The following is a 57,671-nucleotide window of genomic DNA, read 5'->3' as shown; positions in this document are numbered from 1 at the left end:
CGGGCGCCGGCATGATGGACTGCAAGAAGGCGCTGGACGAGGCCGACGGTAACGTCGACAAGGCCGTCGAGGCGCTGCGCATCAAGGGCCAGAAGGGCGTCGCCAAGCGCGAGGGCCGCTCCGCCGAGAACGGCGCCGTGGTCTCCATCATCGCCGACGACAACACCTCCGGTGTCCTGGTCGAGCTGAAGTGCGAGACGGACTTCGTCGCCAAGAGCGAGAAGTTCCAGGTCGTCGCCAACCAGATCGCCGAGCACGCCGCCGCGACCTCCCCGGCCGACATCCAGGCGCTCCTCGCCTCGGAGATCGAGTCCGGCAAGACGGTCCAGGCGTTCGTCGACGAGGCCAACGCGAACCTGGGCGAGAAGATCGTCCTCGACCGCTTCGCCCAGTTCTCCGGCGCCTACGTGGCCGCGTACATGCACCGCACCATGCCCGACCTGCCCCCGCAGATCGGTGTCCTGGTCGAGCTGGACAAGGCCGACGCCGGTCTCGCCAAGGGCATCGCGCAGCACATCGCCGCCTTCGCGCCGAAGTACCTCTCCCGTGAGGACGTTCCGGCCGAGGTCGTCGAGTCCGAGCGCCGTGTCGCCGAGGAGACCACCCGCGCCGAGGGCAAGCCCGAGGCCGCGCTCCCGAAGATCGTCGAGGGTCGCGTCAACGGCTTCTTCAAGGAGGCCACCCTCCTCGGCCAGCCGTACGCGCTCGACAACAAGAAGTCCGTCCAGAAGGTCCTGGACGAGGCCGGTGTCACCCTGAAGCGCTTCTCGCGCATCAAGGTCGGCATCTGAGTCCGTACCGCGATCGACGCGCGATCCCGCTAGGGTCGACAGCAGTCGTCCGTGTCGGTCGCGCAGACCGTCACGCGCGGGCGTGAACGGACGACAGCAGATCAGACGAGGAGGCCATTGCCGCGCATGGGATGCGAACAACACCCCGCCGGCAGTGGCCTTCTTCGTATGTGCGACCCGTATGTGCGACACGTAGAAGAGGCGAGATCTCCATGACCACCACCAAGGCCGCCGACAAGGACGAAAAGAGCGACACCGGCAAGGGCTCCGGCCGCTTTCTGCTGAAGCTTTCCGGTGAGGCGTTCGCCGGTGGCGGAGCGCTCGGCGTCGACCCCGACGTGGTGCACAAGATGGCCCGGGAGATCGCCGCGGTGGTCCGCGGCGGTGCCCAGATCGCCGTCGTCATCGGGGGCGGCAACTTCTTCCGGGGCGCCGAGCTCCAGCAGCGCGGCATGGACCGGGCCCGCTCCGACTACATGGGCATGCTCGGCACCGTCATGAACTGCCTCGCCCTCCAGGACTTCCTGGAGAAGGAGGGCATCGACTCGCGCGTGCAGACCGCCATCACCATGGGGCAGGTCGCCGAGCCGTACATCCCGCTGCGAGCCGTACGGCACCTGGAGAAGGGCCGTGTGGTCATCTTCGGCGCAGGGATGGGCATGCCGTACTTCTCCACGGACACCACCGCCGCCCAGCGCGCTCTGGAGATCGACGCCGAAGCGCTGCTGATGGGCAAGAACGGTGTGGACGGGGTCTACGACTCCGACCCCAAGACCAACCCCACAGCGGTCAAGTTCGACGCGCTCAGCTACGGCGAGGTCATCACCCGCGACCTGAAGGTCGCCGACATGACCGCGATCACGCTGTGCCGCGACAACAAGCTCCCGATCCTCGTCTTCGAGCTTCTGACCGAGGGCAATATCGCTCGGGCGGTCAAGGGTGAGAAGATCGGCACGCTTGTGGGTGACCAGGGCAGTCGGGCCTGACCGGGGGATGGACAATGTCCTGCCGGTCGGGAACCGTTCAGGAATAAGACGCGACGCAGCCGGCCGCCTAACCGCCAGGGAACCGCAGCCGGGCCTACTCAAGACACGCAGGAGCAAGTGGTGATCGAAGAGACCCTCCTCGAAGCCGAGGAGAAGATGGAGAAGGCCGTCGTGGTCGCCAAGGAGGACTTCGCCGCGATCCGCACAGGCCGTGCGCACCCGGCGATGTTCAACAAGATCGTGGCGGACTACTACGGCGCGTTGACCCCGATCAACCAGCTGGCCTCGTTCTCGGTGCCCGAGCCGCGTATGGCCGTGGTGACCCCGTTTGACAAGAGCGCGATGCGCAACATCGAGCAGGCGATCCGCGACTCCGACCTCGGCGTCAACCCGAGCAACGACGGCAACATCATCCGGGTGGTGTTCCCCGAGCTCACCGAGGAGCGCCGCAAGGACTACATCAAGGTGGCCCGCACCAAGGCCGAGGACTCCAAGATCTCGATCCGTTCCGTCCGCCGCAAGGCCAAGGACGGCATCGACAAGATGATCAAGGACGGCGAGGTCGGCGAGGACGAGGGCCGCCGTGCGGAGAAGGAGCTCGACGACACCACCGCGAAGTACGTCGCGCAGGTGGACGAGCTGCTCAAGCACAAGGAAGCAGAGCTGCTCGAAGTCTGATGAACGACTCTTCCTGGGGGGCGCCGCCACAAGCCGGGTACTGGGGGCCGTCCGACCGGGGGCCTGTCCAGGGGGATGCCCCGGCGGGTCCCGCGTACGATGCGCACCACGCGCAGCAGACTCGCCCCATGCCCATCGTGCCCGACGTACCCGCGCATGGCGGAGACCAGGATGACGACCGGGGGGCTGCTCGGACGGGCGGCCCCCTGTTTCGCGACGAGACGCCGCCACCGTCGACGCCGCCGCCCTTCCGGACTTCGTCGCAGCACCCGCTGAATCCGCAGGAGCCCATGACCAGCGCCGCACAGCCCGCACCCGCGCCGCAGAAGAAGAACGCGGGCCGCGACCTGGGTGCTGCCATAGGGGTCGGGGTCGGGCTCGGCGTGGTGATCGTCGCGTCGTTGTTCGTCGTCAAGGCCGTCTTCATCGGCGTCATAGCGGTCGCTGTCGTGGTCGGTCTGTGGGAGCTCACGTCGAGGCTCGCGGAGCGCAAGGACATCAAGGCGCCGCTCGTGCCGCTGGCGGTGGGCGGCGCGGCGATGGTCGTCGCCGGCTACGTCCGCGGGCCCGAGGGTGCCTGGGTGGCCATGGCGCTCACCGCGCTCGCGGTCCTGGTCTGGCGGATGACGGAACCGCCCGAGGGCTACCTCAAGGACGTCACCGCGGGAGTCTTCGCGGCCTTCTACATCCCGTTCCTCGCCACCTTCGTGGCGATGATGCTCACCGCGGACGACGGCGCGTGGCGGGTCCTCACGTTCCTGCTGCTGGCCGTGGTCAGCGACACGGGCGCGTACGCCGTCGGGTGGCGCTTCGGCACGCACAAGCTCGCCCCGCGCATCAGCCCCGGCAAGACCCGCGAGGGCCTGCTCGGCGCGGTCGCCTTCGCGATGGTGGCGGGCGCGCTGTGCATGCAGTTCCTCATCGACGACGGCACCTGGTGGCAGGGCCTGATCGTCGGCTTCGCGGTCGCGGCCAGCGCCACGCTCGGCGACCTCGGCGAGTCGATGATCAAGCGGGACCTGGGCATCAAGGACATGGGCACCCTGCTCCCGGGCCACGGCGGGATCATGGACCGGCTGGACTCGCTGCTGCCCACCGCTCCCGTGGTGTGGCTGCTGCTGGTGCTCTTCGTCGGATCGGGCTGACCGGACCTGGCACCGCGTGACCTCGGGGACCCCCGGCCGATCACGGCCGGGGGTCCTCGGCGTCCGGGCCCGCAGGGGAGTACCGGTCCTACGGGGAGTACTCGTGCGGCCGGCCACCCTGCCACTTCACCCAGCGCGGGTCGTCCAGCAGTTCCCAGGCGTCGTCCGGCAGGCCCGCCCGGCGCAGGAACTCGGCCAGGTCGGTGTCGCTGTGGGCGAGGCCGAAGACCTGGCCGTGGATGGTGACCCGGCGCCCGCGGGCGCCCGTCATGCGGTGCACGACGATGGGCGCCGCGTTTGTTCCGCTCATCCCGCTCGTCCCGCTCGTGTTCTCGTCCTGCGGTCGTTCGCCGTTCACAGCACACCCAGATCGTTGTCGGGCCGGCAGTAGGGGCACGCGGTGATGCCGTCCTCCGTGATCGCCCGGAGCGCCTGTTCGCGGGGCAGCGGTTTCGTGTTCTTGCCTGCCATGCCGCAGTCGCTCGTATGGACGGCGTCGGGGGTGGGTCTGCCACCCGCTCTGCGCAGCGCGAGCTTCCAGCCGGGCGTGGATGAGGGCGTTGTGCGCGCGGTACGGGCGGTGGCTGCCTCCTGACGTTCGAGTTCGGCGATGGTGTCGTCCGTGCGGCGCAGCTGCCAGGCCAGCCATTCGCGGACGCTACGCAGGCGATCCAGACGAGACACTTTATCGGACACGCGTTCGATTCTAGGTCCTGGTGTGGCCTAGATGGCAACGCGACCGCCGGAAGGGCCCCTGAAACCGTGCGGGGCCGTGAAGGGGCCGGGGGTGTGCGCCAGCGGCCGGGGGCGTGCGGCGACCGCCTCGCAGGGCCGCACGCCCCCGAAACCTCGCGGCTCAGGTCACACGAATCGATCTGCGACACTGGTACAGCCATGCCTAAGCCCGGAGAACTCACATTCGTCGCCCCCCGCGGAGCCAAGAAGCCGCCGCGGCACCTTGCCGATCTCACGCCTGCCGAGCGTAAAGAGGCCGTTGCCGCGGTCGGTGAGAAGCCGTTTCGTGCCAAACAGCTCTCGCAGCACTACTTCTCGCGGTTCGCGCACGATCCCGAGCAGTGGACCGACATCCCTGCCGGCTCGCGCGCCAAGCTGCAGGAAGCGCTGCTGCCCGAGCTGATGACGGTCGTGCGGCATCTGTCCACCGACGACGACACCACCCGCAAGACCCTCTGGCGGCTCTTCGACGGCACGCTCGTCGAGTCCGTGCTGATGCGCTACCCGGACCGGGTCACCATGTGCATCAGCTCACAGGCCGGCTGCGGGATGAACTGCCCGTTCTGTGCGACGGGACAGGCCGGTCTCGACCGGAACCTGTCGACCGGCGAGATCGTGCACCAGATCGTCGACGGCATGCGGGCGCTGCGCGACGGGGAGATCCCCGGCGGTCCGGCGCGGCTCAGCAACATCGTCTTCATGGGCATGGGTGAGCCGCTCGCCAACTACAAGCGGGTCGTCCAGTCCATCCGGGCCCTCACCGACCCGGAGCCGGACGGGCTCGGGCTCTCGCAGCGTGGGATCACCGTCTCGACCGTCGGTCTCGTCCCCGCCATCAACCGGTTCGCCGACGAGGGCTTCAAGTGCCGTCTCGCCATCTCCCTGCACGCCCCGGACGACGAGCTGCGCGACACCCTCGTACCGGTCAACACACGGTGGAAGGTACGGGAAGTGCTGGACGCGGGCTGGGAGTACGCGGCCAGGTCGGGGCGCCGGCTCTCCATCGAGTACGCGCTCATCCGGGACATCAACGACCAGGCGTGGCGCGGTGACCGGCTCGGGCGGATGCTCAAGGGCAAGCCGGTGCATGTGAACCTGATCCCGCTGAACCCGACGCCGGGCTCCAAGTGGACCGCCTCGCGGCCCGAGGACGAGAAGGCGTTCGTCGAGGCGATCGCCGCCCATGGTGTGCCCGTCACCGTCCGGGACACCCGTGGCCAGGAGATCGACGGGGCGTGCGGACAGCTCGCGGCCACCGAGCGGTAGTCTGGCGCAGAGATACGTACATCTTCATATTCCGACAGGGGAGCGCCACAGCGCTGAGAGTGCGGGACAGCCCGCAGACCCTCTGAACCTCGCCCAGGTCATTCTGGGTAGGAAGTTCGGTCACTACTCAAGCTGTTGCGCCCTGCCCGGGATCCGTTCGAGGTCCCGGGCAGGGCCGCGTCTCTTCCTGGTCAACCCAGGAGGAATCGAGTGAGCACCAGAAGCGCCAAGAGCGCCAAGAGCAACATCTTCAGGATCACCGCCGTGGTCGCGGCCGGCGGTCTCGGCCTCGCCGCGCTCAGCGCGTGCGGGTCGTCCGACTCCGGGAGCGGTGACGAGGGCTCCGGGTCCAAGACCGTCACCCTCGTCAGCCATGACTCCTTCGCCTACACCAAGGACGTGCTGAAGGCGTTCGAGAAGGAGTCCGGGTACAAGGTCCGGGTCCTCAAGGACGGCGACGCCGGGCAGGCCGTCAACAAGGCGATCCTCACCAAGGGCAACCCGCAGGGAGACGTCTTCTTCGGCGTCGACAACACCCTGCTCTCCCGCGCGCTCGACAACGGACTCTTCCAGTCGTACGAGGCCGAGGGCGCCGACGGCATCCAGGCCCGGTACCGGGTCGACCAGGACAAGCACCGGGTCACGCCCATCGACTCCGGAGACATCTGCGTCAACTACGACAAGGCCTGGTTCAGTGAGCACAAGCTGGCCGTGCCGACGTCCTTCGACGATCTGGTCAAGCCCGCGTACAAGGATCTGCTCGTCACCGAGAACGCCTCGACCTCCTCGCCCGGCCTCGGCTTCCTGCTCGGCACCGCCGCCGAGTACGGCGACAAGGGCTGGGAAGGCTACTGGAAGAAGCTCAAGGCCAACGGCGTGAAGGTCGTCGACGGCTGGGAGCAGGCCTACAACGAGGAGTTCTCCGGGTCCGCCGGCGGCAAGAAGGCCAAGGGCGACAGGCCGCTCGTCGTCTCCTACGCCTCCTCGCCGCCCGCCGAGGTCATCTACGCCGACCCCAAGCCCAAGACCGCGCCGACCGGAGTCGCGGAGGGCACCTGCTTCCGCCAGGTCGAGTACGCGGGCCTGCTGAGCAACGCGAAGAACAGCAAGGGCGGCAAGGCGCTCATCGACTTCCTGGTCGGCAAGCAGTTCCAGGAGGACATGCCGCTCAACATGTTCGTGTACCCGGTGATCGAGGGCGCCAAGGTGCCCGACGCGTTCACGCAGTACGGTCCCGCCGCCGCGAACCCCGAGACCCTGGACCCCGCCAGGATCGCCGACAACCGTGACGAGTGGGTCAAGACATGGACCTCGCTCGTACTGAAGTAGAGGCCGGCGCGCGGCCCCGGTCTTCGCGGTCTTCGCGGTCCTCACGCCGGGGGAGCGTGGCGCGGCTCGGGCTCATGGCCGTGCCCGTCGCGTTCTTCGGGGTGTTCTTCGCCTATCCGGTCGCCGCGATCACCGCCCGCGGGCTGAAGGCCGACGGGGTCTGGCGGTTCGGGCGGATCGCGGACGTGCTCGGACAGTCCGACATCCGGCACGTCCTGTGGTTCACGACCTGGCAGGCGCTCGCCTCGACCGCGCTCACCCTGCTGGTCGCGCTCCCCGGCGCGTACGTCTTCGCGCGCTTCGAGTTCAGGGGCAAGCAGATCCTGCGGGCGGTCGTCACCGTGCCGTTCGTGCTTCCCACGGTCGTCGTGGGCACCGCCTTCCTGGCGCTGCTCGGGCGGGGCGGGCTGCTGGACGAGCTGTGGGGCGTACGCCTGGACACCACCGTGTGGGCCATCCTGCTCGCGCACGTCTTCTTCAACTACGCGGTCGTCGTCCGCACGGTCGGCGGCCTCTGGTCGCAGCTCGACCCGCGGCAGGAAGAGGCCGCCAGGGTGCTCGGCGCCTCCCCGTTCGCGGCCTGGCGCAGGGTGACGCTCCCGGCGCTCGGCCCGGCCGTGGCCGCCGCCGCGCTCATGGTGTTCCTCTTCACCTTCACCTCCTTCGGTGTCGTGCAGATCCTCGGCGGCCCCACCTTCTCCACCCTCGAAGTCGAGATCTACCGGCAGACCTCGGAGATCTTCGACCTCTCCACGGCCGCCGTGCTGACGCTCGTCCAGTTCGCCGCGGTGGGCGCGATCCTCGCCGTCCACGCCCGGACCGTACGGCGGCGGGAGACCGCCCTGCGGCTGGTGGACGCGGGCGCGACCGCACGACGGCCGCGCGGGGCAGGGCAGTGGGCGCTGCTCGCGGGCGTCCTCGGCTCCATCGCCGTCCTGCTCGTGCTGCCGCTGGCCGTCCTCGTCGAGCGCTCGCTCGACGCCCCCGGCTTCGGCTACTACAAGGCGCTCACCCGCAACGAGGGCAGTCTCTTCCTGGTCCCGCCGATCGACGCCGTCGGCAACTCGCTGCGGTACGCCTTCGCCGCGACCGCCATCGCCCTGCTGATCGGCGGACTCGCGGCCGCCGCCCTCACCCGGCGGGACACCGGACGGCTCGGACGGCTCGTCCGCGGCTTCGACGCGCTGCTCATGCTGCCGCTCGGCGTCTCCGCCGTGACCGTCGGCTTCGGCTTCCTCATCGCGCTCGACGAGCCGCCGCTGGACCTGCGGAGCAGCTGGATCCTCGTGCCGCTCGCACAGGCGCTGGTGGGTGTCCCCTTCGTCGTACGGACCATGCTGCCGGTGCTGCGCGCGGTGGACGGACGGCTGCGCGAGGCCGCGGCGGTGCTCGGCGCCTCGCCCTGGCGGGTGTGGCGCGAGGTCGATCTGCCGATGGTGCGGCGGGCACTGCTGATCGCGGCCGGGTTCGCCTTCGCGGTGTCGCTCGGCGAGTTCGGCGCGACCGTCTTCATCGCACGGCCCGACAACCCGACACTGCCGGTCGCCGTGGCACGGCTGCTCGGACGGGCCGGGGACCTCAACTACGGGCAGGCCATGGCCCTGTCGACCATCCTGATGCTGGTGTGCGCGGTGGCGCTGCTGGTCCTCGAACGCCTGCGCACCGACCTTCGTTCCGACCGGACGGGAGAGTTCTGACGATGCTCAAGCTCGATGGGGCGACCGTACGGTTCGGGGGGCGGGCCGTGCTCGACGATGTCGGACTCGATGTCGCCGAGCACGAGATCGTGTGCGTCCTCGGGCCCAGCGGCAGCGGCAAGTCGACGCTGCTGCGGGCCGTCGCGGGGCTCCAGCACCTGGACGACGGGCGGGTCTTCCTGGACGGCCGCGACCTCGACGGCGTGCCCGCGCACAAGCGGGGCGTCGGCCTGATGTTCCAGGACCACCAGCTGTTCCCACAGCGCGACGTGGCCGGAAACGTCGCCTTCGGGCTGCGGATGCACGGGGAGTCGAAGCAGCGACAGACGGTCAGGGTGGGGGAGTTGCTGGCGCTCGTGGGGCTGCCGGGCGCGCAGGGGAGGGCTGTCGCCTCCCTCTCCGGGGGCGAGCAGCAGCGCGTCGCGCTCGCCCGTGCGCTGGCTCCCCGGCCCCGGCTGCTCATGCTCGACGAACCGCTCGGCCAGCTGGACCGCTCGCTGCGTGAACGGCTCGTGGTCGAACTGCGGGAACTCTTCGGTGAATTGGGCACCACCGTGCTCGCGGTCACGCACGACCAGGGCGAGGCCTTCGCGCTCGCCGACCGGGTCGTCGTGATGCGGGACGGGCGGATCGCCCAGTCGGGTACGCCACTTGAGGTCTGGCAGCGGCCGGCCGACGAGTTCGTGGCGCGCTTCCTCGGCTTCGAGAACGTGACCGGGGCGGTCGTCTCCGGGGAGGCCGCGGACACGCCCTGGGGCAAGCTGCCGGTGCCCTCGGGTACTCCGCAGGGGGAGGTCACGCTGCTCGTGCGGCCCGCGGGGGTACGGCTCGTACCGGTCGCGGAGGGGCTGCCGTGCACGGTGGCCGCGCGGACCTTCCGGGGGACGCATGTCGCCGTACAGCTGCAGGCGGAGGGGGCGCCGCGGCTGGAGGCGGCGTGTGCGCTGCGGGATGCGCCGGAGGCGGGGGAGGAGGTCGGGGTGGTCTTCGATGTGGGGGAGGTTGTCGTGCTGGGAGGGGCTGCGGGGGGCTGATGGGACTCGACCTGCGGGTCGGTGAGGGCTGGTTGCGCAGTTCCCCGCGCCCCTGAAAGACAAAAGACTGCGCCGTTCCCCGCGCCCCTGAAGACAAAGGATTGCGCCGTTCCCCGCGCCCCTCAACAAGGGGGCTGGGACGTGGCGGTGGCCCGCCCCCTTGTTCAGGGGCGGGCCACTGCTGGGTGTTGCTGCCTGCTGGGGTCAGCGGGTCTTTGCTGCGCCTCGGCGGCGGAGCGCGAACATCACGCCGGCGCCGGCCGCCACGAGCGCGGCCGCTATGCCGGCGATCGCACCGGTGTTGGAGCTGGAACCGGTCTCGGCGAGGTTCGAGTCGCCCGCCGGGGACGGGGCGTTGTCACCGGTCGACGCGGCCGGAGTGGTCTCCGACTCGGACGGCTCCGGGGACTCGGCAGGCTCCGAGGGCTCCTCCGCGGGCTCGGAGGGCTTCTCCGAGGGCTTCGGGGTCGCCGGAGGCGTGGTCGTCTCCGGGGACTCGCAGGCCTCGGACGGGGTGACGAGGTTCGGCTTGATGTCCTCGTCGACCTGATTGCCGGCCTTGACGTGCACGCGGTACGTCGCCTCCGGCTTCCAGTCCTCGGAGAAGTCGATGGTCACGCCTTCACGCGTGCCCTCGACCTCCTGCTCACCGACGAGCTTCGCGTCGGCACCGTTCGACTGGAGGTAGACACTGACCGTGGCCTTGACGCCCGACGGGTCCTTGTCGGTGACACTGATGACGCCCTTCGTACCGTCGCACTTGGCGACGGCCGAGAACTCGCTGATGTTGCAGGCGAGCGCGTTGCCGGCCAGGCCGAGCGTGAGCGCGGCCGAGGCGGAGGCAACTCCGAGAATGCGCACAGAACGTGCGGTACGGCGAGATATGGACACGATTGCCCTTCACGGGATGCACAATATGAGGGGGGTTGATGGGAGCTACTGAGAAACAGCAATCCCAGACGCCTCACAGGTTTATTGGGCACCGTCCGGGGTTGTCAATCCGTGTGTCCGTCTTGCCCCTTGGCTTTTAGGTTTCATTTACACGCGACAGGCGGTCGAGCGCCTCCGGTGCCTCCTCGATCCGGTCCACCAGCGCGATGCGGGACTCCATCGGGCGGTCGCGGGCGAGGGCTTGCAGGAGCGGCCAGGCGGGCAGCCGCTGCGTCCAGTGGGCGCGGTCCACCAGGACCATGGGGGTGGGTTCGCCGCGGGACTCGTAGTAGTTGGGGGTCGTGTTGTCGAAGATCTCCTGGACCGTACCGGCGGCGCCGGGCAGGAAGACCACGCCCGCGTTCGAGCGGGCCAGCAGGCCGTCCTCGCGGGTGGCGTTGGCGAAGTACTTGGCTATGTGGGAGGCGAAGGCGTTCGGCGGCTCGTGCCCGTAGAACCAGGTGGGGATGCCGACGGAGGCGTTGCCTTTCGGCCAGCGCTCGCGCACCTCGAAGGCGGCGCGCGCCCAGTCGGTCACCGACGGCACGAACGACGGCGCCTTGCCGAGGAGTTCGCACGCCTCGTCGAGCATGCCGTCGCGGTACGGGGCCGCGTACGCGCCGAGGTTGGCCGCCTCCATCGCGCCGGGGCCGCCGCCGGTCGCCACCGTGAACCCGGCGCGGGCGAGCGCGCGGCCCAGCCGGGCCGCGCCCCCGTACGCCTCGGTGCCGCGCGCGATCGCGTGACCGCCCATCACGCCCACCACGCGCGCCGAGCGCAGGAGTTCGTCCAGGGCGTCGGAGACGGCGTCGTCGTGGATCGAGCGCAGCATCGACGCGTAGATGTCGCCGTCGGCCCGGGTCCGCTGGAACCAGTCGTACGCGACGGCGTCCGGCGTCGCCTCGTACCCCTTGTCGAGGGAGCCGAACAACTCGTCGGGCGTGTAGAGATGACCGCGGTACGGGTCGAACGGCACACCGGGCAGGGGCGGGAAGACCAGCGCGCCGTCGGCCCGGATCTTCGCCGCCGCGTTCTCCCGCATCGGGCAGCCCAGGAAGACGGCGCCCGCGGTGTCGCTGGCGAGCAGCTCTTTCGTACGGTCCGTCAGATCGACGGCCTGGACGCGGAAGCCGGTGAGGGTGCCGCGGGCCGAGACGGTCGCGTCGAACTCCTCCAGCGTCTCGATCTCACGGTCGTTGTGATGGGCCACATGGGCGGGGCTCGTCTGCACCCGCCCATGTAAGCACGGGCCGTTCGAGCGCGGTCCGTTCGGCGGTGAGCCCTTCGGGAGCGATCCCTTTCGGCGTGACCCCTTCGGCCGTGAGCCCCTCGGGCGCGGGCGGGGGTCAGCCCTGGATGACGGAAGGGTCCATCCACATGACCTCCCAGGTGTGGCCGTCCGGGTCGTCGAAGGCGCGCCCGTACATCACCCCGTGGTCCTGGGTCTCGCCGCTCGCCGAGCCGCCCACCGCGATCGCCTTGTCGACCAGTTCGTCGACCTTCTCGCGGCTCTCGGCGCTCAGACACAGCAGCACCTCGCTGGTCCTCGTCGAGTCCGCGATCTCCTTCTTCGTGAAGTCCGCGTAGCGCTGCTTGTTCAGCAGCATCGCGACGATCGTGTCGCTGATGACGACGGACGCGGTGTTCTCGTCCGAGAACTGGGCGTTGATCGTGTAGCCGAGCTCCGAGAAGAACTTCTTGGACACGTCCACGTCGTTCACGGCCAGGTTCACGAAGATCATCTGCTGGTACATGGGAGGTCCTCCGTCGGGTGAGTTGCTGTTCGGAGGGTCAGACCGGGGCTCCGCCGAAAAGTCATCGGTCCCGGCGAATCTTTTTCGTACGCGCACTCGATCGCGCGGCCTGCCCTGTCTCGTACGCCGGGTCAGCGGGCCAGTGGTACGGCCGCCAGCTCCGCGACCGCCCAGGTCAACGGGGTGAGGACGGCGATCAGAGCCCCGGCGCGGAGGGCGGCCGCGGCGCGCAGTGCCGAGGCGGGTGCGCCGATCCGCAGCAGGGCCGCGGTGGTGTCGGCGCGCGTGTCCCTCGCCTCGACGGCGGCGGTCAGCAGCGTCGCCAGGGCACAACCGGCGACGAGCAGCAGGCCGAGGGTGGTGAGAGGGCCGATGCCGGGGCGCGTCGTGGTGTAGAGCACGGCCATGGCGTACGTGCCCGACGCCACCGCGCACAGCACGCCGAGCGGGCGACCGATGCCGGTCGCCTGCTCCATGAGCACGCGTCCGGCGAGCAGGCGCGTGGCGCTCGGGCGTACGGACTGGAGGAGTCTGCCGCAGAGGTGGGTGAGGGCGGGGCCGGCCAGGGCGAGGCCCAGTGCGGTGAGGGCCCAGCCTGCGAGTACGCCGAAGGGGGCTCCTGTGAGGCCGCCCGGCAGCGGGGGGCCTTCGTGGGGGCCGCCGCTGCCTGCGTACGCCTCTGCCGCGAGGCCTGCGGCCAGGACGGCTGCGCCCCAGGGGAGGCCGGTGGGGGCGGGGGTGGGGGTGGGGAGGGGGTGGTGGGGGTCGTTGGGGATCTGCGGGTCCGTGGGGGCTTGTCGCGCCGTTCCCCGCGCCCCTTCCGGGATGGGGTTGTTGGGACTCTGCGGGTCCGTGGGGGTCGGTCGCGCAGTTCCTCGCGCCCCTTCCGGGGCCAGGTCGTCGGGGATCTGCGGGTCCGCGGTGGCTGGTCGCGCCGTTCCCCGCGCCCCTTGGTGGGTGGGGTGGGGCGGTGTGTCGAGTGCTGCGGGCGTGTGGGGGTGGTGGGGGTCGTCGGGGATCTGCGGGCCGGTGGGGGCTTGTCGCGCCGTTTCTCGCGCCCCCTTCGGGGCGGGTGGTTCGCTGTTCGGGTGGGTGCCGAAGCGGCCGTAGGTGCCGGAGCCGATGCGGTCCGTGGAGCGGCCGTAGCCGCCGAAGCCGCCCAGGCGGGCCGGGCGTCCGCCTGCCGGGGGGAGCGGGCCCCGCGGGCGCAGTACGACCGCGCTGGCCGCGGACGCGAGGGCCGGGACCAGGGCCAGCAGTGTGAGCGTGGCGGGCAGGGGCAGTGGCTGGTTGGCGGCGAGGAAACCGGCCGCGTCGCCGTCGAAGGGCAGGCCCGTCAGGTCGCCGCGCAGGTGCAGGAAGATCAGCAGGGCGACCATCGAGCCCAGCGTGCAGGACACCGCGGTGGAGACGGCCGCCAGGATCATCAGCTGCCCGGGTCCCAGGCCGATCGCCGCGAGCCCGGCCCGGGGGCGGGTGGCCGGGTCGGTCCGGGCGACGGCGACCGCGAACTGGACGGTGGCCGCGATCGGCGCGAGGCACCAGGCGAGCCGGAGCACGGCCGCCGTGGACGCGTCCGGATGCCCCATCGCGTACCCCAGGGTGCACAGGAGCAGGAAGCCGGTGCCCGCGGACGCCGCGGCGACGAGGAGCCGGCGGAACTGGACGGCGGGGTTGGCCCCGCGGACTAGGCGGAGAGCGAGCACGCGGCCCGGCCTTCCGTCTCGGCGGGCCCGGTCGGCACGTCGGGCTCGGGTGGTTCCGCGGCCGGCGGCAGATGGACCGTGTTCACGCGCCGCCCGTCGAGCAGCGACACCGTGCGGTCGGCGAGCGCCGCGGTGTCCGCGTCGTGCGTGGCCAGGACGACCGTGATGCCGTGCGAACGGGCCGCCGCGGTGAGCGTGCGCAGCACCTGGGCGCGGTCGGCGCGGTGCAGCGGCGCGGTGGGCTCGTCGGCGAAGATCACGCTCGGCGCGGGCGCCAGGGCGCGGGCGATGGCGACCCGCTGGCGCTCCGACTGGAGCAGGGCGTACGGGCGTTTGCGGGCGCAGCCGCCGACGTCGAGGCGGTCCAGCCACTCCAGCGCGGCGGTCTTGGCCCGGCGGCGGCTCACCCCGCGCAGCATCAGGAGCAGGGCGGCGTTCTCCCAGGCGGTCAGCTCGGGGACGAGGACCGGCGCCGGGTCGATCCAGCCGAAACGGTCGCGGCGCAGCCGCTCGCGCTTCATCGGGCTCATGGTGTGGACGGGGGCGCTGTTGAACCAGACCTCGCCCTGCTCCGCCAGGAGCTGTCCCGACAGGCACTGGAGGAGCGTCGTCTTGCCGCTGCCGCGCGGGCCGCCGACGGCGAGGATCTCGCCCTCGCGAACCCCGATCGAGACGCCGGTGAGTGCGGGTGAGCCGTTGTGTGTGACGTGCAGGGCACGTGCCCAGAGCACGTCGTTGTCCGGCGGAGCCGCCATCGCGTACACCTCTTCAGATCTGATTTGCGCTGCCCGGGCGGCCTCGGAAGGTCGCGGGGTCCCCCGGTCGGGGGAACGAAGGCAGGGCCGATCGGTCACTGGGCACGCTAGGGAGTCGGGGGCCGGAGGCCGGACAGCACGCGGCCCCGGGGCGCGCATTCTCACTCGAACGGGCGCCACCGGGGCCGGTGTTGATCACTTGTTCAGCTCAAAGGCTGAGCCGACGGCCGGGCGGGGGTCTGAGCCGACAGGTTCAGCTCAGCCGTACCGGCCGACGGCCTCCGCTCACAGCTTCGTCCAGGCCTCCGTCAGGACCTGGCGGACGATCCCCTCGATCTCGTCGAACGTCGACTGGTCGGAGATCAGCGGCGGCGACAGCTGGATGACCGGGTCACCGCGGTCGTCGGCGCGGCAGTAGAGGCCGTACTCGAAGAGCTTCTTGGAGACGAAGCCGTAGAGCACGCGCTCCGACTCCTCGTCCGTGAAGGTCTCCTTGGTGGCCTTGTCCTTCACCAGCTCGATGCCGTAGAAGAAGCCGTTGCCGCGGACGTCGCCGACGATCGGCAGGTCGTGCAGCTTCTGGAGGGTGGAGAGGAACGCGCCCTCGTTGTCGAGGACGTGCTGGTTGAGGTTCTCGCGCTCGAAGATGTCGAGGTTCGCGAGGCCCACGGCCGCCGACACCGGGTGACCGCCGAAGGTGTAGCCGTGCAGGAAGGTGTTGTCGCCCTGGTAGAACGGCTCGGCGAGGCGGTCCGAGATGATGCAGGCGCCGATCGGGGAGTAGCCCGAGGTCATGCCCTTGGCGCAGGTGATCATGTCCGGTACGTAGTCGAACTTGTCGCAGGCGAACATCGTGCCGAGGCGGCCGAAGGCGCAGATGACCTCGTCCGAGACGAGCAGCACGTCGTACTGGTCGCAGATCTCGCGCACCCGCTGGAAGTAGCCGGGCGGCGGCGGGAAGCAGCCGCCGGCGTTCTGCACGGGCTCCAGGAAGACGGCGGCGACCGTCTCCGGGCCCTCCATGAGGATCTGCTCCTCGATCTGGTCGGCGGCCCAGCGGCCGAAGGCCTCGGGGGAGACGCCGGAGCCGTTGTCGAGGAACGCGGGCGCGCGGTAGATGTTGGTGTTCGCGACCTTGTGCGCGCCGGGGACCAGCGGCTCGAACGGGGCCTTCAGGGCGGGCAGGCCCGTGATGGACAGGGCGCCCTGCGGGGTGCCGTGGTAGGCGACCGCGCGCGAGATGACCTTGTACTTGGTCGGCTTGCCCTGCAGCTTGAAGTACTGCTTGGCGAGCTTCCACGCCGTCTCCACGGCCTCGCCGCCGCCGGTGGTGAAGAAGACCTTGTTCAGGTCGCCGGGAGCGTGGTGCGCGAGGCGCTCGGCCAGCTCGACGGCCTTCGGGTGGGCGTACGACCAGATCGGGAAGAAGGCCAGTTCCTGGGCCTGCCTGGCGGCCGTCTCGGCAAGCTCGGCGCGGCCGTGGCCCGCCTGGACCACGAACAGACCGGCCAGACCGTCGAGGTAGCGCTTGCCCTTGTCGTCGTAGATGTAGGTCCCCTCGCCACGGACGATCGTGGGGACGGGCGCGTTCTCGTACGAGGACATGCGGGTGAAGTGCATCCACAGGTGGTCGTACGCGGTGCGGCTGAGGTCCTTGGCAGTCACGGCTATCGGGTTCCCCACATGTAGGTCTGCTTCTTGAGCTTGAGGTAGACGAAGCTCTCGGTGGAGCGCACGCCGGGCAGGATCCGGATGCGTTTGTTGATGACGTCCAGCAGGTGGTCGTCGTCCTCGCAGACGATCTCGGCGAGGATGTCGAAGGAGCCCGCGGTCATCACCACGTACTCGACCTCCGGCATGGCGGTCAGCGCGTCCGCGACCGGTTCCAGGTCGCCGTCGGCGTTGATGCCCACCATGGCCTGCCTGCGGAAACCCACGGTGAGCGGGTCCGTGACGGCGACGATCTGCATCACGCCCTGGTCGAGCAGCTTCTGGACGCGCTGGCGCACGGCCGCCTCGGAAAGGCCCACGGCCTTGCCTATCGCCGCGTACGGCCGGCGGCCGTCCTCCTGGAGCTGCTCGATGATGCCGAGGGAGACGGCATCCAGCTGGGGGGTGCCGCTTCTGGACTCACGGGAGTCCCGGGGATCCCTGGGGTCTGCGCTTCGACTGGCCACGCGCTCACTGTGCACGAGGGCTCGACAGTTCCGCAAGGTGTGATCGATGAAATTCGTTGTTTACGTGTTCCAAGGCTGCGGATTTCGCAGCTCTGGGACCGGTGGGGGTGTTGAAAACGTCGGGATGAGGATTAGGGTGGTAGGCCAGGCGTCTCAACCAGTGGACACCTGGGACGAAGGACCGTAGAAGAACAGTCGTAGGACATTCGTTGTGGACATCCGTTGTGGACATCCGACAGGAGGGCCGGGCAGTGAGCACCGAGCTGCGTCGTCTGCGTAATTACATCGCCGGAGAGTTCCGCGATGCCGCCGATGGACGGACCACGGACGTGGTCAACCCCGCGACGGGCGAGGCGTACGCCACCGCGCCGCTGTCCGGTCAGGCCGACGTCGACGCCGCGATGGAGGCCGCCGCCGCTGCCTTCCCCGCCTGGCGCGACCAGACCCCCGCCGAGCGCCAGAAGGCCCTCCTGAAGATCGCGGACGCCTTCGAGGAGCGCGCCGAGGAACTGATCGCCGCGGAGGTCGAGAACACGGGCAAGCCCATCGGACTGACCCGGTCCGAGGAGATCCCGCCCATGGTCGACCAGATCCGCTTCTTCGCGGGCGCCGCGCGCATGCTGGAGGGCAGGTCGGCCGGCGAGTACATGGAGGGGCTGACCTCGATCGTCCGCCGTGAGCCGGTCGGTGTCTGCGCGCAGGTCGCGCCGTGGAACTACCCGATGATGATGGCCGTGTGGAAGTTCGCCCCGGCGCTCGCCGCGGGTAACACGGTCGTGCTCAAGCCGTCGGACACCACCCCGGCCTCCACGGTCCTGATCGCCGAGATCATCGGCTCGATCGTCCCCGAGGGCGTCTTCAACGTCATCTGCGGCGACCGTGACACCGGCCGCGCGATGGTCGAGCACCGGATTCCGGCCATGGCGTCCATCACCGGTTCCGTGCGGGCGGGCATCTCCGTCGCCGAGTCCGCCGCCAAGGACGTCAAGCGGGTCCACCTGGAGCTGGGTGGCAAGGCGCCCGTCGTGGTCTTCGAGGACACCGACATCGCCAAGGCCGTCGAGGACATCTCGGTGGCGGGCTTCTTCAACGCGGGCCAGGACTGTACGGCCGCCACCCGCGTTCTCGTACAGGAGTCCATCCACGACGAGTTCACGGCCGCGCTCGCCAAGGCCGCCGCCGACACGAAGACCGGGCAGCCGGACGACGAGGACGTGCTGTACGGGCCGCTCAACAACCCGAACCAGCTCAAGCAGGTCTCCGGCTTCATCGAGCGGCTGCCCGCGCACGCCAAGGTCGAGGCGGGCGGGCACCGCGTCGGCGAGAAGGGCTACTTCTACGCCCCGACCGTCGTCTCCGGTCTCAAGCAGGACGACGAGATCATCCAGAACGAGGTCTTCGGCCCGGTCATCACCGTCCAGTCCTTCACGGACGAGGCCCAGGCCGTCGCGTACGCGAACGGCGTCGAGTACGCGCTCGCCTCCTCCGTCTGGACGAAGGACCACGCGCGCGCGATGCGCATGTCCAAGGTCCTCGACTTCGGCTGCGTGTGGATCAACACGCACATCCCGCTCGTCGCGGAGATGCCGCACGGCGGCTTCAAGCACTCCGGCTACGGCAAGGACCTGTCGGGGTACGGCTTCGACGACTACACGCGCATCAAGCACGTGATGACGTCGCTCGGCTGAGCGTTCGGTAGGCGACAGGCGACAGGCGACAGGCGGTAGGCGGTAGGCGGTAGGCGGTACGGGATACGCGGCACGCGGTACGTGGCCCCGGGCGGGAGTTGGTCCGCCCGGGACCTCCGGGGTCGCGGATCAGCCGCTGAGGACGAGCCCCTCGGTGCTCGACTCCGTGTCACCGTCCTCGTCGCCGTCCTCGCGCCGGTCGCTGTTCCCCTTCTCGTCGCCGCCCTTCTCGTGCTGCCGGATCTCGCCGCAGCCGCCGGGGGCCGGGAACGGGCCGTCGCCCCTCCCGGGCAGGTCACCGGGCGGGACCGGGAGCTTGACGCCGATGTCGTCGAGGATGTCCTGACAGGCCTTGGCGGCCTTGCGGAACTCCTTCGAGGTCGGGTCCGGGCGCTTCGCCCCGTCACCCTCGCCCCTGTCGATCCGTACCTTCACCCCGCGGCCCCCGTCCGCCGTGTAAATGACGATGTCGAAGTCCTCCAGACCGTTGTCGCGCATGCACTCGGTGTACGCGCGGGACGCCTTGTCCTGGCGCTCCCAGTCGGTCGAGTCGTCGTCCTTCGGCGGCTCCGGGGACGACGAGCCGCCGTCGGACGACGAGTCACCGTCCGGGGACGAGGACGAGGACGAGGGCGATCCGGCGGCCACGGACTGGCCTGCGTACACCCCGCCGAGGGCGAGAGCGCTGATCAGGGCGCAGGCCGCGGTCAGCCGGCGGTGCCGTTTCGTCGAACTTCGCATGAGGTCCTCCCTGGTGGTCACGGCTGCGTTGCCGTCCCGGGGATGTCGGCCCCGGTCGGGAACACCTCAGCGCGCGGGCGGTTACGGCACGGGAACGGGCGCTCTTACCACCCTGTTACCGCCCGGCGGGCACGCTGGCCCCAGGGTTCGCAACAGCCGGAGACGCAGCCGGAGATGCCGATGCGCGTATTGGTGGTCGAGGACCACGAAGAGCTCGCCGAGACCGTCGCGGCGGGACTGCGCAGAGAGGGGATGGCCGTCGATCTCGCACTGGACGGCCATGCGGCGCTTGAGCGGGCCACGGTCAACGGATACGACGTCGTCGTGCTCGACCGTGACCTGCCCGGACTGCACGGTGACCGGGTCTGCCGGGCCCTGGCCGAGGGGGGCAGCCGGGCGCGGGTACTGATGCTGACCGCGTCCGGCACGGTCGCCGACCGGGTCGCGGGGCTCGGCATGGGCGCCGACGACTATCTGCCGAAGCCCTTCGCCTTCACCGAACTCGTCGCGCGGATACGGGCCCTGGGGCGGCGCGCGCAGCCCGCGTTGCCGCCCGTTCTGGTCCGCGGCGACCTGCGGCTCGACCCCGCCCGCCGGGTGGCGTCCCGCGAGGGGCGGCACCTGCCGCTCAGCCCGAAGGAGTTCGCGGTCCTGGAACTGCTGATGGCGGCCGGCGGGGCGGTCGTCTCCGCGGAGGAACTGCTGGAGCGCGGCTGGGACGAGGCGGCCGACCCCTTCACCCAGACCGTCAAGGTCACGGTCAGCCGGCTGCGCCGCAAGCTCGGTGACCCATCGTTGATCGAGACGGTGGCGCAGGCCGGGTACCGGGTGTGAGTGGCGTGGGTGCGGCGCGCGGGTGGTTCGCGTTCCCGGGGGCGCGGAGGGGGCGGCGGCCGCAGAGCGTCCGGTGGCGGCTGACGCTGCTCTACGGCGGGCTGTTCGTGGTGACGGGGGCGGTGCTGCTGGCGCTCACGTACGCGCTCGTGGCCGAGGACCAGTCGCTGGCCGTGTCGGGGTCGGGGTCGGGCGAGCGGCCGACACCGGGGGGCGCGGACACGGGGGACGCGGGCTCAGGGCCCGTCGTGAAGCCGGGAGCGGGAGCGGGGAAGGCCGCGGTCGAGAGCTATGTGCGCGAGCGGCTGGCCGTCCAGCGTGACGACCAGCTCCACCAGCTGCTCATCGAGTCGGGGATCGCGCTCGGCATCATGGTGATCGCCTCACTCGTCCTCGGATGGCTGGTCGCGGGGCGGGTTCTCGCGCCGTTGCGGGACATGGCGGTCGCGGCCCGGCGGATCTCCGCGGACGATCTGCACCGGCGTCTCGCCGTGTCCGGCCCCGACGACGAACTCAAGGACCTCGCCGACACGTTCGACGACCTGCTTGCCCGGCTGGAGGGCGCCTTCGAGGCGCAGCGGCGGTTCGTGGCCAACGCGTCGCACGAGTTGCGTACCCCGCTCACCCTTCAGCAGGCCGTCATCGACGTGGCGCTGGCCGATCCGCGCGCCGACGCCGCGTCCCTGCGGGCGGCCTGCCTGCGGGTGCGGGCCGCCGGGCAGGAGCAGGAGCGGCTGATCGAGGCGCTGCTCACGCTGGCGCGGGGGCAGCGGGCCGAGCCCGCGCGGGAGTCGGTGGATCTCGCTGTCCTGGCGGGTGAGTTGCTGCCTGAGGGCGGGGCGGGGGCGGGGGCGGAGGCAGGGGCTGGGGCAGGGGCTCGGACAGGGGCCGGGGGCAGGCTTCGGCCCCGGGTGGACGCCGAGCTCGGCTCCGCGCCGCTCGTCGGGGACCCGCATCTGGTCGGGCGGCTGGTGAGCAATCTGCTGGAGAACGCCGTCCGGCACAACGTGCCCGAGGGGGAGGGCGGTTGGGTCACCGTCTGGACCGGGGTCGTGGACGGGCGGGCGTCTTTGCGGATCGCCAACAGTGGACCGGTGGTGCCGGTCGATCAGGTGGGGGTGCTGTTCGAACCGTTCCGGAGGCTGGGGGTGGAACGGGTTCGGGGGCGTGCCCGTGCCCGGGTCCGGGAGGGGGCGGGGCTGGGGTTGTCGATCGTGGCGGCGATCGTGGGGGCGCACGGGGGTGTGGTGGAGGCGCGGGCGCGGGGGGAAGGGGGGTTGTGGGTGGAGGTGATGTTTCCGCCCCCGCCGCCCCTACCCGTTCCCGTCCACGACTCGGGGGCGCTGCCCCCGAACCCCCGGTCCTCAAACGCCGGACGGGCTGAGATGTCCCCGGACCGGCGGATACCTGCAGGCCGTCCGGCGGACACCTCCAGCCCGTCCGGCGTTTGAGGACAAAGGGGGGCGACGGGGCGTAGCCCCCCATGCGTGGACGGGAACGGGTAGGGGCGGCGGGGCGACACCCTGTCGTGCCGTCGCCGGACCGCTGGACGCAACGTCCATTGCCCACCCGCCACCGCACCCGCCAAGCTGCGGACGTGCCAGCGAACCGGAGCCACCCGACCCCGAAAACCCTCATGGACCGCCGCACCCTGCTGCGCACCCTCGGCACGGGCGCAGCCGCGACGCTCGCCGCCGGCTGCGGCGTACCGGCCGCGTACGTCGCCCCGAAGGACCGGCGAAGAAGCGATATGTCGGCCACGGAGAAGCGTCTTACCTGGGCGAACTGGCCGCTGTACATCGACACGGACGACGAGGACGAGTCGCGTCGCCCGACCCTGGACGCCTTCGAGGAGCGGACCGGGATCGCGGTCACGTACACCGAGGAGATCAACGACAACGACGAGTTCTTCGGCAAGGTCAGCCCGTCCCTGATGAACCACCAGGAGACCGGCCGGGACCTGATCGTCATCAGCGACTGGATGTGCGCCCGGTTCGTCCGCCTCGGCTGGGTCCAGGAGATGGACCGCTCCCGGCAGCCGAACGTCACCAGGTACCTGGACCCGCAACTGCGTTCCCCCGCCTTCGACCCGGGGCGCCGCTCCACCGTGCCGTGGCAGTCGGGGGTCACCGGTGTCGCGTACAACCGCCGCAGGCTGGGCCGGGAGATCCGGCACGTGTCGGATCTGTGGGCCGGCGACCTCAAGGGCCGGGTCACGCTCCTTTCGGGGCTCGACGAGGCGTTCGCGCTGCTCATGCAGGGCGACGGTGTCGACATCACCCGGTGGACCGCGGACGACTTCCACACGATGTGCGACCGGGTCGACGAACTCGTCCGCGCGGACCACATCCGCCGTTTCACGGGCAACGACTACATCAAGGACCTGTCGAGCGGCGACGTGCTGGCCTGCCAGGCGTACAGCGGTGACGTGATCCAGCTCCAGGCCGACGATCCCGACATCGAGTTCGTCGTGCCGGAGGAGGGTGCCGAGCTCTGGTCCAGTCCCTGATGATCCCGAACCTCGCCCGCCACAAGGCGAACGCGGAGGAACTGGTCGACCACTACTACGAGCCCGCCGTGGCCGCGGAACTTGCCGCCTGGGTCAACTACGTCTGCCCCGTCCCGGCCGCCCAGGACATCCTGGCCTCCGCCAAGGACGAGGAGACCGCGGCCCTCGCCGAGGACCCGCTGATCTTCCCCGGCAGCGCCATGCGCAAGCGGCTCGCGATCGCCCGCGACATCACGGCGAAGGAGCGTACGGAGTTCGCGAAGCGCTGGAACGCCATCGCCGGCCTGTAGCCGGGCTCCGTGACTCCGGCGCCGGCCGCCCCTTGTCATAGCCAATAAAGTGAATAAGGTATTAGTGGGGTACTGAGTGGGTCCGGCGAAAGGGGACACCCCGTGTCCGACAGCGGAAGCGGATATCTGCGGTACGTCGCTCTGGGCGACAGCCAGACCGAGGGGCTCGGCGACGGTGACGACGTGACGGGGCTGCGCGGATGCGCCGACCGGTTCGCGGAGGAGCTGGCGAAGGGGTCCCCGGACGTCCTGTACGCCAATCTCGCCGTCCGCGGGCGCCTCGCCGGGCAGGTGCGCGCCGAGCAGCTCCCGCCGGCCCTCGCGCTGCGGCCCGACGTGGCCACCGTGGTCGCCGGCATGAACGACCTGCTGCGTCCCCGCTTCGACGCGGACGAGGTGGGCGCCCACCTGGAGGCGATGTTCGCCGCGCTGACCGGCCAGGGAGCCCGCGTCGCCACGGTCACCTTTCCCGATGTCGGCCGGATCAGCCCGCTGGCCCGGCCGCTCGGCCGCCGGGTCCTCGCCCTGAACTCCCGTATCCGGGAGGCGGCCGGACGCCATGGAGTGGTCATCGCGGACATGTCCGCCCACGAGGTGGTGACGGACCCCCGGCTGTGGAGCCCGGACCGGCTGCACGCGAGCCCGCTCGGCCATGCCCGGATCGCCGCCGCGGTCGCGCACGCCTTCGGCCTGCCGGACAGCGACGAGGCCTGGACGCTGCCCCTGCCGCCCGGTGCGCCGGTGCCCACGCGAGCCACGCGGCTGCGGGCCGTCGGGACGGAACTGCGCTGGGTCGGCGGCTTCCTGGGGCCCTGGCTCCTGCGCCGGGTCCGGGGCCGTTCGTCGGGCGACGGCCGTCGGGCCAAGCGGCCGGAACTGCTGCCGCCGGTCCGCCTCGCAGCCGCGTCCTTGACTGATCAACGAGTGGTCAGTGAGTGATCAACGACTGAGCAACGCCTGATCACGGCGGTGCTAGCTTGAGCTCATGGCGTTGCGCAATGCGGTGATGGCCGCGCTTCTGGAGGGTGAGGCGTCCGGGTACGACCTCGCGAAGGGCTTCGAGGCCTCGGTCGCCAACTTCTGGATGGCCACCCCCCAGCAGCTCTACCGCGAGCTGGAGCGCATGGAGGGCGAGGGGCTGGTCTCCGCCCGCGTCGTCCAGCAGGAGCGCCGGCCCAACAAACGGCTCTTCTCGCTGACCGAGTCCGGACGCCGGGTGCTGCGTGCGTTCGTCACCGAGGGTCCCGCGAAGCCCCTGGCCATCAGGGACGAGCTGATGGTCAAGGTGCAGTGCGTCGACATCGGTGACACCGACGACATCGAGGCCGTACGGACCGCGGTCGCCGAGCGGGTGGAGCGGTCCGCCGCCAAACTCGCCCGCTATCTGCGGATGCGGGAACGCATGCTGGCCGGCCGCACCGAGGACGAACACCTCGCGTCCGCCGACCGCATCGGCCCCTACCTCACCCTCCAGGGCGGCATCGCCCTGGAGCGCGGGAACCTCCAGTGGGGCGAGACCGTCCTGAAGCGCCTCGCACAGCGCGTCGCGGCACTCGGCGACACGACCCCCGAGCCCGCGCCCGCCCCTGAGCCCGCGCCCGCCCCCGCCCCCGAGCCCGCGCCCGCGCCCGCGGACGATCCGGGCACCCCCTAGGCGCCCTCACTCCTCGAAGGCAGCCCGTACGATCCGCTCGGACACCGGGTTCATGTCCTCCGACTTCGCGTCCGTCGCGTTGACCGAGTACACGAGTGTGCGGGACAGATCGCGGGTGGCCGCGACGAGCGTGCTGTACCCGGGGCGCGCTCCCGACTTCAGCCAGAGGATCTTGCCGTTGCCCAGGTCGTACCTCTGGAGACCGGCGCTCATGGTGGCGCCCGGCACGTCGGGCAGGGTGAACATCTCCTTGTCCAGGAGGGGTTGGGGGACCAGCCGGCCTCGGAACAGCGCCTGCAGGAGCCGCTCCAGGTCGGCCGTCGTGGAGATCATGTCGCCCGCGGCCCACCGGTCCGACATGTTCCACTCGGTGGCGTCCACCAGCCTGCCGTCCGCCAGTTGCTGGTAGCCGCGGTTGTGCGGTCCGTGGATACGCGGGTCGGGGCCACCGGGGAAGGACGTGTGCCGCATCTTGGCCGGCCGCAGGACCCGTACCGCCGCCTGGTGCTCGTACGAGTCGCCGGTGACCTTCTCTATGAGGAGGCCGAGCACGGTGTAGTCGATGTTGCTGTAGTTCTGCCGCTCGCCGGGGCGGAAGGCGGGGCCCTGGGCGACCGAGGCGGCGACCACCTTCTCGGGCGTCAGCGTCTCGTACCGCCTCTCGTACCCCTCGCCGTCCACGTCCCCGAGAGTCGCGCCCGGCTTCAGCCCGCTGGTGAAGGTGAGCAACTGCCGTACGGTGATGGGCTCGAAGGCCTTCGAGAGCAGGCCGGGGAGGTAGGTCTGGACGTGCCCGTCCAGGTCCACCCGGCCCTCGGCGACGAGCTGGAGCACGACGGCCGCGGTGACGACCTTGGTCGTGGAACCGGCCCGGAAACGCCCGTCCGCCAGCGCCTTTCGCCCACTCGGCAGATCGTGCACCCCGGCGCTGCCCCGCCAGACACCGTCCGTGCCCGACACCCGTACGAGCGCGGCTGTCGCGTCGTCGTCCGGGAGCCCCTGGAGCGCGGCGCGCAGCGCCCGGCCGGTGGTCGGATCCACGGCCCCACGCACTACGGAGGCCGTGAGTGTGGGAGCGGCGAGGGCGGTCCCGGCCACGGGGCCCGCGGTCAGACCCAGAACCAAGAGGGCGGCACAGGCGGTACGGGTACGGGTCCGTGTATGTGGATGTGTACGGGTGCTGGCACGCGGATGCATCGGCTGACTCCCGGGTGATCGGTGACCTTCATCCTCCGGGTGTACGCCGTCCCGTGGATCCTCCTCCGGGAGGGCGGCGACCCTGGCCGAACCCCGAGCAACTCCCTTACGAGGCAAGGGCGTTGTCAGGGATTTCCCTGAGGGTCCCGCTCAGGGAGATCCCGCAGAGGCACGCTCAGGCGGGGCTCAGGGAGCGGAGTGTGTCGACGCGGTTCGTCGTGATCGAGTCGACGCCCGCGGCGAGGAGCCGGCGCATGGACCGCCGGGTGTCGGGCGTCCACACCGAGACCAGGTACCCGTCCTTGTGGACCCGGTCGACGAGGTCGCGGTCCACCAGCCCGAAGCGGTAGTTGAGCCACCGGGGCCGTACGGCGTCCAGCAGCGCGGGCCGCGGCGGGGCGAGGCTCGTCCAGGTGAGGGCGATCTCGGCGGCGGGGTCGGCCGCGCGGACGGCGAGCATGGCGGCGGCCCCCGCGCAGAAGTACACGCGCTCCTCGGCGCCGAAGTCCCGGACGGCACCGATGATCCGGTGGACGGCGCGGCCGTCCACCGGACCGGGCAGGTCGATCATGAGCCGGCCCTCGTCCGTCGCCTTGAGGGCTTCCTCCAGCGTGGGAATCCCGCCCGAGGTCAGGCCCCGTACCTCGTCGGCGGAGAGCGAGCGCAGCGGCCGGTCCTGTTCCCACAGCCGCTTCAGCGTGTCGTCGTGGAGCAGGACGGGCACGCCGTCGCGGGTCGGGCGGACGTCGATCTCGACAGCGTCCGCGCCCCGTCGGAGCGCGGAACGCAGGGAGTCGAGCGTGTTCTCACGGACGCGGTAGGGGTCGCCGCGATGGGCCACGGCAGTCACGGTACGCATCGGCCCATTGTGCTGGTGGGCCGCCTCAGGGCGCGAGCCACCCGGCGGTGTACGTGTCGATCTCCGCCGCCAGGGCCGCCTTGCCGGGGGCGTCCAGGAAGGAGACGTCGACGGCGTTCTTGGCGAGCTCGGCCAGACCCCGCTCGTCGAGGCCGAGGAGGCGGGCGGCGACCGCGTACTCGTTGTTGAGGTCGGTGCCGAACATCGGCGGGTCGTCGGAGTTGACCGTGACGACGACGCCGGCCTCCACGAACGTCTTCATGGGGTGCTCGTCGAGGGTGCGGACCGCGCGGGTGGCGATGTTCGAGGTGGGACACACCTCCAGCGGGATCCGGTGTTCGGCGAGGTGCGCGAGGAGTTTCGGGTCGCGGGCGGAGCTGGTGCCGTGGCCGATGCGCTCGGCACGCAGGTCCGTCAGCGCGTCCCACACCGTCTCCGGACCGGTCGTCTCGCCCGCGTGCGGTACGGAGTGCAGGCCGGCCGCGATCGCACGGTCGAAGTACGGCTTGAACTGCGGCCGGGGTACGCCGATCTCGGGCCCGCCGAGCCCGAAGGAGACCAGGCCCTCCGGGCGGAGCTTGTCGGTGGTCGCGAGCCGGACCGTCTCCTCGGCGGATTCGAGCCCCGCCTCGCCGGGGATGTCGAAGCACCACCGCAGGATCGTGCCGAAGTCGGCCTCGGCGGCGATGCGGGCGTCCTCGATGGCGTCCATGAAGGCGCCCTCGTCGATACCGCGGCGGGTCGACGAGAACGGCGTGATCGTCAGCTCGGCGTAGCGGATCTGCTGCCGGGCCATGTCGCGGGCGACCTCGTACGTGAGGAGGCGTACGTCCTCGGGGGCGCGGATGAGGTCGACGACGGACAGATACACGTCGATGAAGTGGGCGAAGTCCGTGAACGTGAAGAAGTCGACCAGGGCCTCGGGGTCCGACGGCACCTTGGAGTCATGGTGGCGGGCGGCCAGCTCGGAGACGATCCGGGGGGAGGCGGAGCCGACGTGATGGACGTGCAGTTCGGCCTTGGGCAGTCCGGCGATGAAGGCGTGCAGGTCGGTCAAGGTTCCTCCCCAGGAACGGCGCCGGGCCGGTGTGCGGCGGGTCGGCGCGGGTGATCGGCTGATCGGTGGTGCGGTGCGGTGCGGTGCGGTGCGGTGCGCGTGGTGCGCGTGGTGCGTGCGTGCGGTTCTTGGGGATCATCGTAGGCCGCGGTCCGCTGGGGGGAAGGCTTGGGCCGTAGCATGACGCCACGTACGACAGAGGGGGACTCCGCGCATGGCCGAGGACGCGCAGGCATCGGGTGGGCCGGTCGACGAGCCGGGGAAGGTGTCTCTGGACAAGCCGTCCACGGAGCCGAATCCCTGGGCTCCGCCCGTGGACGCGGGGGGCTCGCGAGGGGCCGGGCCGTCCTCGGTGCACGACCGGCAGACCGTGACGTCGTTCCCCGTGACGCCGGATCCGTACGCGGCGCCGGGCTCCGCGGTTCCGCCGCCGCCGGTTGCGCCGGGAGGGCCGGGGCAGGTGCCGTACGGGTACGGGCCGCCTGTGCACGGGCATACGCACGGGTACGGATATCCGGCTTACCCCGTGCAGGGCGGGCCCGGGTACGGGTGGCCGGGGGCGCCCGGGATGCATGGCATGCATGGCATGCATGGCATGCCCATGGGGCCGAGCAACGGGCTGGGGACCGCGTCACTCGTGCTCGGGATCGTCGCGGCGGTCGGATTCTGTCTCTGGCCGGTGGCGCTCGCGTGCGGGATTCTCGCGGTGGTCTTCGGGGCGATCGGGCGGGGGAGGGCTCGGCGGGGGCAGGCGACGAACGCGGGGCAGGCGTTGGCGGGGATCATCTGCGGGGCGGTCGGGGTCGCGCTGGGGATCGCGTTCCTGGTGGTGTTCCTGGTGCTGCCTGACACGGAGATCGATGACTCGGGGAGTGGGGACGACGGCTTCAGCACGTCGTTGACTGCGGTCGGCTGAGCGGGGGTTTGGCTGGCGCCTGGGTGCGGGTGCGGGTGCGGGTGAGCGGGGGCTGAGGCTTTTTGCGCAGTTCCCCGCGCCCCTTGAGGGTGGGATCGGCGCGTGGTCTCCTGCGGCCCGGTGGGGGCTGGTCGCGCAGTTCCCCGCGCCCCTGGGGTGGGTTTGGCGCGTGGACATGTGCGGGCCGGTGGGGGCTTGTCGCGCAGTTCCCCGCGCCCCTTGGGGGGTGGCCCGTCTGGTGGGTGGACGGGTGCGGGTAGTCGTGGGCTTGTTGCGCAGTTCCTCGCGCCCTCTAAGAGAAGCTCGAAGCGGCCCGTTGCTCCGGCAGGGGGCCGCGCTCCACACAGGGACCGGCGACGGCCGGGCCCCTTTAGGGGCGCGGGGAACTGCGCGACCAGCCCCCGCCGGGCCGCAGGAGACCACGCGCCCGATCCGTTACGCCCTCGTAGGGGAAACGCGCCCCATCCGTCGGGCCCCGCAACGCAAAGGGAAACGCGCCCGGCCCCGCAGGGAAGGGGAGCCCAGCTCCGCCGGGCCCGCAGGGAAATGTGAGGTCAACACCGCCGGGCCCCGCGAGGGGGCGGCCGGTCGTCGTCGGGGTGCGGGTGCAGGCCGGATGTAGGCACCGTTCACGCGGAGCGCAAGCGCTCCCGGGCCCTCATCAGGGCGAAGCCCAGCAGGTTCGGGCCCTGCCACTGCGTGGGGTCGGACGCCCGGGCGTCGTCCGCGGCCAGCCCGATCCCCCAGACCCGGTCCACAGGACTGGCCTCCACCAGCACCCTCCCCCAGCCTTCGGCCGGGGAGGCCCCCGTCTCGCTTCGCCCACCCGTGCCGAGCAGAAACCCGCGAAGTGCGTCGTCGGACGCGAACTTCGCCACGCTTCCCTCCACCACGATCCCGAACCGCTCCCGCTCCCACACGGACTCGTCGAACCCACGGACCAGCCGCCCCGCCTTCTTCGCGAGGGCGGGATTCGGTGCGTCGAGTGCCCGCTGCTCCGCCTCCGCGTCACCGAAGAGCCGCGCCTTGCGCGCCATCATCCAGTGCTCCGCCGTCCGGTACTCCACCCCGTCCACCGTGAACGGCGACGGCCACCACTGGCTCAGGCAGCTCGACCCGATCCGCCCGTCCGCCCGCGGCCGGTGCCCCCAGAAGTACAGGTACTTGACCTTCGCCCCCGCCCGGACCGCGCTGACCAGCGACTCCCGCGACGTGATCCCCGATTCGATCTCCCCCATGCACGCGAGTCTGGCACGCACCACTGACAATCCGTCCCGCCTTTTCCTCAGCGACTCGACACCTGGTCGACAGATTCCGTCGCGTAACCAAATGGCAACAACGGAATCACTTGTTGGAGCACCATTGCTCTGTCAGGATCGGCACTCAAATCGAGCTGGAGCTACGCCGACCCCTCGGGTTCGGGGAGTGCGGCGGAGGAGAGCGAAATGCACAATCCGGGCCATCGCTTCCAGGCGCAGGACCGCTTCGCGGCCGGCGCGCAGTACATCGCGGGCCGGCCGGTCAAGGGCACGTCGGGCCGGAACCACACCGTCGTCGACCCCGCCACCGGCGACGACCTCCACACGTACCAGCTGGCGGGCCCGGACGACGTGGACGCGGCGGTGCGGGCCGCCCGGGAGACGTTCCCCGGCTGGTCCGGCGCCACCCCGGGTGAGCGCTCCGACGCCATGCACCGCTTCGCCGCCGTGCTCGCGGACCGCGCCGAGGAGTTCGCGCAGGCCGAGTCCCTGCAGTGCGGCAAGCCGATCAAGCTGACCCGGGAGTTCGACGTCCCGGGCACGATCGACAACACCGCCTTCTTCGCGGGTGCGGCCCGGCACCTCCAGGGCCAGTCCGCCGGTGAGTACTCCGGCGACCACACCTCGTACGTACGGCGTGAGGCGATCGGGGTGGTCGGCTCCATCGCCCCTTGGAACTATCCGCTTCAGATGGCCGCCTGGAAGGTCCTCCCGGCGATCGCCGCCGGCAACACGATCGTCCTCAAGCCCGCCGAGCTGACCCCGTTCACCTCCCTGCTGTTCGCCGAGGCGGCGACCGCGGCGGGCATTCCTGACGGTGTCGTCAACATCGTCACGGGGGCGGGGAGAGACGCGGGCGAGCACCTTGTGGGCCACCCGGACGTCGTCATGACCTCCTTCACCGGGTCCACCGCCGTCGGCAAGCGCGTCGCCGAGATCGCCACCTCCACGGTCAAGCGCCTCCACCTGGAGCTCGGCGGCAAGGCCCCCTTCGTGGTCTTCGACGACGCGGACCTGGAGGCCGCCGTGCACGGCGCGGTCGCGGGCTCGCTCATCAACACGGGCCAGGACTGCACGGCCGCCACGCGCGCGTACGTGCAGAGGCCCCTGTACGAAGAGTTCGTGTCCAGGACCGCGGAGCTGATGGAGAGCGTCCGGCTCGGCGATCCGTTCGCCCCGGACACCGATCTCGGGCCGCTGATCTCCGTCGCCCAGCGCGACCGGGTCGCGGGCTTCGTCGACCGGGCGCGCTCCTACGCGCGTGTGGTCACCGGTGGCGAGATCCCGAAGGGTCTGGAGCGCGGCGCGTACTACCGGCCCACCCTGATCGCGGACGCCGCCCAGGACAGCGAGATCGTGCAGTCCGAGATCTTCGGCCCGGTCCTGGTGGTCGTCCCCTTCGACAGCGACGACGAGGGCATCCGCCTTGCCAACGACACCCCGTACGGTCTGGCGGCCTCCGCGTGGAGCCGTGACCTGTACCGGGCGAACCGGGCCACCCGCGAGATCAAGGCGGGCTGTGTGTGGGTCAACGACCACATCCCGATCATCAGCGAGATGCCCCACGGCGGTTACAAGGCGTCCGGATTCGGCAAGGACATGTCCTCGTACTCGTTCGAGGAGTACACACAGATCAAGCACGTCATGTTCGACAACACCGCGGTGGCCAGGAAGGACTGGCACCGCACGATCTTCGGGGACCGTTAGTCGCCATCGGCCCGGACCAGGCCGAAACCACCCGAAAGGGCACCACGAGCATGGAGCAGTACGAGCCCGACCAACTGTCCCCGGCCCGACTGGCCGCCGTGCGGCGCAGCCTCCGCAACGGCAGGGCCTCCCTCAGCCGCCGTTCGCTGCTGCGTGCCTCGACGGGCGGCGCGCTCGCCCTCGGCGGCCTCGGGACCCTGAGCGCCTGCGGGATCCCCGCGGCGAAGAACACCGCGGGCGTCTCGTCCGAGGACCATTCGGCCAAGGAGAAGCAGATCAACTTCTCCAACTGGACCGAGTACATGGACGTCGACGACAGCGAGAAGCGGCACCCGACGCTCGACACGTTCGCCGAGCGCACCGGCATCGAGGTCAAGTACACCGAGGACATCAACGACAACGTCGAGTTCTTCGGCAAGCTCAAGCCGCAGCTCGCGGCGGGCCAGGCCACCGGGCGCGACCTCATCTGCGTCACCGACTGGCTGGCCGCCCGGCTGATCCGCTTCGGCTGGGTGCAGAAACTGGACGCGTCCAACCTGCCGCACGCCTACGCGAACCTCTCCCAGCAGTTCCGCACCCCCGACTGGGACCCCGGACGCGCCTACTCGTATCCCTGGACCGGTATCTCCACCGTCATCGCCTACAACAAGAAGGCGCTGGACGGCGTGGAGGTGAAGTCCCTCTCCGACATGCTCGACAACCCGAAACTCAAGGGGCGCATCGGCCTCCTGTCCGAGATGCGCGACAGCATCGGCATGACGCTGCTCGATCTCGGCAAGGACCCGGAGAAGTTCACCGACGACGACTTCGACGCGGCGGTCGCCCGGCTGCAGAAGGCCGTCGACAAGGGCCAGATCCGCCGCTTCACCGGCAACGACTACACGTCCGACCTCACCAAGGGCGATCTCGCGGCCTGTCTGGCCTGGGCCGGCGACGTCGTCCAGCTCAAGGCGGACAGCCCGGACGTCGACTTCCTCATCCCGGACAGCGGCTATCTGACGTCCACGGACAATTTGCTGGTCCCCAACAAGGCGCGGCACCAGTCCAACGCCGAGCGGCTCATCGACTACTACTACGAGCCCGGTCCGGCCGCCCAGCTGGCCGCGTACATCAACTACGTCTGTCCCGTCGACGGTGTGAAGGCCGAACTGGCGAAGATCGACAAGTCGGCGGCGAACAACCCGCTGATCATTCCCGACGCCACCATGGCGGCCAAGTCGCACTCCTTCCGCTCCCTGAGCACCAAGGAAGAGACGGCGTACGAAGAGAAGTTCGCAAAGCTGACGGGGGCGTGATCACCGTGACCACCAACAACAGTGCGAAGAACAGCACGACGGGCAGCACGACGGGCACCACCACGAGCGGCGCGGAGGCCGGCGGGGACGTCCGCCTCTCGGGCATCAGCAAGACCTACGGCTCCTTCACCGCCGTCCGGCCGCTCGATCTGACCGTGCCCCAGGGCTCGTTCTTCGCCCTCCTCGGAGCGTCGGGCTGCGGCAAGACCACCACCCTGCGCATGATCGCCGGCCTGGAGGAACCTTCCTCCGGAACGGTCTTCCTCGGTGAGCAGGACGTGACGAACCTGCCCCCGTACAAGCGGCCCGTGAACACCGTCTTCCAGTCGTACGCCCTCTTCCCGCACCTCGACATCTTCGAGAACGTCGCCTTCGGTCTGCGCCGGCGCGGCATCAAGTCGGTGAAGAAGCAGGTCGGCGACATGCTCGACCTCGTACAGCTCGGCGAGCAGGCCCGCAAGAAGCCGCACCAGCTCTCCGGCGGCCAGCAGCAGCGTGTCGCCGTGGCCCGTGCGCTGATCAACACCCCGAAGGTGCTCCTTCTCGACGAGCCCCTCGGCGCCCTCGACCTCAAGCTGCGCCGCCAGATGCAGCTGGAGCTGAAGCGCATCCAGACCGAGGTCGGCATCACGTTCGTCCACGTCACGCACGACCAGGAGGAGGCCATGACGATGGCCGACTCGGTCGCCGTGATGAACGCGGGCCGTGTCGAGCAGCTCGGCTCGCCCGCCGATCTCTACGAGAACCCGAACACCACGTTCGTCGCCAACTTCCTCGGCACCTCCAACCTCATCGAGGCCGAGGTGGACGCCAGGAGCGGCGACGAGATCGTCCTCAGGGCGGGCGGCGGCAAGCTCGTCCTGCCCGAGGCCCGATGTTCGGCGCCCACGACGGCCGGCGGCAAGGTCCTGGTCGGGGTCCGCCCCGAGAAGATCTCCCTCACGCACGCCGACGAGGCGGGCGAGATCCCGGCGGGCCGCAACCGCATCACCGGCACGATCGCCGACTCCAGTTTCATCGGCGTCTCCACGCAGTACGTCATCGACAGCCCGGTCTGCCCGGAGTTCGAGGTCTACGCCCAGAACATCGACCGCGACCCCCGGCTCGTCCGCGGCGCCGAGGTGGTCCTGCACTGGAACCCGGCGCACACCTTCGGCCTGGACGCAGCCCAGGACATCGACGCGGGCATCGAAACGGTGGGGCCCGACGAGGAGGCGGCGGCCTGATGACGACCGTCACCGACGCGCCACCCCTGGCGCCGACCCCCGCGCCGAAGGAGCGCCCCCCTCGCAGGAGGGGCCGCCTCACCCCGTACTGGCTGCTGCTTCCCGGCCTTCTCTGGCTGGTCGTCTTCTTCGCGCTGCCGATGGTCTACCAGGCCTCCACGTCCGTGCAGACGGGCTCCCTGGAGGACGGGTACCAGGTCACCTGGCACTTCGCGACCTACTGGGACGCGGTGGCCGACTACTGGCCGCAGTTCCTGCGCTCCATCGCCTACGCGGGCACCGCCACGATCCTGTGCCTGCTGCTCGGCTACCCGCTCGCGTATCTGATCGCGTTCCGCGCGGGCCGCTGGCGCAACCTGATCCTGATCCTGGTCATCGCGCCCTTCTTCACCAGCTTCCTGATCCGCACGCTCGCCTGGAAGACGATCCTCGCGGACAGCGGCCCGGTCGTCGGCGCCCTCAACACGCTCCACGTCCTGGACGTCACCAGCTGGCTCGGTATCACCGCGGGCGACCGCGTCCTGGCCACCCCGCTCGCGGTGGTCTGCGGTCTCACGTACAACTTCCTGCCGTTCATGATCCTGCCGCTCTACACCTCCCTCGAACGGATCGACGGGCGACTGCACGAGGCGGCGGGCGATCTGTACGCGCGGCCCTTCACGACCTTCCGCAAGGTGACCTTCCCGCTGTCGATGCCCGGCGTCGTCTCCGGGACGCTGCTCACGTTCATCCCGGCGAGCGGCGACTACGTGAACGCCGATCTGCTCGGCTCCACCGACACCCGCATGGTCGGAAACGTCATCCAGACGCAGTTCCTGCGCATTCTCGACTATCCGACGGCCGCGGCTCTCTCCTTCATTCTCATGGCGGGAATCCTGGCCATCGTCACGCTCTACATCCGCAAGTCCGGGACGGAGGATCTGGTTTAGATGGGCCTCTTGCGCTGGTTCAGAAGCCGTCTCGTCGTCATCGCGGGTCTGCTGACCCTCGGATATCTGCTGCTGCCCAACATCGTCGTCACCGTCTTCTCCTTCAACAATCCGAAGGGCCGCTTCAATTACGAGTGGCAGCAGTTCTCCACGGACGCCTGGACCGATCCCTGCGGGGTCGCCGACCTGTGCGGCTCGCTCTCACTGAGCCTGCAGATCGCCGGCTGGGCGACCCTGGGCGCCACCGTCCTCGGCACGATGATCGCCTTCGCGCTCGTCCGCTACCGCTTCCGCGCGCGCGGCGCCGTGAACTCGCTGATCTTCCTGCCGATGGCGATGCCCGAGGTCGTCATGGCCGCCTCGCTGCTCACGCTCTTCCTCAACCTGGGCGCCCAGCTGGGCTTCTGGACGATCCTCATCGCCCACATCATGTTCTGCCTGAGCTTCGTCGTCACCGCCGTCAAGGCGCGCGTGATGTCGATGGACCCGCGCCTGGAACAGGCCGCACAGGACCTGTACGCGGGACCCCTGCAGACCTTCCTGCGCGTGACGCTGCCCATCGCCGCGCCCGGAATCGCCGCGGGAGCGCTGCTCGCCTTCGCGCTCTCCTTCGACGATTTCATCATCACCAATTTCAACGCCGGTTCGACCGTCACGTTCCCGATGTTCGTCTGGGGTTCCGCACAGCGCGGAACACCCGTTCAGATCAATGTCATCGGTACGGCCATGTTCCTCATCGCCGTACTGTTCGTGCTGGCCGGAATGGTCATCGGAAACCGCCGAAACCGCCAGAAGGCATAACCGCAGTACATTCGTTGGGAGTTGAAATCATGGCCCCGAGCGCCATGAGCCGAAACAACAACTGGGCGAAGTCGCTCTCCGACGTCCAGCCGCTCTCGTACTGGCTGGACGACCCCGCCAAGCCCCGCCCCGAGCCCGCGCTCACCGCCGCCGAGACCTGCGACCTGCTCGTCGTCGGCGGGGGCTACAGCGGACTGTGGACCGCGCTCCTCGCCAAGGAGCGCGACCCCGGGCGCGAGGTGGTCCTGCTGGAGGGCCGTGAGGTGGGCTGGGCCGCCTCGGGCCGCAACGGCGGATTCTGCGCCGCCTCCCTCACCCACGGCCTGTCCAACGGCCTGACCCGCTGGCCCGACGAGATCCACAAACTGGAGGAGCTGGGCGCCCGCAACCTCGACGGCATCGAGGCGACCGTCGCCCGCTACTCCCTCGACTGCGACTTCGAGCGCACCGGCGAGATCGACGTGGCGACCGAGCCGTACCAGGCCGCCGAACTGCGCGACTGGCACGAGGAGCTGAAGGAGCGGGGCCTCGCCGACGGCGTCGAGCACCTGGACGCCGACGCCGTACGGGAGCAGGTGAACTCACCGACCTTCCTCGGCGGTCTGCACGACCGCAGGGGCGTCGCCATGCTGCACCCCGCCAGACTCGCCTGGGGCCTCAAGCGCGCCTGCGCCGAACTGGGGGTGCGCGTGTACGAGAACACGCCCGCGCTCACCCTGAAGACGTACGGCGCGGGAATGGCCGTACGCACGCCGTACGGGAGCGTGCGCGCCCGCCGGGTCGCGCTGGGCACGAACATCTTCCCGAACCTGGTCAAGCGCGTGCGCCCGTACACCGTGCCGGTCTACGACTACGCGCTGATGACCGAGCCGCTCACCGCCGAACAGCTCGACTCGATCGGCTGGAAGGGCCGGCAGGGGCTCGGGGACTCGGCGAACCAGTTCCACTACTTCCGGCTGTCCGCCGACAACCGGATCCTGTGGGGCGGCTACGACGCGGTGTACCCGTACGGCGGCCGGGTGCGCGCCGAGTACGACGACCGGCCGGACACGTACGCGAAGCTCGCCGGGCACTTCTTCACCTGCTTCCCGCAGCTGGAGGGTCTCCGCTTCACCCACGCCTGGGGCGGCGCGATCGACACGTGCTCCCGGTTCTCGGCCTTCTTCGGCACCGCGCACGGGGGCCGGGTCGCCTACGCGGCCGGCTACACGGGCCTCGGGGTCGGCGCGACCCGCTTCGGCGCGGACGTGATGCTCGACCTGCTGGCGGGGGAGCGCACGGAGCGTACGGCGCTGGAGATGGTCCGCAGGAAGCCGCTGCCCTTCCCGCCGGAGCCGTTCGCGTGGACGGGTATCGCGCTCACCAAGTGGTCCCTCGCCCGTGCGGACGCCCACGGCGGGCGGCGCAATCTGTGGCTGCGGACGATGGACCGGGTGGGTCTGGGCTTCGACAGCTGACCCGTACGGGCGACTTTCCCGGTTGCTTGCCGAAAGCCGCGTAATGCCAGGCCCGGAGCTCCCTCTCTCCTGTGACGCGACCAGCGTCGACACGAGAGAGGGAGGTTCCGCCATGACAGGGGCCAAGACGGCGGTCGAGTGGCTGGCATCCGTGGCACCGGATCCCGATGCCTGCCGCTTCGAATGGGAGCGCAACCCGATGGGGGTCGCGCTGCTGCCGGCGGGCAAGGTCTGGGACGTGCTCATCCTGCCGGGGCAGCTCGGCTATCCGACGCTCGACGTGCTGTCCCGCGTGCTGGACCAGCCCGGTCCCGTACTCGTCGACTTCGGCGACGCGCGCATGGGTTTCTTCGTCCCGCCGGGGACGGCCGCGCGCTGGCTGGGCACGGGGGTGCGCACGGCGGGGCGCGGTACGTGGATCGTCGTCCCGTATCCCGGGCGTTCGACCGGCGGGGTCCGCTGGCTGATCCCCCCGGACGGCTCCGGCACCCTCACCGACCCGGCGCTGCTGGAACTGGCCATGCACGAGGCGGCGGCGGGGCTGGCGACCGAGGAGCGCGGCGGATCCGGTGACCGGGACGGCTTCGGTGCGGGGTGAGCGCGACGGCTCCGGCGACAGGCGGCCGCGGCGGGTCCGGCAACAGGCGATCGCGACGGGTTCGACGACGGGTGACGGCGACGGATGACCGCGGCGACGGATAGCTGTCGGAGGTCTTGACAACCTGATTGGTCTGGACCAAATTGAGCGCGCTCCACCCTCCATCTCCCCCACGCCAGGAGGCAGTCGTGGATCGCGCCAGACCTGTTCCCGGACCTGTTCGCAGATCGGCCCGCAGATCCGTCCTCGCCGTCTGTACGGCCACCGTCCTGGCCGTACCCGGTATGACCGCGCTCTCGTCGGCCGCCCGTGCGGCCGACGCGGACCTGGCCCGCAACGGCGGATTCGAAGCGGGCCTCGACGGCTGGAGCTGCACGGCCGGCTCCGTCGTCAACTCGCCCGTCCGCAGCGGCGCCTCCGCGCTCCGGGCGACCCCGGCCGGCAGCGACAACGCGCAGTGCGCGCAGACCGTCACGGTCAAGCCCGACTCCCAGTACACGCTCGCCGGACACGTCCGCGGCTCCTACGTCTACCTCGGCGCCGGCGGTACCGGCACCACCGACGTCTCCGCGTGGACCCAGTCCGCGCCGGACTGGCAGCGGCTCGCCACGACCTTCCGCACCGGCCCCAACACCACCCAGGTCACGATCTACACGCACGGCTGGTACGGCACCGGCGCCTACCACGCCGACGACATCTCCCTGGTCGGCCCCGGCGGCGACGCGGTGCAGCCACCGGCCGCGCCCACCGCCCCCACGGTCGGCACGGTCACCTCCACCGGGGTCGGCCTGTCCTGGCCCGCGGTGCCGGGCGCGACGGGCTACGCGGTCTACCGCAACGGGACGAAGGTCCAGACGCCCACCGGGACATCGACCACCGTCACCGGCCTCACCCCCTCCACGGCGTACTCCTTCCAGGTCACCGCCGTGAACGCCGCCGGAGAGTCCGCGAAGTCCCCGGTCGTCACGGCGACCACCGCGGCGGGCCCGGGCGGCGGCGACCCCGTGGACCTGCCCGCCCACGCCCTGGTCGGCTACCTCCACGCGAGCTTCGCCAACGGCTCCGGCTACACGCGGATGGCCGACGTCCCGGACAGCTGGGACGTCATCGACCTGGCCTTCGGCGAACCGACCTCGGTGACCTCGGGCGACATCCGCTTCGACCGCTGCCCGGCGGCCGAGTGCCCGGGGGTCGAGTCCGACGCCGAGTTCAAGGCGGCGATCAAGGCGAAGCAGGCCGCGGGCAAAAAGGTCCTCATCTCGATCGGCGGCCAGAACGGCCAGGTGCAGCTGACCACCACGGCGGCCCGCGACACGTTCGTCTCCTCGGTCTCGAAGATCATCGACACGTACGGGCTCGACGGCCTCGACATCGACTTCGAGGGGCACTCACTCTCCCTGAACGCCGACGACACCGACTTCAAGAACCCGAAGACCCCGGTGATCGTGAACCTCATATCGGCGCTCAAGACCCTCAAGGCCAAGTACGGCGACGACTTCGTCCTGACGATGGCCCCGGAGACGTTCTTCGTGCAGCTCGGCTACCAGTACTACGGAACGGGCAAGTGGGGCGGCCAGGACCCGCGCGCCGGCGCGTATCTCCCCGTCATCCACGCCCTGCGCGACGACCTGACGCTCCTGCACGTCCAGGACTACAACTCCGGCCCGATCATGGGCCTCGACAACCAGTACCACTCCATGGGCGGTGCCGACTTCCACATCGCCATGACCGACATGCTCCTCACCGGCTTCCCGGTGGCGGGCGACGCGGCCAACGTCTTCCCGCCGCTGCGCCCCGACCAGGTGGCCATCGGCATGCCGGCCACGACGAACGCGGGCAACGGCCACGTACCGTCGTCCGAGACCAACAAGGCCCTCGACTGCCTGACGAAGAAGACGAACTGCGGCTCGTACGCGACCCACGGCACCTGGCCCGCCCTGCGCGGCCTGATGACGTGGTCGATCAACTGGGACCGCTTCGGAGGCTGGGAGTTCTCGAAGAACTTCGACGGCTACTTCGGCTGAGCGGCGGTGCTGCTGCTGGTACAGGTACAGGTACAGGCGCTGAGATTGACACTGTTCAGGAACGTCGCGAGTCCCAGCAGCAGCACGGCGCTCAGGAACCAGCTCCCCACCACGTCCAGCGGCCAGTGGTAGCCGCGCCGGACCAGGCCGAAGCTGGCGGCTGCCACCAGGACCAGGCAGGCGATGGTGAGTTCGCGGCGCAGGTAGCGGTTGCGGAGCCAGGGCAGCAGGAGGAGGACGGCGGCTCCGTAGGCGACGGCGGCCGTGGCGGTGTGGCCCGAGGGGTAGTAGCCGTCGCCCGCCATACCGGGCGGACCGGTGCGGCCGACGGCCTCCTTCAGGGGGACGACCAGGAGCGGTACGGCGGCCATGGTGACCAGGGCCGCGAGCGGGGGCAGCCACCAGCGGGGGAGGGCCGCGCGCCGGGCCCGCCAGGCGACGTACGCGGCGACCGCGGCCAGGACCGGGACGGCGACCGCGATGTTGCCGAGATCCGCGAGGAACTCGGCGGCACCCGTCGGCAGCCGGCTCCCCTCGACGGCCCGCGCGACCCGCTCGTCGCCGCGCCGCACGGCCCCGTCGACGGACACCTGCCAGGTGAGGAAGCCGAAGAGGAAGAGGAGGACGAGCGGGGCGAGGATCCGGGCGCGGCGCCCCGCATCCGATGAGCCTCCACATCGACTGCCGCTCTCGGGGTCGCTGATCATGCGGTACAGCGTGCCAGCAGCACGAGGCGGCGCCCCGCCAGGGGCGCGGGGAACGGCGCGCCCAGCCACGACGAGACCCGCGGACGGCAAATCAGCGACCCCACCCCGGTCCGGCCCCGTCAGGGGCGCGGGGAACGGCGCGCTCAGCCACGACGGACCCGCAGTCGAACGCACACCCCCCGGCGGACGCCGTCCCGTGGCGCGGGCCAGGCCACCGGGCTCGGGTCCGAGAACAGGCCCCGGACACGCCGAAAGGCTTGCACCAGGGGGGGTAGGTGCAAGCCCTTCGGTGGTTCTGACCGGGTTGTCGCGCGCCCCGGGGGGTTTGGGGCGAGCGACTGTCCGATCGGTGAGGAGACCCGGAACACAAGGCTCCGGTTGTGTGCGCGAAGGCACGACCAGGGCGAAGCTGGGGAGGCCCCGTCCTGATGCCGCCCACAGTCCCCTGTGGGCGGGGTGCATCTCTCATCTGCGTAGAACCTACGACAGCAAATGGGCGTCCGACAGATGGATCCCGTTCCCGCCATGCACCTCGCACACCTTCTTCACACGCCCCGCTCCTGCGACAGGACGCAAGCCCGAGGCGGCAAACCGATGAGACGGGCCTCGCTCAGATGCGGGCGAAAGCTTGCTCGATGATGTCCAGCCCTTCGGTCAGCAGGTCCTCGCCGATGACCAGCGGCGGCAGGAACCGCAGCACGTTCCCGTAGGTGCCACAGGTAAGGACCAGCAGGCCCTCCTGGTGGCAGGCCTTGGCGAGCGCGGCGGTCGCCTCCGCGTTCGGCTCCTTCGTCGTACGGTCCTTGACCAGCTCGATCGCGATCATCGCGCCCCGCCCGCGGACATCGCCGATGATGTCGAACTTCTCGGCCATCGCCCCCAGCCGGGCCTTCATGACGGCTTCGATGTTCTTGGCCTTCGCGTTGAGGTCGAGCTCCTTCATCGTCTCGATGGAGCCGAGCGCGCCGGCGCAGGCCACCGGGTTACCCCCGTAGGTGCCGCCCAGGCCGCCCGCGTGCGCGGCGTCCATGATCTCGGCGCGGCCCGTCACGGCGGCGAGCGGCAGACCGCCCGCGATGCCCTTGGCGGTGGTGATCAGGTCCGGGACGATCCCCTCGTCCTCGCACGCGAACCACTGGCCGGTACGGCAGAACCCGGACTGGATCTCGTCGGCGACGAAGACGATGCCGTTGTCGGTCGCGAACTTGCTCAGGGCCGGCAGGAAGCCCTTGGCGGGCTCGATGAAGCCGCCCTCGCCGAGTACGGGCTCGATGATGATCGCGGCCACGTTGTCCGGACCGACCTGCTTGGTGATCTCGTCGATGGCCTGCGCGGCGGCCTCCGCGCCCGCGTTGTCCGGGCCGGTCGGCCAGCGGTAGCCGTACGCCACCGGCACGCGGTACACCTCGGGCGCGAACGGCCCGAAGCCGTGCTTGTACGGCATGTTCTTCGCGGTCAGCGCCATCGTGAGGTTGGTGCGCCCGTGGTAGCCGTGGTCGAAGACGACGACCGCCTGCCGCTTGGTGTAGGCGCGCGCGATCTTGACGGCGTTCTCGACGGCCTCGGCGCCGCTGTTGAACAGGGCGCTCTTCTTGGCGTGGTCCCCGGGCGTCAGCTCGGCGAGCGCTTCGGCGACGGCCACGTAGCCCTCGTACGGCGTGACCATGAAACAGGTGTGGGTGAAGTCCTGGAGCTGGGCGGCGGCCCGGCGTACGACGGCCTCGGCGGAGGCGCCGACGGACGTCACGGCGATACCGGAACCGAAGTCGATGAGCCGGTTCCCGTCGACGTCCTCCAGGATGCCGCCGCCGGCACGCGCGGTGAAGACGGGCAGCACGGACCCCACACCGGCCGCGACCGCGGCGGTGCGGCGCGCCTGCAGCTCCTGCGACTTAGGGCCGGGAATGGCGGTGACGATGCGGCGCTCCTGCGGAACTGCGCTCATGAGGGGCTCCCTGGGGTCGTGCGACGGGCTGACGGGTTTCCTTCCTCGCAGGCTAGGGCCGGGTGCGGGGGGTGGGCATGCTCCATCTGGGCGGTGTCGGAGAAGCCGCTTGTCCGTGTTGGACATGGCGCGGCCGGGGAACGTCCAAGGGGGCGGGGGTGCGTCGCGTCGCACACCCGGCCGGGTAAGCGGTGAACTCCCCTTGTGAGGGCGTTAGATTGACTCGCAACCACGTACGGAGCGGCTGGTCAGGGGTGGCAGAGGCGATGGACAGCGACGGCACGCACGACGCACGGGGCACACACGCCGATCGTGTGCCGCGGCCGGCCGGACCGCCCCGGGTACCGCCGCGGCCCACGCAGGCCCCCGGCGGACCACCGCGGCCGGACGGATCCGCCTTCCTCAGCTGGCTGCGCACGCCCCGGCCCGAGGCGGCACCGGGCGTGTGGCGTTTCGGGCACCAACCGCGACCCGAGGTGGAACCGGAGGAGACGCCGGCCCGGCAGCTGCTGACCGGCGCAGTCGTCGCCTTCCTCGTGGGGTGGCTGATCTGGTCGCTCATCTCGAACCGCTACCTGGGCCAGTACTGGTTGTGGCCCTACTACGCCGTCACTCCGGAGGAGTGGAAGATCCCCCAGAACCATGGTGATGCGGTGAAGGGGGACATCGCGTCGAGGATCTACTACGGACTGGTCCTTTTCGGGATCATGATGGGAGCCGGGCGCCTCGGTCGATGGTCCGAGGTGTGGCGCCGCTACATCGTTCCCGTGCTGCGCCGCATGGCCTCGCCCCCGCAAAGCCCCACAGCACCCGCTCCCGAAGAAGACCCCGCCCAGTGGAACGCCCTGCGCGCCGCCGGAGCCGCCGATGCCGCCGACCGGCTCGGGTCCGACGCGCGGGCCGGGCTGATGCGTGACGTCGACCACGCCAGGATCACCCGCGCCTGGCAGGGCGTGCGCAGCGGACGCCACAGCCTCGCCACCTTCACCGGCGCCGTGCTGCGGGAGGGCGCCGCCGCCTGTCTGCACCCCTCCGGCGAGCGGGACCTGCCGGGCCGGCTCGCGCAGCACGACCTCGTCACGGGACAGGTGCGCCTCGGCACGACGGCCGACGACGCGCGCAACCCGTACGCATACCGCGGCACCGGAATGGCGATCGGGCCCGAGCTGCTGGGGACCTCGCTCCTCGCCGTCGGGCCCGCCGGGTCCGGGAAGACCGGCGGTGTCGTCTGGCCGCTCGTCGAGTCGCTGTGCTTGCACGCGCTCGCCGGGCGGGCGGCCGTGGTCGTCGTCGGAGCCGCGGGCGCGGGCCTCGGACCCGTGGACGCGTACGACGTCGTGGTGCGGGTCGGCAACCCCGAGTCCGTGTACGACCTCGATCTGTACGGCGGCACCACCGACCCGGACGAGGCCGCGGCCGTGCTCGCCGAGGCGCTCGTCGGAGATCTCGCCGACCCGCACCCCAGCGGGGACAGCCGGCGCTCCACCACCGTCCTCGCCCAGCTGCTCGGCCCGTACCGGGCCGTCCACGGACGCTTCCCCTCCGTGCCCGAACTGCGGCAGCTCCTCGACGGCGCGCCCGGCCCCCTCGGCGCGCTCCGCAAGGCGCTCACCGAGGGCGGCCAGGAGTCGCTGCTGCGGGAACTCGACGCCCGGGAGCGGCAGGTGGGGCAGGCCGGCGATGTGGGCTCCGTGCTCGCGGACCGGGTGGCGCTGCTGGACCGGCCCGCCTTCGCCGGCTTCTTCGACACCTCAGGGCAGACGCGGCCCTTCTCGCTGCGCGCGCTCGACCATCCCGTACGCGTACGGATCGACCTGCCCCAGCGTGGGCACGCGGACGCGTCACGGATCCTGTCGCGGCTCGTGCTCGCCCAGTTCGCGGCCAGTGTCGCGGTCCGCGAGGACCGGTCCCTGTTCGCCTGCCTGGTGCTCGACGACGCCACCGGGGTCGTCACCCCCGAGGCCGTACGGGGCATCCAGCGGCTGCGGTCCGCCAACGCCGGGGTCGTGATGACCCTGCGCACGCTCGACGACGCGCCCCGCCCGCTGCGCTCGCCGCTGCTCGGCGCGATCGGCTGCCGGGTGGCGCTGTCCGGGCTCACCCCCTGGGACGGGCAGGACTTCGCGGAGGTCTGGGGCAAGGAGTGGATCGAGGCACGCGACGTCACCGACCGGCAGATCATCGCGGAGACACCGGCCGGGAAGGCCGTCCACATGCTGCGCCGGGTGATCACGGGGAACGCGCCCACCGCCCGCGCCGTGACCGTGCGCCAGGTCGAACGGGAACGGTGGTCGGCGTCCGAACTCGCGCACGCCGTGCCGCCGGGGCACGCGGTGCTCTCGCTCACCAGCGTGCGCGGGGAGCACGCGCCCCCGCTCCTGGTGGACCTGCGGAACCCGGGAGCCTGAGCGCGGAACTCGCGAGCCCGAGCGGCGGTACGCAAGGGGAGTGTGGGGCTCCTGAGGGGTGTGCGCGGACGCATCCGGCAGGACGTCTGGACATATGGTCACGGGTCGACCGTACGGTGAGGCAGAATCGGCAGAGGCCGTTCATACACGGCGGCCAAAAGATCACCTCGTCACCACTTCGTCAGTGATCGTCGAAGAAGCTCAGTGATCGTCGAAGAATCTCCGTGACCGCAGAAGAACCCGTGAAGACCTGAAGGTCCCATGCCACCCACGCTCGCCTCGCTCGTCCACCACTCGGCGCTCAAGCTCACCGTGCGCGCGGGCAGGGAACGGCTGGACACCCCCGTGCGCTGGGTGCACGCCAGCGAGCTCACCGACCCCGTGCCCTACATGGAGGGCGGGGAACTCCTCCTCATCACGGCGCTCAAGCTGGACGCCGAGGACGCCGACGCCATGCGCCGGTATGTGAAGCGGCTGGTCGGGGCCGGGGTGGCCGGGCTCGGCTTCGCCGTCGGCGTCCACTACGAGAAGATCCCCGAGGCACTGGCGGAGGCGGCGGCCGAAGAGGGCCTGCCGCTCCTGGAGGTCCCCCGGCGCACCCCCTTCCTCGCCATCAGCAAGGCCGTCTCCGCGGCCATCGCCGCCGACCAGTACCGGGCGGTGACCGCGGGGTTCGCCGCCCAGCGCGAACTCACCAGACAGGCGCTGAGCGACGGGCCCGAAGGGCTGCTGTCCGCGCTCGCCTCGCAGGTCGACGGCTGGGCCGCGCTGTACGACGCCTCCGGTGCCGTCGTCGCCACCGCACCGGAGTGGGCCGGCCGCAGGGCCGCCCGGATCACCGAGGACGTGGAACGGCTGCGCGACCGCCCCGCGCCGGCCAGCTCAGTCGTCGGCGGGGAACCCGCGGACGGCACGGACGACACGGACGGCGAGGACCGGATCGAGCTGCACTCGCTGGGGACCGGGCGCCGCTCCCGTGGCGCGCTCGCCGTCGGGACCGCGTCCGCGCTGGGCACGGCCGAGCGGTATGCCGTGCACTCCGCGATCGCCCTGCTGACCCTCGTCACGGAACGGTCCCGCTCGCTGTACGCCGCCGAGCAGCGGATCGGCGCCGCCGTGCTGCGCATGCTGCTGGCCGGGCAGTCCGACCACGCCCGCGGGGTGGCCGGGGACCTGTACGGCGGGCTGCTCGACGCGCCCTACCGGATGATGCTCGCCGAGGCCGCGTCGGCGTCCGCAGGGCGGGCGCGCGCCAGGGGCGGTGCCGACGCCGACTCCGACGAGGTCGACGCGGCCGGTGTCGAGGCGGCCTCGGTCGTGCTCGCCGAGGCCGGGGGCGATCTGGTGGGCGGGTTCGTCGAGGTCGCGGAGGCCGCGGCGGCCCGGTCCGGGGAGGCCGTGCTGGTCGTGCCCGACGGGGAGCGGCGGCTCGTGGTGCTCGCCGCGGACGGGGGCGCGGTGGTCACCGCCTGTACGCGGTACGCGCACACCGTCGGTATCGCGCGGAGCGGTTCCGAGCAGGGGACCGACGAGGACGAGCTGGTCGTGGGGGTGTCCGCGCCCGCCGGGCCGGTCGCCGCCGGGGCCGCCTACAAGCAGGCCGAGCAGGCGCTGTCCGTCGCGCGGCGGCGGGGGCGGGTGCTGGTCGAGCACGAAGAGGTGGCTACGGGATCCGTGGTGCCGTTGCTCGCGGACGACGCGGTGCGGGCGTTCGCGGACGGGTTGCTGCGGGCGCTGCACGAGCACGACGCGACCGGGCGGGGGGATCTGGTCGCCTCGCTGCGGGCGTGGTTGTCGCGGCACGGGCAGTGGGATGCGGCCGCGGCGGATCTGGGGGTGCATCGGCATACGTTGCGCTACCGGATGCGGCGGGTCGAGGAGATCCTTGGGCGGTCCTTGGACGATCCGGATGTGCGGATGGAGCTGTGGTTGGCGTTGAAGGCGACGGCGTCTGCGACGGTGTCTGCGACTGCTTCAGCGGGGGAGTAGGCCGGCCTCGGCCGGGCTTGGTCGGTCGGTGCGGGTGGGTGGGGGCGGGGGCTTTTTGCGCAGTTCCCCGCGCCCCCAAAAGACTCCACAGGCCCGCGGCCGACAAACTCCCCGAACCCCCACCCACCCAGGGGCGCGGGGAACGGCGCGCCCAGCCCCCACGGGCCTCCGGCCGGTGAACTTCCCGAGCCCCCGCCCACCCAGGGGCGCGGGGAACGGCGCAATCTTTTGCCTGCGGGACTGTGGGGGCTGGGCGCGCAGTTCCCCGCGCCCCAAGGTGGGTGGCCCCCCCCGCATGACGAAGTGGAGCCATGTGCATGCACAGTGCTCCTTCGTGGACAAGTGGGTCCCGGCCGCGGCGGGCCTACCGTGGAGGCGTCTTGCAGTTGACCTACTTTTGGAAGGGGCGGGGACCTCATGACTTCCACCCATGCCTTCTGGCTTGCCGGGCGTCAGGCCACCGGTGAGGCCACCTTCGACGTCACCTCGCCCTGGGACGGGCGCCTCGTCGGCAGGGTCGGTGTGCCCAGCGACGCGCAGGTCGAGGAGGCCGTCGCCGCCGCCCACGCCGTGCGCGACGAGTTCGCCGCCACCCCCGCCCACGTACGGGCCGCCGCCCTGGACCACGTGAGCAAGCGGCTGGTGGAGCGGACCGAGGAGATCGCCCGGCTCATCTCCGCCGAGAACGGCAAGCCGCTCAAGTGGGCCCGCGGCGAGGTCGGCCGGGCCGTGTCCGTGTTCCGGTTCGCCGCCGAGGAGGCCCGCCGGTTCAACGGCGGCGAGGCCCAGCGGCTGGACACCGACGCGGGCGGCCAGGGCCGGCTCGCGCTCACCCGGCGCTTCCCGAAGGGCGTCGTGCTCGGCATCGCCCCCTTCAACTTCCCGCTCAACCTGTGCGCCCACAAGATCGCCCCGGCCATCGCTGCGGGCGCGCCCATCATCCTGAAGCCGGCCCCCGCGACTCCGCTCAGCGGTCTGGTCATCGGCGAGCTGCTGGCCGAGACGGACCTCCCGGCCGGCTCCTGGTCCGTGCTGCCGGTCGCCAACGACAAGATGCCCGCGCTGGTGCAGGACGACCGGCTGCCCGTCATCTCCTTCACCGGGTCCGACAAGGTCGGTTACGCGATCATGGACTCCGTACCGCGCAAGCACCTCACCCTGGAGCTGGGTGGCAACGGCGCGGCCGTCGTGCTCGCCGACTGGGCGAGCGACCAGGACCTCGACCTGGCCGCCACCCGCATCGCGACCTTCAGCAACTACCAGGGCGGCCAGTCCTGCATCTCGGTGCAGCGCGTCATCGCGGACGCGTCGGTGTACGACCGGCTGCTGCCCCGGATCGTCGCCGCGGTCGAGGCCCAGGTGACCGGTGACCCGTCCGACGACACGACCGATGTCGGCCCGCTGGTCAGCGAGGATGCCGCCAAGCGGGTCGAGTCGTGGGTCGACGAGGCTGTCGCGGCCGGTGCCGAACTGCTCGCCGGCGGCAAGCGCGACGGCGCCTCGTACGCGCCGACCGTGCTGGCGGGCGTACCGGCCGACGTGACGATCTCCTGCGAGGAGGTCTTCGGGCCCGTCCTGACCGTGCAGAGGGTGGACGGGGAGGCCGCCGCCTTCGCTGCGGTCAACTCGTCCAAGTACGGGCTCCAGGCAGGGGTGTTCACCCACGACCTGCAGGCCGCCTTCCGGGCCCACCGGGCGCTGGAGGTGGGCGGTGTGGTGATCGGCGACGTGCCCTCCTACCGCGCCGACCAGATGCCGTACGGCGGGGTCAAGGAGTCCGGTGTCGGGCGCGAGGGTGTGCGGTTCGCCATGGACGACTACACCTACGAGCGCGTCCTCGTCCTCACGGGGCTCGCCCTTTGAAGCCAGGCCTCGGGACCCTATGGCTAGTGACAATCATTTTCATGTAATGTGGCGGGCATGGCCGTCCCGAAGCGCAAGATGTCCCGTTCCAATACCCGGCACCGCAGGTCCCAGTGGAAGGCGGCGACGCCCGACCTCGTCCCCTTCCACCTCGACGGGCGTGAGTACGCCGTGCCCCGCCGCCTGATCCGTGCCTACGAGCGCGGACTCATCCAGCCCGAAGGGTGAGCCGGTCCGAAGGGTGAGCCCCTCGGGCTGACTCGCCCTTCGGGCGAAAGGGCCCGGCACCGCTGCCTGCCGGTGCCGGGCCCTCTCTCGTGCCGTCGGTGATCTCCGGGCCCTCAGCCGGAGAAGCCGACGTGCGCGAGCCGCAGTGGGCCGCGCAGCTCGATGCGCAGGTCGTGGACTCCGGATGCGGCGAACGGGCTGGTGACGGACGTGTAGGCGTACGGGCCCGTCGTGGGCGCGATGTCCAGGTGGGCGATCGCCGGGCCGTCGTCCAGGGCCAGTTCGAGGGTTCCCTCGCCAGCCACCTCGACCGTGACGGACCGGGCGGCCGGCCCGAAGTCGCAGGCCCGGTAGACCAGTTCGGCCGAGTCGGGGCCGGCCGGGTCCGGGCCGGCCGGGGTCACCGCGTCGCCCGACAGTTTCGTACGGTCGACGATCTCCGCGCCTCGCTGCTCGTCGAAGTCGGCCGAGCGCAGGCCGCGTTCGAGGACCGGGCGGGGGGCGGGAGGCGTACCGGCCGGGTCGATCGTGGCGCTCAGGCGGATGTCCTCGGCGGACGCGCCCGCGAGGAGTTCGTATCCGCCGGGTTCCAGCCGCCGGGTGCCGTGTGCGACGTCCCAGAACTCCAGCGCGGAGAGCGGGAGTTCGAAGGCCAGTTCCGTGGTGGTGCCCGCGGGAAGGTGGACGCGGCGGTGCGCCAGCAGTTCACGGCGGGGGCGTGGCACGGAGGGTGACACGGGACGGCCGTAGAGCTGGGCCACCTCGTCGGCCGCCGTGTCACCGGTGTTGGTGACGGTGAAGGTGACCCGCGCGGACTCCTCGTCGACCCGCGCCGCCAGGTCCGCGTACGCGAAGGACGCGTACGACAGGCCGTGGCCGAACGGGAAGAGCGGGGTGCCCTCGAAGTACAGATACGTCTGGCGGCCGCCGATCACGTCGTAGTCGAGGAGGCCGGGCAGCTCGGCGTCCGAGGCGTACCAGGTCTGGGGCAGCCGGCCCGCCGGGGAGACGTCCCCCGCCAGCACGCTGGCCAGCGCGGTGCCGGCCGCCTGGCCGCCGTGGGCCGTCCAGAGGACGGCGGGGAGGCTCGTGGTGTCGATCGCGTAGGGGTACGAGGACGTGAGGATCAGCGCTGTACGCGGGTTCGCGGCCCGTGCCGCGTCGAGCAGCCGTTGCTGGTGGGCCGGGAGGGCGAGGGTGGTGCGGTCCTCCGTCTCACGCCCGTTGATGTGCGGGTCGTTGCCCGCGACCACGAGGACGACGTCGGCGGAGGCCGCCGCGTGCGCCACCGCGTCCTCGCCGCGCGCGGTGAGCTCCAGTTCCAGGACCGCCGGATTCTCGTCGGCAACCTTTACGCCGTCGGCGGTCACAGAGACGTAGCGACCCGTGCCGACGTGCTGGAGGAGGTGCCCGTTCCCGTGCCCGCCCTCCTGGGAGCCCCGGGGTTCCAGCCGGAACGTCTCCTGCACGACCCAGCCGCCCGGCTGGTCCGCCGAGGCGCGGACGAAACCGTCCTCGGCGACCGAGAGATACCGGCCGTCGGGGGCGCGGAACGTCAGGACGCCCCCGCCCCAGTCGATCAGCGCCAGCTCGGTGCCCACGTCGTCGCTGGTGAGCGGCGGCAGATCGGTGCGGCCCGCGAGAAGGGCCGGGTCCAGCGCGCCCCCTGCCCCGCGGACCTCCTCACCCGCGTCGTCCGCCCGCGGCACGCTCAGATAACTGCCGTCGGAGGTCTTCAGGCGTACGCGGTCCACGCCCTCGGCGAAGTCCACACGGTCGGCGCCGAAGCGGTCGTACAGGCCCTCCAGGGGTGTGGACCGGTGGATGAGGGTGCCGCTGTACCAGTCGAGCTTGCACTCGTCGGCAAGGAGCCCGACCACCGCGATGCGCGGGCCCACCCCGCCCGGGATGCCCTCCCCGGTCGGGGTGCCTTCCCCGGTCGTGGTGCCCTCCCCGCCCGGAATGCCCTCCTGGATGAGGGGAAGCAAACCGCCGTCGTTCTTGAGCAGGACGATCGCCTGTTCCGCCGCCTCCCGGGCGAGGGCCCGGTGCGCGGGGGTGTCGAAGTCCTTGGTGTCCGCGTACGGGTCCAGCAGCGGGTCGAACTCGCCCAGCCGGAAGCGGACCGACAGCTGGCGGCGGACCGCAGCGTCGATGTCGGTCTCGGCCAACAGGCCCTGTCGCAGGGCCTCCTGGACCCGCGCCACGATCTGCGCGTTGTCCGTGCCGTGGTCCGTGAAGCTGTCGACGCCGGCGAGCAGCGCCGCGGCGGTCGCCTCCTCGTGCGTGTCGAAGTAGTGCTCGGAGTCGACCAGGTTCGAGGGCGCGCCCGCGTCCGAGCAGACCAGCAGGTCCTGGTCGGTCCAGGCGCGCAACTGCTCCGCCAGGTACGGCGACACATGGTTGGGGCGGCCGTTGACCAGGTTGTACGCGGGCATCACCCCGGCCACCGCGCCCGCCTCGACGGTCTCGCGGAAGGCCCGCAGATCGTACTCGTGCAGTACACGGGGGCGTACCGAACTCGACGCGGTGGCCCGGTCAGTCTCGTTGTTGTGCGCGAGCCAGTGCTTGAGGACCGGGGCCGTGCGCCAGTAGGCGGGATGGTCGCCGCGCAGACCGCGCGTGTACGCGGTGGCGATCGCCGAGGTCAGTTTCGGATCCTCCGAGTACCCCTCCTCGTTGCGGCCCCACAGGGGGTGGCGCAGCAGATTCACCGTGGGTGCCCAGATGTTGAGGCCGACGCGGTCGTCCCGCGAACGCATCGCGCGGACCTCGGTGGAGACCGCCTCGCCGATCCGGCGCACCAGTTCCTCGTTCCAGGTCGCGCCCAGGCCGACCGCCTGCGGGAACACGGTCGCGGGGCCCATCCAGGCGACCCCGTGCAGGGCCTCCTGGCCGGTGCGGAACGCGGCGATGCCCAGGCGCTGAACCGCGGGCCCGAACTGGTGCAGCATCGCCACCCGTTCGTCGAGGGTGAGCCGCGACAGAAGATCGTCGATGCGCTTCGCGAACGGCAGCTGCGAGTCGCGGAAAGGCGGCGTTTGTGCAGTCACGCGAGGATCCCTTTGTGGAGGACGGGGAGGGGCCGGTGGCGAGCTTTCGAAGCGCTTCGATGCTGATTCGACGAGTGGTCGGGTGTCAAGACACCCTGACGCAACAACTCCGAATCCCCCTTGCCGTCCGCCGCCGCCCCATGGGGCGAAAGCGACAGGTACAGACCTCTCTCCCCCTCGTCACACCTCCGAGGAATGTTTGAATCGGCTCTTGTGCACCCCCAGGTGTTCACTTAACCTCGCAGCAACATCGAAGCGCTTCGACTATCGAAGGTGCTGCCACTGGGTGCGCAGACCTCCGAGGTCCTCCTCCGCTCAGCCGGTTCCGCTCAAGACACCGCAGCCGACGGCCACTTGGCCAGGTGTCCTGCTGTGCGCCACGAAGGGTTGACGCAATGACGCCGAACACCTCCGCCTCCGGCCCCGGCCGGAGAAGCTTCCTCGCCTCCACGGCGGTCGCCACCGTCGCGGTGGCCGGCGGGATGCCGCTGCTGGCCGCCTGCGGTGGCTCCGACAGCGACAAGAAGGAGGGCACGACCTCGGGCAAGGATGCGAAGAAGATCCTTCCCACCTTCGTGGCGCAGAACGTGGTGACGCCGGACATCGCGTCGAAGAACGGCTCCTCGCTCGGTTTCACCAGCAAGCTCGTCACGGCCGACCTGAAGACCTCGGTGTCCGGGAAGCTCGGCAAGGGCAGCACCATCAAGATCATGTCGCCGTTCTGGGGCTCGCCACCGAAGGGCGACAACCCCTACTACAAGGCGATGAACGACAAGATCGGCGCGAACGTCGTCTGGCAGAACCAGGACGGCAACACGTACGACGAGAAGCTGGGCGCGGTCCTCGCCTCCAGCGACATGCCGGACGTCGTGGTGATCCCCGGCTGGAACATGGGCGGCAAGATACCCAGCGCCATCATCAGCAAGATGGCCGACCTCGGCCCGTACCTCTCCGGTGACAAGGTCAAGGACTACCCGAACCTCGCCGCCGTCCCCACCGACGCCTGGCAGCGTTCCATCTTCGGCGGCAAGCTGCGCGGTCTGCCGATGCCCAGCTCGTACGTCGCCAACATCGTGCCGTACTACCGCAAGGACATCTTCGACGACAAGGGTTACGAACTCCCCACCTCGGCGGCCGAGTTCCTGGCCCTGGCCAAGGAGATCACCAGCGCCAGGGCGAAGGTGTGGGCCTGCGACGACATGAAGTGGACGGCGTTCAACAGCTTCGGTGTGCTGTCCGGGAGCGAGAAGCCGCTCGGCTGGAACCTCGTCGGCGGCAAGCTGGTCTACCGCGTGGAGACCGACGAATACCTCGAAGCGCTGGAATGGACGCGCAAGCTGTACTCCGCGGGAGTCGTCCACCCGGACGCCAAGGCGCAGAACCAGGGCGACTCCGGCCTGCGCTTCACCGCAGGCGAAGTCCTCATCTACAACAACGACATCTCGCACTGGTGGGCCAAGACCACCGAACAGGCCGCGCAGAACAAGGACTTCCGTATCGACGGCATGGACATCTTCGGCCATGACGGCGGGGATCCCACGCTGTGGGCCGGGGCGCCCGCGAGCATCTTCGCCTTCGTCAACAAGAAGGCGTCCAAGGCCGTGATCCAGGACGTGCTGGCCGCGGCGAACGTCACCGCCGCCCCGTACGGCACCGAGGAGTACATGCTCACCAACTACGGGGTCGAGGGCACGCACTACACGGTCAAGGACGGCACGCCCACCAAGAACGACAAGGGCAACCTGGAAGTCCTGAACGCCTTCGTGATGCTGGCGAGCCCCGCCTCCACGATCGCGCACCCCGACCTCCCGGAGATCGCGAAGGCGCAGGTCGCCTGGCAGCAGCGGATGGGCGCCTTCACCAAGAAGTCCTCCTTCTACGGCCTGCAGATCATCGAACCGGCCCGGTACACGAACCTCTCCAACGACTTCGAGCAGCTGGAGGACGACATCGTCCGCGGGCGCAAGAAGATCAGCGACATGCAGCAGGCCGTGGCGGACTGGAAGAGCCAGGGCGGCGACAAGTTGCGGGACTGGTACGGGAAGCTGCTGGACGACAGCGGATCCGCGCAGGGGTGACGCGGTGGCTCACGGCACCACTCCACGTGACTCCACTCCAGCTGACGCCACTTCGCGTGACGCCGCTCCACGTGACGCCACTCCAGCTGACGCCGCTTCACGTGGCACCACTACGCGCGGCGGCACTCCGGTGGCCGCCGCGTCCCCCGATCCGGGGGTCACCAGGGCCGAGAAGAGGGCCCTGCACAAGGCCCTGAACGGCGGCGGCAGCTTCAAGGTCCGCTTCAGACGGGACCGCACGCTGGTCCTGATGACCCTGCCGGCCGTCCTGCTGGTCCTGGTCTTCAACTACATACCGATCCTGGGCAACGTCGTCGCCTTCCAGGAGTACGACCCCTACGTCAGCGACAACGGCTTCGTCGCCATCTTCCACAGCCCGTGGGTCGGCTTCGAACAGTTCTCCCGGCTGTTCGACGACTCGGCGTTCTGGGACGCCGTCCAGAACACCCTCGTCCTGTTCGGGCTGCAACTGGTCCTCTTCTTCCCGGTCCCGATCCTGCTCGCGCTGCTCATCAACAGCGTGATCAGGCCCCGGGTGCGGGCGGTGTCGCAGGCGATCCTCTATCTGCCGCACTTCTTCTCCTGGGTGCTGGTCATCACCGTCTTCCAGCAGATCTTCGGCGGCGCCGGCATCATCGCGCAGACCCTGCGCCGGCACGGCCACGAGGGCTTCGACCTCATGACCGACCCGGGAATCTTCAAGTTCCTGGTGACGGCGGAAGGCGTGTGGAAGGACGCCGGCTGGGGCGTCATCGTCTTCCTCGCCGCGCTGGCCTCCGTCAGCCCGGATCTGTACGAGGCCTCGGCGATGGACGGGGCCGGCCGGTGGCGCCGCATGTGGCACGTCACGCTGCCCGCGCTGCGCCCGGTGATCGCCCTGCTCCTCGTGCTGCGCGTCGGTGACGCGCTCACGGTCGGCTTCGAGCAGATCCTGCTGCAGCGGGACGCGGTGGGGCCGGGCGCGGCGGAGGTCCTCGACACCTATGTGTGGTGGAACGGTGTCCGCAACCAGGACTTCAGTTACGCGGCGGCGGCCGGCCTGGTCAAGGGCGTGGTCAGTCTCGGACTCGTCCTCGCCGCGAACAAGATCGCCCATCTCATGGGCGAGCAGGGGGTGTACAAGAAATGAGCGCCGTGACCGACAGTGCCGTGACCGACGAACGGCCTCGGGCCGCGGGACGGAAGGCGCCCGGCCGCTGGGCGGCTCCGCCTAGGCCCGTCTGGGAGGAGGAGCCGCACCGGGCCGGACTCGCGGGCAAGGGCATCGCCCTGGGCCTGGCCTGTCTGGCCGTCCTGTTCCCGCTGTGGATCGTCGTCGTCACCAGCCTGTCCACGAAGCAGACCATCAGCGACGCGGGCGGCCTGGTGCTGGTCCCCAGGGACCTCACCTTCATCGCCTACCAGGAGCTGCTGAGCGGCGGCCAGGTCACCCGCGCCACCGTCGTCAGCCTGGGCGTCACCGTGGTCGGCACGCTGTTCTCGATGACGGTGTCGATCCTCTGCGCGTACGGGCTCTCGCGCATCGGGTCGCTCGGGCACCGCTGGTTCCTGATGACGCTGCTCGCCACGATGTTCTTCGGCGCCGGGCTCATTCCGACGTATCTGCTGGTGCAGTCGCTGGGGCTGACGGACACGTATCTCGCGCTGATCCTGCCGAGCGCGATCAGTGTCTTCAACATCCTGGTGCTGCGCGCGTTCTTCATGGGCATCTCGCCGGAACTCACCGACAGCGCGCGGATCGACGGGGCGGGGGACTGGCGGATCCTCTGGCAGATCGTGCTCCCGCTCTCCCGGGCCGTCATCGCGGTGATCACGCTCTTCTACGCCGTCGGGTACTGGAGTGCGTGGTTCAACGCGTCGATCTATCTGAGCGATCAGGACATGATGCCGCTGCAGAACGTGATGATCCAGCTCGTGCAGAAGCAGGAGCCTCCGGTGGGGTTGGGGCAGGCGATCCGGGCTGGACAGTTGTCCGCGCTTGCTGTGCAGATGGCTGTGATGGTGCTGGCGTTGTTGCCGGTTGCTTTCCTGTCCCCCTTCGTGCAGAAGCACTTCAAGAAGGGGATGTTGACCGGCGCGGTCAAAGGGTGACGGGTTGCCCCGCTGGGGGTGTTTGTCGGGTGCCGGTCCGCTGTGGCTGGCCGCGCCGTTCCCCGCGCCCCTTCGGGGCGCCTCCCGGGGCGCCCCCCGGGGGCCTGCCCCTCCCAATGGAACGAGGTATGTCATGTGCGCGACCAGTTCCCACCGCCGAGTCGGTCTTGCCGATGTCGTCCGCGGGCGCGTGCTCTTCGGTGGGGACTACAACCCCGAGCAGTGGCCCGAAGAGGTCTGGCACGAGGACGTACGCCTCATGCGGGAGGCGGGGGTCAATTCCGTCACGCTCGGTGTGTTCTCCTGGGCGAAGATCGAACCGCGGCCAGGAGCACGGGAGTTCGGCTGGCTGGACCGGCTCATGGACCTCGTGCACGAGAACGGCATCGGGGTCGTCCTCGCCACCCCGACCTCCTCGCCCCCGTCCTGGCTGGGGCGGCTCCACCCGGACACCCTGCCCCGTGACGCGGACGGCCGCACCGAGTGGTGGGGCGGCCGGCAGCACTTCTCGCACTCCAGCGCCACCTACCGCCGTCACGCCGCCGCGATCACCGAGGACCTGGCCGCCCGCTACGGCAGCCACCCCGCACTCACCATGTGGCACATCAACAACGAGTACTGCACCTACGACTGGGGCGACGAGGCGGCCGGCACGTTCCGCCGCTGGCTCCGGGACAGGTACGGCACGCTCGACGCGCTCAACACGGCCTGGGGAACGGCCTTCTGGAGCCAGGGATACGGCGACTGGGAGGAGGTCCTGCCGCCGCGCCGCGCCCACTACCTGAACAACCCCACCCAGGTGCTCGACTTCAAGCGCTACACGTCCGACATGCTCCTGGAGTGTTACGTCGCCGAGCGGGACATCGTCCGCCGGCACTCCCCGGACCTCCCGGTGACCACCAACTTCATGCCGATGTGGGCGGGGCAGGACGCCTGGCGGTGGGCCGGAGAGGAGGACGTCGTCTCCGTCGACCTCTATCCGGATCCGCGCGACCCCTTCGGCGCACAGGAGGGCGCGCTCGTCCAGGACATGACGCGTTCCCAGGCGCGCGGGCCGTGGATGCTGATGGAGCAGGCGGCGGGGTCGGTGAACTGGCGGGGCGTGAACCACCCCAAGCCGCGCGGCCTCAACCGGCTCTGGTCCCTCCAGGCGGTCGCCCGGGGCGCCGACGCCGTCTGCTACTTCCAGTGGCGGCAGTCCCGCCAGGGCGCGGAGAAGTTCCACTCGGGCATGCTCGGCCACGCGGGGGAGCAGGGCCGCACCTACCAGGAGGTCAGGCAGCTC

The 57,671-nt window shown here is 70.6% G+C and carries 47 protein-coding genes and 1 pseudogene (2 of these 48 cut by a window edge); 31 read left to right on the top strand and 17 right to left on the bottom strand.

Translation table 11 applies throughout. The annotated features are described in order from the left end of the window. The 4 genes from tsf to C6Y14_RS39750 all read left to right on the top strand — a co-directional run. On the top strand, nt 1–791 hold the 3' portion of the coding sequence (tsf, locus tag C6Y14_RS39765; protein ID WP_107021795.1) for a translation elongation factor Ts. It extends 46 nt beyond the left edge of the window; the window shows 791 of its 837 coding nt (coding positions 47–837); its start codon lies beyond the left edge, outside the window; its stop codon occupies nt 789–791. Nucleotides 792–1,003: 212 nt separating this feature from the next. Beyond that, the gene (gene pyrH, locus C6Y14_RS39760) at nt 1,004–1,777 is read left to right on the top strand and encodes a UMP kinase (RefSeq protein ID WP_107021794.1); all 774 of its coding nucleotides are present in this window, start codon (nt 1,004–1,006) and stop codon (nt 1,775–1,777) included. A gap of 120 nt (nt 1,778–1,897) precedes the next feature. Continuing rightward, on the top strand, nt 1,898–2,455 hold the full coding sequence (frr, locus tag C6Y14_RS39755) for a ribosome recycling factor (RefSeq protein WP_107021830.1): 558 nt from the start codon (nt 1,898–1,900) through the stop codon (nt 2,453–2,455). Continuing rightward, nucleotides 2,455–3,600, top strand: a complete 1,146-nt coding sequence (locus tag C6Y14_RS39750) for a phosphatidate cytidylyltransferase (RefSeq protein WP_107021793.1) — start codon at nt 2,455–2,457, stop codon at nt 3,598–3,600. Before frr ends, C6Y14_RS39750 begins: the two co-directional genes overlap by 1 nt. An 88-nt stretch (nt 3,601–3,688) precedes the next feature. Here C6Y14_RS39750 and C6Y14_RS39745 read toward each other — a convergent pair whose 3' ends face one another. After that, nucleotides 3,689–3,910 (bottom strand): hypothetical protein, encoded by a 222-nt coding sequence (locus tag C6Y14_RS39745; protein WP_107021829.1) that lies wholly within the window; start codon nt 3,908–3,910, stop codon nt 3,689–3,691. A gap of 44 nt (nt 3,911–3,954) precedes the next feature. Continuing rightward, nucleotides 3,955–4,296: a DUF6233 domain-containing protein gene (locus C6Y14_RS39740; protein ID WP_159074401.1), complete on the bottom strand. Its 342-nt coding sequence runs from the start codon at nt 4,294–4,296 to the stop codon at nt 3,955–3,957. A gap of 198 nt (nt 4,297–4,494) precedes the next feature. On the opposite strand from C6Y14_RS39740, the gene rlmN reads away from it, so the two are divergent. From rlmN to C6Y14_RS39720, 4 genes are all read left to right on the top strand, one after another. After that, nucleotides 4,495–5,601: a 23S rRNA (adenine(2503)-C(2))-methyltransferase RlmN gene (gene rlmN / locus C6Y14_RS39735; RefSeq protein WP_107021791.1), complete on the top strand. Its 1,107-nt coding sequence runs from the start codon at nt 4,495–4,497 to the stop codon at nt 5,599–5,601. A 246-nt stretch (nt 5,602–5,847) separates the two neighbouring features. Next, entirely contained in the window at nt 5,848–6,930 is a 1,083-nt protein-coding gene (locus C6Y14_RS39730) for a thiamine ABC transporter substrate-binding protein (protein ID WP_107021828.1), read from the top strand. Next, nucleotides 6,906–8,627 (top strand): ABC transporter permease, encoded by a 1,722-nt coding sequence (locus tag C6Y14_RS39725; RefSeq protein ID WP_107021790.1) that lies wholly within the window; start codon nt 6,906–6,908, stop codon nt 8,625–8,627. The genes C6Y14_RS39730 and C6Y14_RS39725 overlap by 25 nt, the downstream gene beginning before the upstream one ends. A 2-nt stretch (nt 8,628–8,629) precedes the next feature. Beyond that, nucleotides 8,630–9,661: an ABC transporter ATP-binding protein gene (locus C6Y14_RS39720; protein WP_107021789.1), complete on the top strand. Its 1,032-nt coding sequence runs from the start codon at nt 8,630–8,632 to the stop codon at nt 9,659–9,661. Nucleotides 9,662–9,865: 204 nt separating this feature from the next. Here the strand turns inward: C6Y14_RS39720 and C6Y14_RS39715 are convergent, their stop codons facing one another. From C6Y14_RS39715 to C6Y14_RS39685, 7 genes are all read right to left on the bottom strand, one after another. Then, the gene (locus C6Y14_RS39715; RefSeq protein ID WP_225891511.1) at nt 9,866–10,522 is read right to left on the bottom strand and encodes an LAETG motif-containing sortase-dependent surface protein; all 657 of its coding nucleotides are present in this window, start codon (nt 10,520–10,522) and stop codon (nt 9,866–9,868) included. 166 nt (nt 10,523–10,688) lie between these two features. Further along, the gene (locus C6Y14_RS39710) at nt 10,689–11,822 is read right to left on the bottom strand and encodes an LOG family protein (RefSeq protein WP_107021787.1); all 1,134 of its coding nucleotides are present in this window, start codon (nt 11,820–11,822) and stop codon (nt 10,689–10,691) included. 115 nt (nt 11,823–11,937) lie between these two features. Next, nucleotides 11,938–12,345 carry a VOC family protein gene (locus C6Y14_RS39705; RefSeq protein WP_107021786.1) on the bottom strand — a complete coding sequence of 136 codons (408 nt, stop codon included), beginning with the start codon at nt 12,343–12,345 and terminating at the stop codon, nt 11,938–11,940. Between the two features lie 131 nt (nt 12,346–12,476). After that, complete coding sequence (locus C6Y14_RS39700) at nt 12,477–14,051, bottom strand: hypothetical protein (RefSeq protein ID WP_107021785.1); 1,575 nt, start codon at nt 14,049–14,051, stop codon at nt 12,477–12,479. Beyond that, the gene (locus C6Y14_RS39695; RefSeq protein ID WP_107021784.1) at nt 14,033–14,806 is read right to left on the bottom strand and encodes an ABC transporter ATP-binding protein; all 774 of its coding nucleotides are present in this window, start codon (nt 14,804–14,806) and stop codon (nt 14,033–14,035) included. The genes C6Y14_RS39700 and C6Y14_RS39695 overlap by 19 nt, the downstream gene beginning before the upstream one ends. 285 nt (nt 14,807–15,091) lie before the next feature. After that, nucleotides 15,092–16,489, bottom strand: coding sequence for an aspartate aminotransferase family protein (locus tag C6Y14_RS39690; RefSeq protein WP_107021783.1), 1,398 nt, complete (start codon nt 16,487–16,489; stop codon nt 15,092–15,094). Then, nucleotides 16,474–16,998 carry an Lrp/AsnC family transcriptional regulator gene (locus C6Y14_RS39685; protein WP_107021782.1) on the bottom strand — a complete coding sequence of 175 codons (525 nt, stop codon included), beginning with the start codon at nt 16,996–16,998 and terminating at the stop codon, nt 16,474–16,476. The genes C6Y14_RS39690 and C6Y14_RS39685 overlap by 16 nt, the downstream gene beginning before the upstream one ends. Before the next feature lie 236 nt (nt 16,999–17,234). On the opposite strand from C6Y14_RS39685, the gene C6Y14_RS39680 reads away from it, so the two are divergent. Beyond that, the gene (locus tag C6Y14_RS39680; RefSeq protein WP_107021781.1) at nt 17,235–18,671 is read left to right on the top strand and encodes a gamma-aminobutyraldehyde dehydrogenase; all 1,437 of its coding nucleotides are present in this window, start codon (nt 17,235–17,237) and stop codon (nt 18,669–18,671) included. Nucleotides 18,672–18,800: 129 nt separating this feature from the next. On the opposite strand, the gene C6Y14_RS39675 is transcribed toward C6Y14_RS39680, so the two are convergent. Beyond that, nucleotides 18,801–19,412 carry a hypothetical protein gene (locus C6Y14_RS39675; RefSeq protein WP_107021780.1) on the bottom strand — a complete coding sequence of 204 codons (612 nt, stop codon included), beginning with the start codon at nt 19,410–19,412 and terminating at the stop codon, nt 18,801–18,803. Between the two features lie 180 nt (nt 19,413–19,592). Here C6Y14_RS39675 and C6Y14_RS39670 point away from each other — a divergent pair, with 180 nt between their 5' ends. The 5 genes and pseudogenes from C6Y14_RS39670 to C6Y14_RS39650 all read left to right on the top strand — a co-directional run bounded on the left by C6Y14_RS39670 (nt 19,593) and on the right by C6Y14_RS39650 (nt 24,699). Continuing rightward, nucleotides 19,593–20,246 carry a response regulator transcription factor gene (locus C6Y14_RS39670; protein ID WP_107021779.1) on the top strand — a complete coding sequence of 218 codons (654 nt, stop codon included), beginning with the start codon at nt 19,593–19,595 and terminating at the stop codon, nt 20,244–20,246. Between the two features lie 5 nt (nt 20,247–20,251). Continuing rightward, nucleotides 20,252–21,697, top strand: coding sequence for a sensor histidine kinase (locus tag C6Y14_RS39665; RefSeq protein WP_107021827.1), 1,446 nt, complete (start codon nt 20,252–20,254; stop codon nt 21,695–21,697). A 185-nt stretch (nt 21,698–21,882) separates the two neighbouring features. Beyond that, nucleotides 21,883–23,045 (top strand): annotated as a pseudogene (locus C6Y14_RS39660) (polyamine ABC transporter substrate-binding protein). Nucleotides 23,046–23,147: 102 nt separating this feature from the next. Continuing rightward, entirely contained in the window at nt 23,148–23,984 is an 837-nt protein-coding gene (locus tag C6Y14_RS39655) for an SGNH/GDSL hydrolase family protein (protein ID WP_107021778.1), read from the top strand. A gap of 46 nt (nt 23,985–24,030) precedes the next feature. Continuing rightward, nucleotides 24,031–24,699, top strand: a complete 669-nt coding sequence (locus C6Y14_RS39650; RefSeq protein ID WP_107021777.1) for a PadR family transcriptional regulator — start codon at nt 24,031–24,033, stop codon at nt 24,697–24,699. A gap of 6 nt (nt 24,700–24,705) precedes the next feature. Here C6Y14_RS39650 and C6Y14_RS39645 read toward each other — a convergent pair whose 3' ends face one another. The 3 genes from C6Y14_RS39645 to C6Y14_RS39635 all read right to left on the bottom strand — a co-directional run bounded on the left by C6Y14_RS39645 (nt 24,706) and on the right by C6Y14_RS39635 (nt 27,812). After that, complete coding sequence (locus tag C6Y14_RS39645) at nt 24,706–25,896, bottom strand: serine hydrolase domain-containing protein (protein WP_107021776.1); 1,191 nt, start codon at nt 25,894–25,896, stop codon at nt 24,706–24,708. 175 nt (nt 25,897–26,071) lie between these two features. Next, nucleotides 26,072–26,755, bottom strand: a complete 684-nt coding sequence (locus tag C6Y14_RS39640; RefSeq protein WP_107021775.1) for a glycerophosphodiester phosphodiesterase — start codon at nt 26,753–26,755, stop codon at nt 26,072–26,074. Between the two features lie 25 nt (nt 26,756–26,780). Further along, nucleotides 26,781–27,812 carry an adenosine deaminase gene (locus C6Y14_RS39635; RefSeq protein WP_107021774.1) on the bottom strand — a complete coding sequence of 344 codons (1,032 nt, stop codon included), beginning with the start codon at nt 27,810–27,812 and terminating at the stop codon, nt 26,781–26,783. Between the two features lie 586 nt (nt 27,813–28,398). On the opposite strand from C6Y14_RS39635, the gene C6Y14_RS45770 reads away from it, so the two are divergent. Further along, the gene (locus tag C6Y14_RS45770) at nt 28,399–28,728 is read left to right on the top strand and encodes a DUF4190 domain-containing protein (protein ID WP_318658084.1); all 330 of its coding nucleotides are present in this window, start codon (nt 28,399–28,401) and stop codon (nt 28,726–28,728) included. 629 nt (nt 28,729–29,357) lie between these two features. On the opposite strand, the gene C6Y14_RS39625 is transcribed toward C6Y14_RS45770, so the two are convergent. Continuing rightward, on the bottom strand, nt 29,358–29,966 hold the full coding sequence (locus tag C6Y14_RS39625; RefSeq protein ID WP_107021826.1) for an NADAR family protein: 609 nt from the start codon (nt 29,964–29,966) through the stop codon (nt 29,358–29,360). Nucleotides 29,967–30,173: 207 nt separating this feature from the next. Between C6Y14_RS39625 and C6Y14_RS39620 the strand changes: the two genes are divergently transcribed. From C6Y14_RS39620 to C6Y14_RS39585, 8 genes are all read left to right on the top strand, one after another. Then, nucleotides 30,174–31,694: a gamma-aminobutyraldehyde dehydrogenase gene (locus tag C6Y14_RS39620; RefSeq protein ID WP_107021772.1), complete on the top strand. Its 1,521-nt coding sequence runs from the start codon at nt 30,174–30,176 to the stop codon at nt 31,692–31,694. Between the two features lie 50 nt (nt 31,695–31,744). Then, nucleotides 31,745–32,989 (top strand): polyamine ABC transporter substrate-binding protein, encoded by a 1,245-nt coding sequence (locus C6Y14_RS39615; RefSeq protein WP_107021771.1) that lies wholly within the window; start codon nt 31,745–31,747, stop codon nt 32,987–32,989. 104 nt (nt 32,990–33,093) lie between these two features. Further along, entirely contained in the window at nt 33,094–34,215 is a 1,122-nt protein-coding gene (locus C6Y14_RS39610) for an ABC transporter ATP-binding protein (protein ID WP_107021825.1), read from the top strand. Continuing rightward, nucleotides 34,215–35,144: an ABC transporter permease gene (locus C6Y14_RS39605; protein WP_107021770.1), complete on the top strand. Its 930-nt coding sequence runs from the start codon at nt 34,215–34,217 to the stop codon at nt 35,142–35,144. Before C6Y14_RS39610 ends, C6Y14_RS39605 begins: the two co-directional genes overlap by 1 nt. Then, a complete protein-coding gene (locus C6Y14_RS39600; protein WP_107021769.1) occupies nt 35,145–35,945 on the top strand; it encodes an ABC transporter permease in 801 nt (266 codons plus the stop codon). A 29-nt stretch (nt 35,946–35,974) separates the two neighbouring features. Next, a complete protein-coding gene (locus C6Y14_RS39595; protein ID WP_107021768.1) occupies nt 35,975–37,402 on the top strand; it encodes an NAD(P)/FAD-dependent oxidoreductase in 1,428 nt (475 codons plus the stop codon). 112 nt (nt 37,403–37,514) lie between these two features. Continuing rightward, on the top strand, nt 37,515–38,000 hold the full coding sequence (locus tag C6Y14_RS39590) for a hypothetical protein (RefSeq protein WP_107021767.1): 486 nt from the start codon (nt 37,515–37,517) through the stop codon (nt 37,998–38,000). Between the two features lie 284 nt (nt 38,001–38,284). Continuing rightward, entirely contained in the window at nt 38,285–40,024 is a 1,740-nt protein-coding gene (locus C6Y14_RS39585) for a chitinase (RefSeq protein WP_199855028.1), read from the top strand. Here C6Y14_RS39585 and C6Y14_RS39580 read toward each other — a convergent pair. Together C6Y14_RS39580 and gabT are read right to left on the bottom strand one after the other, a co-directional pair. Further along, the gene (locus C6Y14_RS39580; RefSeq protein WP_107021765.1) at nt 40,012–40,731 is read right to left on the bottom strand and encodes a phosphatase PAP2 family protein; all 720 of its coding nucleotides are present in this window, start codon (nt 40,729–40,731) and stop codon (nt 40,012–40,014) included. The genes C6Y14_RS39585 and C6Y14_RS39580 overlap by 13 nt on opposite strands. Nucleotides 40,732–41,341: 610 nt before the next feature. Continuing rightward, the gene (gabT, locus tag C6Y14_RS39570) at nt 41,342–42,676 is read right to left on the bottom strand and encodes a 4-aminobutyrate--2-oxoglutarate transaminase (RefSeq protein ID WP_107021763.1); all 1,335 of its coding nucleotides are present in this window, start codon (nt 42,674–42,676) and stop codon (nt 41,342–41,344) included. Between the two features lie 266 nt (nt 42,677–42,942). Between gabT and C6Y14_RS39565 the strand changes: the two genes are divergently transcribed. The 4 genes from C6Y14_RS39565 to rpmF all read left to right on the top strand — a co-directional run bounded on the left by C6Y14_RS39565 (nt 42,943) and on the right by rpmF (nt 49,164). Next, a complete protein-coding gene (locus tag C6Y14_RS39565) occupies nt 42,943–45,084 on the top strand; it encodes an ATP-binding protein (RefSeq protein ID WP_107021762.1) in 2,142 nt (713 codons plus the stop codon). Between the two features lie 261 nt (nt 45,085–45,345). Next, entirely contained in the window at nt 45,346–47,073 is a 1,728-nt protein-coding gene (locus C6Y14_RS39560) for a PucR family transcriptional regulator (RefSeq protein WP_107021761.1), read from the top strand. A 417-nt stretch (nt 47,074–47,490) separates the two neighbouring features. Further along, nucleotides 47,491–48,936 (top strand): aldehyde dehydrogenase family protein, encoded by a 1,446-nt coding sequence (locus C6Y14_RS39555; RefSeq protein WP_107021760.1) that lies wholly within the window; start codon nt 47,491–47,493, stop codon nt 48,934–48,936. Between the two features lie 57 nt (nt 48,937–48,993). Further along, nucleotides 48,994–49,164: a 50S ribosomal protein L32 gene (gene rpmF / locus C6Y14_RS39550; RefSeq protein ID WP_107021759.1), complete on the top strand. Its 171-nt coding sequence runs from the start codon at nt 48,994–48,996 to the stop codon at nt 49,162–49,164. A 113-nt stretch (nt 49,165–49,277) separates the two neighbouring features. On the opposite strand, the gene C6Y14_RS39545 is transcribed toward rpmF, so the two are convergent. Further along, a complete protein-coding gene (locus C6Y14_RS39545; RefSeq protein ID WP_107021758.1) occupies nt 49,278–52,217 on the bottom strand; it encodes a glycoside hydrolase family 3 C-terminal domain-containing protein in 2,940 nt (979 codons plus the stop codon). A gap of 395 nt (nt 52,218–52,612) precedes the next feature. Here C6Y14_RS39545 and C6Y14_RS39540 point away from each other — a divergent pair, with 395 nt between their 5' ends. The 4 genes from C6Y14_RS39540 to C6Y14_RS39525 all read left to right on the top strand — a co-directional run. Beyond that, nucleotides 52,613–54,295, top strand: a complete 1,683-nt coding sequence (locus C6Y14_RS39540) for a type 2 periplasmic-binding domain-containing protein (protein WP_107021757.1) — start codon at nt 52,613–52,615, stop codon at nt 54,293–54,295. A gap of 4 nt (nt 54,296–54,299) precedes the next feature. Then, nucleotides 54,300–55,424, top strand: a complete 1,125-nt coding sequence (locus C6Y14_RS39535) for an ABC transporter permease (protein WP_107021756.1) — start codon at nt 54,300–54,302, stop codon at nt 55,422–55,424. Next, a complete protein-coding gene (locus C6Y14_RS39530) occupies nt 55,421–56,386 on the top strand; it encodes a carbohydrate ABC transporter permease (RefSeq protein ID WP_107021755.1) in 966 nt (321 codons plus the stop codon). Before C6Y14_RS39535 ends, C6Y14_RS39530 begins: the two co-directional genes overlap by 4 nt. A 133-nt stretch (nt 56,387–56,519) precedes the next feature. Then, on the top strand, nt 56,520–57,671 hold the 5' portion of the coding sequence (locus C6Y14_RS39525) for a beta-galactosidase (RefSeq protein WP_107021754.1). 852 nt of this gene lie beyond the right edge of the window; the window shows 1,152 of its 2,004 coding nt (coding positions 1–1,152); its start codon is at nt 56,520–56,522; its stop codon lies off the right edge, out of view.

It is taken from the genome of Streptomyces dioscori, assembly GCF_003024195.1.
Taxonomy (GTDB): Bacteria; Actinomycetota; Actinomycetes; order Streptomycetales; family Streptomycetaceae; genus Streptomyces; species Streptomyces dioscori.
The sequence above is the reverse complement of the archived record's forward strand: the minus strand, read 5'-3'. Positions and strand labels throughout refer to the sequence as shown.

What these genes read in the sequence shown, in the direction of transcription:
- pyrH (WP_107021794.1), top strand. Translation starts at nt 1,004, where the DNA reads ATGACCACCACCAAGGCCGCCGACAAGGACGAAAAGAGCGACACCGGC.
- C6Y14_RS39750 (WP_107021793.1), top strand. Translation starts at nt 2,455, where the DNA reads ATGAACGACTCTTCCTGGGGGGCGCCGCCACAAGCCGGGTACTGGGGG.
- C6Y14_RS39745 (WP_107021829.1), bottom strand. Translation starts at nt 3,910, where the DNA reads ATGAGCGGAACAAACGCGGCGCCCATCGTCGTGCACCGCATGACGGGC.
- rlmN (WP_107021791.1), top strand. Translation starts at nt 4,495, where the DNA reads ATGCCTAAGCCCGGAGAACTCACATTCGTCGCCCCCCGCGGAGCCAAG.
- C6Y14_RS39725 (WP_107021790.1), top strand. Translation starts at nt 6,906, where the DNA reads ATGGACCTCGCTCGTACTGAAGTAGAGGCCGGCGCGCGGCCCCGGTCT.
- C6Y14_RS39720 (WP_107021789.1), top strand. Translation starts at nt 8,630, where the DNA reads ATGCTCAAGCTCGATGGGGCGACCGTACGGTTCGGGGGGCGGGCCGTG.
- C6Y14_RS39705 (WP_107021786.1), bottom strand. Translation starts at nt 12,345, where the DNA reads ATGTACCAGCAGATGATCTTCGTGAACCTGGCCGTGAACGACGTGGAC.
- C6Y14_RS39695 (WP_107021784.1), bottom strand. Translation starts at nt 14,806, where the DNA reads ATGGCGGCTCCGCCGGACAACGACGTGCTCTGGGCACGTGCCCTGCAC.
- C6Y14_RS39675 (WP_107021780.1), bottom strand. Translation starts at nt 19,412, where the DNA reads ATGCGAAGTTCGACGAAACGGCACCGCCGGCTGACCGCGGCCTGCGCC.
- C6Y14_RS39670 (WP_107021779.1), top strand. Translation starts at nt 19,593, where the DNA reads ATGCGCGTATTGGTGGTCGAGGACCACGAAGAGCTCGCCGAGACCGTC.
- C6Y14_RS39650 (WP_107021777.1), top strand. Translation starts at nt 24,031, where the DNA reads ATGGCGTTGCGCAATGCGGTGATGGCCGCGCTTCTGGAGGGTGAGGCG.
- C6Y14_RS39645 (WP_107021776.1), bottom strand. Translation starts at nt 25,896, where the DNA reads ATGCATCCGCGTGCCAGCACCCGTACACATCCACATACACGGACCCGT.
- C6Y14_RS39640 (WP_107021775.1), bottom strand. Translation starts at nt 26,755, where the DNA reads ATGCGTACCGTGACTGCCGTGGCCCATCGCGGCGACCCCTACCGCGTC.
- C6Y14_RS45770 (WP_318658084.1), top strand. Translation starts at nt 28,399, where the DNA reads ATGCATGGCATGCCCATGGGGCCGAGCAACGGGCTGGGGACCGCGTCA.
- C6Y14_RS39625 (WP_107021826.1), bottom strand. Translation starts at nt 29,966, where the DNA reads ATGGGGGAGATCGAATCGGGGATCACGTCGCGGGAGTCGCTGGTCAGC.
- C6Y14_RS39620 (WP_107021772.1), top strand. Translation starts at nt 30,174, where the DNA reads ATGCACAATCCGGGCCATCGCTTCCAGGCGCAGGACCGCTTCGCGGCC.
- C6Y14_RS39615 (WP_107021771.1), top strand. Translation starts at nt 31,745, where the DNA reads ATGGAGCAGTACGAGCCCGACCAACTGTCCCCGGCCCGACTGGCCGCC.
- C6Y14_RS39605 (WP_107021770.1), top strand. Translation starts at nt 34,215, where the DNA reads ATGACGACCGTCACCGACGCGCCACCCCTGGCGCCGACCCCCGCGCCG.
- C6Y14_RS39600 (WP_107021769.1), top strand. Translation starts at nt 35,145, where the DNA reads ATGGGCCTCTTGCGCTGGTTCAGAAGCCGTCTCGTCGTCATCGCGGGT.
- C6Y14_RS39595 (WP_107021768.1), top strand. Translation starts at nt 35,975, where the DNA reads ATGGCCCCGAGCGCCATGAGCCGAAACAACAACTGGGCGAAGTCGCTC.
- C6Y14_RS39590 (WP_107021767.1), top strand. Translation starts at nt 37,515, where the DNA reads ATGACAGGGGCCAAGACGGCGGTCGAGTGGCTGGCATCCGTGGCACCG.
- C6Y14_RS39585 (WP_199855028.1), top strand. Translation starts at nt 38,285, where the DNA reads ATGACCGCGCTCTCGTCGGCCGCCCGTGCGGCCGACGCGGACCTGGCC.
- C6Y14_RS39580 (WP_107021765.1), bottom strand. Translation starts at nt 40,731, where the DNA reads ATGATCAGCGACCCCGAGAGCGGCAGTCGATGTGGAGGCTCATCGGAT.
- gabT (WP_107021763.1), bottom strand. Translation starts at nt 42,676, where the DNA reads ATGAGCGCAGTTCCGCAGGAGCGCCGCATCGTCACCGCCATTCCCGGC.
- C6Y14_RS39565 (WP_107021762.1), top strand. Translation starts at nt 42,943, where the DNA reads ATGGACAGCGACGGCACGCACGACGCACGGGGCACACACGCCGATCGT.
- C6Y14_RS39560 (WP_107021761.1), top strand. Translation starts at nt 45,346, where the DNA reads ATGCCACCCACGCTCGCCTCGCTCGTCCACCACTCGGCGCTCAAGCTC.
- C6Y14_RS39555 (WP_107021760.1), top strand. Translation starts at nt 47,491, where the DNA reads ATGACTTCCACCCATGCCTTCTGGCTTGCCGGGCGTCAGGCCACCGGT.
- rpmF (WP_107021759.1), top strand. Translation starts at nt 48,994, where the DNA reads ATGGCCGTCCCGAAGCGCAAGATGTCCCGTTCCAATACCCGGCACCGC.
- C6Y14_RS39540 (WP_107021757.1), top strand. Translation starts at nt 52,613, where the DNA reads ATGACGCCGAACACCTCCGCCTCCGGCCCCGGCCGGAGAAGCTTCCTC.
- C6Y14_RS39530 (WP_107021755.1), top strand. Translation starts at nt 55,421, where the DNA reads ATGAGCGCCGTGACCGACAGTGCCGTGACCGACGAACGGCCTCGGGCC.